Annotated in this window: 57 protein-coding genes, 1 tRNA gene, 1 pseudogene and 1 riboswitch (2 of these 60 only partly in view); of the genes and pseudogenes, 20 read left to right on the top strand and 39 right to left on the bottom strand. The window is 64.2% G+C overall.

Annotation, left to right across the window (positions count from 1 at the left end):
• Both moaA and AB0O52_RS11535 read right to left on the bottom strand, forming a co-directional pair.
• A protein-coding gene (moaA, locus tag AB0O52_RS11540) for a GTP 3',8-cyclase MoaA (protein WP_364537642.1) crosses the window boundary here: on the bottom strand, positions 1-686 show its 5' portion. Its footprint begins 376 nt before the window's first position; the window shows 686 of its 1,062 coding nt (coding positions 1-686); the start codon lies at positions 684-686; the stop codon falls past the left edge of the window.
• A 109-nt stretch (positions 687-795) separates the two neighbouring features.
• Positions 796-1,482: a DUF2848 domain-containing protein gene (locus AB0O52_RS11535; protein ID WP_364537640.1), complete on the bottom strand. Its 687-nt coding sequence runs from the start codon at positions 1,480-1,482 to the stop codon at positions 796-798.
• Between the two features lie 201 nt (positions 1,483-1,683).
• Between AB0O52_RS11535 and AB0O52_RS11530 the strand changes: the two genes are divergently transcribed.
• On the top strand, positions 1,684-3,021 hold the full coding sequence (locus AB0O52_RS11530; RefSeq protein ID WP_364537782.1) for an MFS transporter: 1,338 nt from the start codon (positions 1,684-1,686) through the stop codon (positions 3,019-3,021).
• An 11-nt stretch (positions 3,022-3,032) separates the two neighbouring features.
• On the opposite strand, the gene AB0O52_RS11525 is transcribed toward AB0O52_RS11530, so the two are convergent.
• Positions 3,033-3,689 (bottom strand): GntR family transcriptional regulator, encoded by a 657-nt coding sequence (locus AB0O52_RS11525; protein WP_364537638.1) that lies wholly within the window; start codon positions 3,687-3,689, stop codon positions 3,033-3,035.
• A gap of 32 nt (positions 3,690-3,721) precedes the next feature.
• Between AB0O52_RS11525 and AB0O52_RS11520 the strand changes: the two genes are divergently transcribed.
• Positions 3,722-4,516: a carbon-nitrogen hydrolase family protein gene (locus tag AB0O52_RS11520; protein WP_364537636.1), complete on the top strand. Its 795-nt coding sequence runs from the start codon at positions 3,722-3,724 to the stop codon at positions 4,514-4,516.
• Between the two features lie 11 nt (positions 4,517-4,527).
• Here the strand turns inward: AB0O52_RS11520 and AB0O52_RS11515 are convergent, their stop codons facing one another.
• Positions 4,528-5,073: a DUF2087 domain-containing protein gene (locus AB0O52_RS11515; protein WP_364537634.1), complete on the bottom strand. Its 546-nt coding sequence runs from the start codon at positions 5,071-5,073 to the stop codon at positions 4,528-4,530.
• Positions 5,074-5,192: 119 nt separating this feature from the next.
• A complete protein-coding gene (locus AB0O52_RS11510) occupies positions 5,193-7,685 on the bottom strand; it encodes a glycoside hydrolase family 32 protein (RefSeq protein ID WP_364537632.1) in 2,493 nt (830 codons plus the stop codon).
• A 315-nt stretch (positions 7,686-8,000) separates the two neighbouring features.
• Between AB0O52_RS11510 and AB0O52_RS11505 the strand changes: the two genes are divergently transcribed.
• Genes AB0O52_RS11505 through AB0O52_RS11490 form a run of 4 tightly spaced genes read left to right on the top strand, consistent with a single transcriptional unit; the run spans position 8,001 to position 10,187 of the window.
• Positions 8,001-8,513, top strand: coding sequence for a sigma-70 family RNA polymerase sigma factor (locus tag AB0O52_RS11505; protein WP_364537781.1), 513 nt, complete (start codon positions 8,001-8,003; stop codon positions 8,511-8,513).
• Positions 8,510-9,124 (top strand): methylated-DNA--[protein]-cysteine S-methyltransferase, encoded by a 615-nt coding sequence (locus AB0O52_RS11500; RefSeq protein WP_364537630.1) that lies wholly within the window; start codon positions 8,510-8,512, stop codon positions 9,122-9,124. Before AB0O52_RS11505 ends, AB0O52_RS11500 begins: the two co-directional genes overlap by 4 nt.
• A complete protein-coding gene (locus AB0O52_RS11495) occupies positions 9,121-9,855 on the top strand; it encodes a 2OG-Fe(II) oxygenase (RefSeq protein WP_364537628.1) in 735 nt (244 codons plus the stop codon). Before AB0O52_RS11500 ends, AB0O52_RS11495 begins: the two co-directional genes overlap by 4 nt.
• Entirely contained in the window at positions 9,852-10,187 is a 336-nt protein-coding gene (locus tag AB0O52_RS11490) for an Ada metal-binding domain-containing protein (RefSeq protein ID WP_364537626.1), read from the top strand. The genes AB0O52_RS11495 and AB0O52_RS11490 overlap by 4 nt, the downstream gene beginning before the upstream one ends.
• 210 nt (positions 10,188-10,397) lie before the next feature.
• On the opposite strand, the gene AB0O52_RS11485 is transcribed toward AB0O52_RS11490, so the two are convergent.
• The 3 genes from AB0O52_RS11485 to AB0O52_RS11475 all read right to left on the bottom strand — a co-directional run bounded on the left by AB0O52_RS11485 (position 10,398) and on the right by AB0O52_RS11475 (position 11,306).
• Positions 10,398-10,688: a hypothetical protein gene (locus AB0O52_RS11485; protein ID WP_364537624.1), complete on the bottom strand. Its 291-nt coding sequence runs from the start codon at positions 10,686-10,688 to the stop codon at positions 10,398-10,400.
• Between the two features lie 124 nt (positions 10,689-10,812).
• Positions 10,813-11,052 carry a hypothetical protein gene (locus AB0O52_RS11480; RefSeq protein WP_364537622.1) on the bottom strand — a complete coding sequence of 80 codons (240 nt, stop codon included), beginning with the start codon at positions 11,050-11,052 and terminating at the stop codon, positions 10,813-10,815.
• A gap of 59 nt (positions 11,053-11,111) precedes the next feature.
• Positions 11,112-11,306 (bottom strand): hypothetical protein, encoded by a 195-nt coding sequence (locus AB0O52_RS11475; protein ID WP_364537620.1) that lies wholly within the window; start codon positions 11,304-11,306, stop codon positions 11,112-11,114.
• Between the two features lie 81 nt (positions 11,307-11,387).
• Between AB0O52_RS11475 and AB0O52_RS11470 the strand changes: the two genes are divergently transcribed.
• Positions 11,388-11,621: a helix-turn-helix domain-containing protein gene (locus AB0O52_RS11470; protein WP_364537618.1), complete on the top strand. Its 234-nt coding sequence runs from the start codon at positions 11,388-11,390 to the stop codon at positions 11,619-11,621.
• Positions 11,622-11,750: 129 nt separating this feature from the next.
• On the opposite strand, the gene AB0O52_RS11465 is transcribed toward AB0O52_RS11470, so the two are convergent.
• From AB0O52_RS11465 to AB0O52_RS11435, 7 genes are all read right to left on the bottom strand, one after another.
• Entirely contained in the window at positions 11,751-12,041 is a 291-nt protein-coding gene (locus AB0O52_RS11465) for a hypothetical protein (RefSeq protein ID WP_364537616.1), read from the bottom strand.
• On the bottom strand, positions 12,038-13,270 hold the full coding sequence (locus tag AB0O52_RS11460) for a phage major capsid protein (RefSeq protein WP_364537614.1): 1,233 nt from the start codon (positions 13,268-13,270) through the stop codon (positions 12,038-12,040). Before AB0O52_RS11460 ends, AB0O52_RS11465 begins: the two co-directional genes overlap by 4 nt.
• Positions 13,271-13,553: 283 nt before the next feature.
• Complete coding sequence (locus AB0O52_RS11455) at positions 13,554-13,772, bottom strand: hypothetical protein (protein WP_364537612.1); 219 nt, start codon at positions 13,770-13,772, stop codon at positions 13,554-13,556.
• 226 nt (positions 13,773-13,998) lie between these two features.
• On the bottom strand, positions 13,999-14,916 hold the full coding sequence (locus AB0O52_RS11450) for a tail fiber domain-containing protein (protein WP_364537610.1): 918 nt from the start codon (positions 14,914-14,916) through the stop codon (positions 13,999-14,001).
• A 2-nt stretch (positions 14,917-14,918) separates the two neighbouring features.
• Complete coding sequence (locus AB0O52_RS11445; RefSeq protein WP_364537608.1) at positions 14,919-15,191, bottom strand: hypothetical protein; 273 nt, start codon at positions 15,189-15,191, stop codon at positions 14,919-14,921.
• Entirely contained in the window at positions 15,188-15,916 is a 729-nt protein-coding gene (locus tag AB0O52_RS11440) for a hypothetical protein (RefSeq protein WP_364537606.1), read from the bottom strand. The genes AB0O52_RS11445 and AB0O52_RS11440 overlap by 4 nt, the downstream gene beginning before the upstream one ends.
• 31 nt (positions 15,917-15,947) lie before the next feature.
• Positions 15,948-16,271, bottom strand: coding sequence for a hypothetical protein (locus AB0O52_RS11435; protein ID WP_364537604.1), 324 nt, complete (start codon positions 16,269-16,271; stop codon positions 15,948-15,950).
• Between the two features lie 519 nt (positions 16,272-16,790).
• Here AB0O52_RS11435 and AB0O52_RS11430 point away from each other — a divergent pair.
• Entirely contained in the window at positions 16,791-17,381 is a 591-nt protein-coding gene (locus tag AB0O52_RS11430) for a hypothetical protein (protein ID WP_364537602.1), read from the top strand.
• Complete coding sequence (locus tag AB0O52_RS11425) at positions 17,368-18,501, top strand: tyrosine-type recombinase/integrase (RefSeq protein WP_364537600.1); 1,134 nt, start codon at positions 17,368-17,370, stop codon at positions 18,499-18,501. The genes AB0O52_RS11430 and AB0O52_RS11425 overlap by 14 nt, the downstream gene beginning before the upstream one ends.
• A 62-nt stretch (positions 18,502-18,563) precedes the next feature.
• On the opposite strand, the gene AB0O52_RS11420 is transcribed toward AB0O52_RS11425, so the two are convergent.
• Positions 18,564-18,653 (bottom strand) — tRNA-Ser (locus AB0O52_RS11420).
• 116 nt (positions 18,654-18,769) lie between these two features.
• On the opposite strand from AB0O52_RS11420, the gene AB0O52_RS11415 reads away from it, so the two are divergent.
• The 3 genes and pseudogenes from AB0O52_RS11415 to AB0O52_RS11405 all read left to right on the top strand — a co-directional run bounded on the left by AB0O52_RS11415 (position 18,770) and on the right by AB0O52_RS11405 (position 21,457).
• A complete protein-coding gene (locus tag AB0O52_RS11415; RefSeq protein WP_364537598.1) occupies positions 18,770-19,789 on the top strand; it encodes a zinc-binding alcohol dehydrogenase in 1,020 nt (339 codons plus the stop codon).
• Positions 19,790-19,791: 2 nt separating this feature from the next.
• Complete coding sequence (locus AB0O52_RS11410) at positions 19,792-20,187, top strand: 6-carboxytetrahydropterin synthase (RefSeq protein ID WP_364537596.1); 396 nt, start codon at positions 19,792-19,794, stop codon at positions 20,185-20,187.
• A 49-nt stretch (positions 20,188-20,236) separates the two neighbouring features.
• A pseudogene (locus AB0O52_RS11405) lies at positions 20,237-21,457 on the top strand (crosslink repair DNA glycosylase YcaQ family protein).
• A gap of 8 nt (positions 21,458-21,465) precedes the next feature.
• Here AB0O52_RS11405 and AB0O52_RS11400 read toward each other — a convergent pair.
• From AB0O52_RS11400 to AB0O52_RS11390, 3 genes are all read right to left on the bottom strand, one after another.
• Positions 21,466-21,741, bottom strand: a complete 276-nt coding sequence (locus AB0O52_RS11400) for an acylphosphatase (RefSeq protein WP_364537594.1) — start codon at positions 21,739-21,741, stop codon at positions 21,466-21,468.
• The gene (locus tag AB0O52_RS11395) at positions 21,738-22,124 is read right to left on the bottom strand and encodes a VOC family protein (RefSeq protein ID WP_364537593.1); all 387 of its coding nucleotides are present in this window, start codon (positions 22,122-22,124) and stop codon (positions 21,738-21,740) included. Before AB0O52_RS11395 ends, AB0O52_RS11400 begins: the two co-directional genes overlap by 4 nt.
• Positions 22,125-22,193: 69 nt before the next feature.
• On the bottom strand, positions 22,194-23,150 hold the full coding sequence (locus AB0O52_RS11390) for a LysR family transcriptional regulator (protein ID WP_364537591.1): 957 nt from the start codon (positions 23,148-23,150) through the stop codon (positions 22,194-22,196).
• Between the two features lie 105 nt (positions 23,151-23,255).
• Here AB0O52_RS11390 and AB0O52_RS11385 point away from each other — a divergent pair, with 105 nt between their 5' ends.
• Positions 23,256-24,413 carry a TDT family transporter gene (locus AB0O52_RS11385; protein ID WP_364537589.1) on the top strand — a complete coding sequence of 386 codons (1,158 nt, stop codon included), beginning with the start codon at positions 23,256-23,258 and terminating at the stop codon, positions 24,411-24,413.
• 23 nt (positions 24,414-24,436) lie between these two features.
• Here AB0O52_RS11385 and tadA read toward each other — a convergent pair whose 3' ends face one another.
• On the bottom strand, positions 24,437-24,946 hold the full coding sequence (gene tadA, locus AB0O52_RS11380; protein WP_236815026.1) for a tRNA adenosine(34) deaminase TadA: 510 nt from the start codon (positions 24,944-24,946) through the stop codon (positions 24,437-24,439).
• Between the two features lie 23 nt (positions 24,947-24,969).
• Between tadA and upp the strand changes: the two genes are divergently transcribed.
• The gene (gene upp, locus AB0O52_RS11375) at positions 24,970-25,605 is read left to right on the top strand and encodes a uracil phosphoribosyltransferase (protein WP_236815028.1); all 636 of its coding nucleotides are present in this window, start codon (positions 24,970-24,972) and stop codon (positions 25,603-25,605) included.
• Positions 25,606-25,855: 250 nt separating this feature from the next.
• Here upp and AB0O52_RS11370 read toward each other — a convergent pair whose 3' ends face one another.
• Positions 25,856-26,116, bottom strand: coding sequence for a hypothetical protein (locus tag AB0O52_RS11370; RefSeq protein WP_364537586.1), 261 nt, complete (start codon positions 26,114-26,116; stop codon positions 25,856-25,858).
• A 727-nt stretch (positions 26,117-26,843) separates the two neighbouring features.
• On the opposite strand from AB0O52_RS11370, the gene AB0O52_RS11365 reads away from it, so the two are divergent.
• Positions 26,844-27,221, top strand: coding sequence for a VOC family protein (locus tag AB0O52_RS11365; protein WP_364537585.1), 378 nt, complete (start codon positions 26,844-26,846; stop codon positions 27,219-27,221).
• 54 nt (positions 27,222-27,275) lie between these two features.
• Positions 27,276-27,953: an HAD-IA family hydrolase gene (locus tag AB0O52_RS11360; protein WP_364537583.1), complete on the top strand. Its 678-nt coding sequence runs from the start codon at positions 27,276-27,278 to the stop codon at positions 27,951-27,953.
• Here the strand turns inward: AB0O52_RS11360 and AB0O52_RS11355 are convergent.
• From AB0O52_RS11355 to AB0O52_RS11295, 13 genes are all read right to left on the bottom strand, one after another.
• Positions 27,888-28,955 (bottom strand): LacI family DNA-binding transcriptional regulator, encoded by a 1,068-nt coding sequence (locus AB0O52_RS11355; protein WP_364537581.1) that lies wholly within the window; start codon positions 28,953-28,955, stop codon positions 27,888-27,890. The two genes, AB0O52_RS11360 and AB0O52_RS11355, sit on opposite strands and share 66 nt — an antisense overlap.
• Entirely contained in the window at positions 28,952-30,229 is a 1,278-nt protein-coding gene (locus tag AB0O52_RS11350; RefSeq protein WP_364537579.1) for a neutral/alkaline non-lysosomal ceramidase N-terminal domain-containing protein, read from the bottom strand. Before AB0O52_RS11350 ends, AB0O52_RS11355 begins: the two co-directional genes overlap by 4 nt.
• Entirely contained in the window at positions 30,226-31,389 is a 1,164-nt protein-coding gene (locus AB0O52_RS11345) for an amidohydrolase family protein (protein ID WP_364537577.1), read from the bottom strand. Before AB0O52_RS11345 ends, AB0O52_RS11350 begins: the two co-directional genes overlap by 4 nt.
• Complete coding sequence (locus AB0O52_RS11340) at positions 31,386-32,150, bottom strand: sugar isomerase domain-containing protein (RefSeq protein WP_364537575.1); 765 nt, start codon at positions 32,148-32,150, stop codon at positions 31,386-31,388. Before AB0O52_RS11340 ends, AB0O52_RS11345 begins: the two co-directional genes overlap by 4 nt.
• The gene (locus AB0O52_RS11335; protein WP_364537573.1) at positions 32,147-32,896 is read right to left on the bottom strand and encodes a 6-phosphogluconolactonase; all 750 of its coding nucleotides are present in this window, start codon (positions 32,894-32,896) and stop codon (positions 32,147-32,149) included. The genes AB0O52_RS11340 and AB0O52_RS11335 overlap by 4 nt, the downstream gene beginning before the upstream one ends.
• Complete coding sequence (locus AB0O52_RS11330; protein WP_364537571.1) at positions 32,893-34,158, bottom strand: AGE family epimerase/isomerase; 1,266 nt, start codon at positions 34,156-34,158, stop codon at positions 32,893-32,895. Before AB0O52_RS11330 ends, AB0O52_RS11335 begins: the two co-directional genes overlap by 4 nt.
• Positions 34,155-35,687: a sodium:solute symporter family protein gene (locus AB0O52_RS11325; RefSeq protein WP_364537567.1), complete on the bottom strand. Its 1,533-nt coding sequence runs from the start codon at positions 35,685-35,687 to the stop codon at positions 34,155-34,157. The genes AB0O52_RS11330 and AB0O52_RS11325 overlap by 4 nt, the downstream gene beginning before the upstream one ends.
• A gap of 123 nt (positions 35,688-35,810) precedes the next feature.
• The gene (locus AB0O52_RS11320; protein ID WP_364537565.1) at positions 35,811-37,910 is read right to left on the bottom strand and encodes a glycosyltransferase family 39 protein; all 2,100 of its coding nucleotides are present in this window, start codon (positions 37,908-37,910) and stop codon (positions 35,811-35,813) included.
• Positions 37,911-37,916: 6 nt separating this feature from the next.
• Complete coding sequence (locus AB0O52_RS11315) at positions 37,917-39,962, bottom strand: glycosyltransferase family 39 protein (RefSeq protein WP_364537563.1); 2,046 nt, start codon at positions 39,960-39,962, stop codon at positions 37,917-37,919.
• Positions 39,959-41,329 (bottom strand): glycosyltransferase, encoded by a 1,371-nt coding sequence (locus AB0O52_RS11310; protein ID WP_364537561.1) that lies wholly within the window; start codon positions 41,327-41,329, stop codon positions 39,959-39,961. The genes AB0O52_RS11315 and AB0O52_RS11310 overlap by 4 nt, the downstream gene beginning before the upstream one ends.
• Before the next feature lie 162 nt (positions 41,330-41,491).
• The gene (locus tag AB0O52_RS11305) at positions 41,492-42,235 is read right to left on the bottom strand and encodes a hypothetical protein (protein WP_364537559.1); all 744 of its coding nucleotides are present in this window, start codon (positions 42,233-42,235) and stop codon (positions 41,492-41,494) included.
• 2 nt (positions 42,236-42,237) lie between these two features.
• Positions 42,238-42,434: riboswitch (cyclic di-AMP (ydaO/yuaA leader) on the bottom strand.
• A gap of 141 nt (positions 42,435-42,575) precedes the next feature.
• Positions 42,576-44,054: a HAMP domain-containing sensor histidine kinase gene (locus tag AB0O52_RS11300; protein WP_364537557.1), complete on the bottom strand. Its 1,479-nt coding sequence runs from the start codon at positions 44,052-44,054 to the stop codon at positions 42,576-42,578.
• Between the two features lie 12 nt (positions 44,055-44,066).
• A complete protein-coding gene (locus AB0O52_RS11295) occupies positions 44,067-44,807 on the bottom strand; it encodes a response regulator transcription factor (protein WP_364537555.1) in 741 nt (246 codons plus the stop codon).
• Between the two features lie 238 nt (positions 44,808-45,045).
• On the opposite strand from AB0O52_RS11295, the gene AB0O52_RS11290 reads away from it, so the two are divergent.
• The 3 genes from AB0O52_RS11290 (at position 45,046) to AB0O52_RS11280 (ending at position 48,109) form a co-directional block, all read left to right on the top strand.
• Positions 45,046-45,897, top strand: a complete 852-nt coding sequence (locus tag AB0O52_RS11290; protein ID WP_364537553.1) for a hypothetical protein — start codon at positions 45,046-45,048, stop codon at positions 45,895-45,897.
• Between the two features lie 666 nt (positions 45,898-46,563).
• Positions 46,564-47,433 carry a winged helix-turn-helix domain-containing protein gene (locus tag AB0O52_RS11285; RefSeq protein ID WP_284984188.1) on the top strand — a complete coding sequence of 290 codons (870 nt, stop codon included), beginning with the start codon at positions 46,564-46,566 and terminating at the stop codon, positions 47,431-47,433.
• A 145-nt stretch (positions 47,434-47,578) separates the two neighbouring features.
• A complete protein-coding gene (locus AB0O52_RS11280; RefSeq protein ID WP_364537551.1) occupies positions 47,579-48,109 on the top strand; it encodes a histidine phosphatase family protein in 531 nt (176 codons plus the stop codon).
• An 84-nt stretch (positions 48,110-48,193) separates the two neighbouring features.
• Here AB0O52_RS11280 and AB0O52_RS11275 read toward each other — a convergent pair whose 3' ends face one another.
• Entirely contained in the window at positions 48,194-49,153 is a 960-nt protein-coding gene (locus AB0O52_RS11275) for a LysR family transcriptional regulator (RefSeq protein ID WP_364537549.1), read from the bottom strand.
• Positions 49,154-49,225: 72 nt separating this feature from the next.
• On the opposite strand from AB0O52_RS11275, the gene AB0O52_RS11270 reads away from it, so the two are divergent.
• Positions 49,226-50,182, top strand: a complete 957-nt coding sequence (locus tag AB0O52_RS11270; RefSeq protein ID WP_364537547.1) for an EamA family transporter — start codon at positions 49,226-49,228, stop codon at positions 50,180-50,182.
• On the opposite strand, the gene AB0O52_RS11265 is transcribed toward AB0O52_RS11270, so the two are convergent.
• The 4 genes from AB0O52_RS11265 to AB0O52_RS11250 form a co-directional block, all read right to left on the bottom strand.
• Entirely contained in the window at positions 50,155-50,766 is a 612-nt protein-coding gene (locus AB0O52_RS11265) for a hypothetical protein (RefSeq protein ID WP_364537545.1), read from the bottom strand. The two genes, AB0O52_RS11270 and AB0O52_RS11265, sit on opposite strands and share 28 nt — an antisense overlap.
• A gap of 70 nt (positions 50,767-50,836) precedes the next feature.
• Complete coding sequence (locus AB0O52_RS11260; protein WP_364537543.1) at positions 50,837-51,469, bottom strand: TetR/AcrR family transcriptional regulator; 633 nt, start codon at positions 51,467-51,469, stop codon at positions 50,837-50,839.
• Positions 51,466-53,502 carry a YhgE/Pip domain-containing protein gene (locus AB0O52_RS11255; RefSeq protein WP_364537541.1) on the bottom strand — a complete coding sequence of 679 codons (2,037 nt, stop codon included), beginning with the start codon at positions 53,500-53,502 and terminating at the stop codon, positions 51,466-51,468. The genes AB0O52_RS11260 and AB0O52_RS11255 overlap by 4 nt, the downstream gene beginning before the upstream one ends.
• On the bottom strand, positions 53,499-53,767 hold the 3' end of the coding sequence (locus tag AB0O52_RS11250; protein WP_364537539.1) for an ABC transporter ATP-binding protein. The gene runs 451 nt beyond the window's last position; the window shows 269 of its 720 coding nt (coding positions 452-720); its start codon lies off the right edge, out of view; it ends in the stop codon at positions 53,499-53,501. Before AB0O52_RS11250 ends, AB0O52_RS11255 begins: the two co-directional genes overlap by 4 nt.

Raw genomic sequence — 53,767 nt, 5'->3', positions numbered from 1 at the left:
ACCGCGCCGATGCGGGCCAGGATCTCGGCTGAGGGCACCACTTCATCCATTTTCCAGCCGTTGGACGCACCGACGTCCATGTATTCGATGAACCGCAGAATGAAGCCGGATCCCTTGAAATGGCTCGCCATGGGAAGAATGTCCTGGTCGTTCGTCCCGCGCTTGACCACCATATTGATCTTCACCGGCCCCAGTCCGGCGGCCTGGGCAACGTCCGCGGCGTGCAGGACCTTCGCCATGGTATAGCCGACGTCGTTCATGGCCTGGAAGGTCTCCTCCCGGAGGGAGTCCAGCGAGACCGTCACCCGGTTCAGCCCGGCATCCTTGAGGGCTTCCGCCTTCTGCGCGAGGACCGAGCCGTTCGTCGTCATGGCCAGGTCCGGAGCCAGCCCGTCAGGAGTGCGCAGCCGGGCCAGCATCCGGACCAATTCCTCGATGTCCTTCCGCAGCAAGGGTTCCCCGCCGGTCAGCCGGATCTTCCGTACCCCGTGCCCCACCGCGATCGACGCCAGCCTGGTGATCTCCTCAAACGTCAGCAGCTGGTCCCGGGGCATGAAAACGAAATCCCGCCCGAAGATCTCCTTGGGCATGCAGTAGACGCACCGGAAGTTGCATCGGTCCGTGACGGAAATCCGCAGGTCCCTCAGGGGCCGATGGAAGGTGTCGGTGATGGAATTGGCGTCCATGCAGCGCCCTCTCAACGCGGTAGTAGTGCCAACCGCTCGTGCCTCTCCCAGCGTATGCCCGGTCCCGGGCGCCCACAATGGAGGAGGCCGAACGACGGCGGCACCGGACTCAGCCGATAGGCTCCGCCATCTGCTCCACAACATACTGGGCATCCACCGACGTCCCGGTCGTCGGATCCGTCATTTCCACCCTCCAGCTGCGGGCAAACTGGTCAACGCCATGTTTCATTGCCACCGTGCCTGAAATGAGGACCGTACCCGGCTGGTTCAGGCCGCGTTCTTCGAGGACCGCCAGCCAGTAGTCCGGGCTGAGGAGCGCCTCGAGCGAACTGTCCTGGATAAGGGTGTCCGGAGTTTCGCCGTAGCCTACCCAGCCCTTGAGCGTGATGGTGTCCAAATGGTCGCGAACATCATCCAGGCGCCAGGCTTTGCGTCCCAACACGTCCGGGCTGGCGTTCTTGCTCCAAGCCACGCCGTGAACCTCAAGCTCGCGGTCCGTGTGGTCGCAGGCCACGGTCAGGAGCACGTCTTCATCAGTGATCACCAGCGCCCATTCCGCTTCACCCGAGGTCCGGCCGTGCTGGACGCGGACTTCCGAGACCTGCTGGGCCAGGTACGGCGACACGGGGTACAGCGCCGGCGTGGTTGCGGGGCCGGGAACGCCGAGCTCGGCCAGCTCGGCGATGTGGGCCTGCACTTCTTCCTGCTCGCGGCCCGCGTAGCCGGCATTCAGGAGGTGCTTGACCTGGACGCTTCTTGAGGTGCCATCGGGAAGTTCAAAGTTCAGAGTCGTCATTTTCTGTCCATCCTTTACGTGTCCTGCTGGAGAAATTTTTCAAATCGGAAACCGGAAACAGTCGCCAATGTACAACCAGTATGCGTAATGTATACATTTAACGCCAGTGTGGCAGGCGTCACCGTAAACTTCTCGTGGAGGAAACCCATGGCCAAAGTCCCAGTTCCGGCTACCGGCGCAACGCCGCGTCCGGGAAAGCCGATGCATCCGAAAGGCCTGTACAAGGCCTTTGCCGCAAGCCTCACCGGCACCGCACTCGAGTGGTACGACTTTGCCGTCTACTCGGCCGCGGCCGCGGTTGTATTTCCCATTGTCTTCTTCCCGTCATCGGACCCCTTGACCGGGACCATCCTGGCGTTCTCCACCTACGCGGTGGGCTACGTGTCCCGTCCTGTGGGCGGCATCATTTTCGGCCGGCTCGGTGACCGCATCGGCCGCAAGAAAGTCCTGGTGACAACGCTGATGATCATCGGCGTCGCCACCGTGCTGATCGGGGTGCTACCTGGTTACGGCAGCATCGGCATCTCGGCCCCGATCATTTTGGTCTTGCTGCGCTTCGCGCAGGGTGTTGGCGTTGGTGGCGAATGGGGCGGCGCGGTGCTGCTTTCCAGCGAATACGGTGATCCCCATCGGCGCGGCTTCTGGGCCTCCGCGGCCCAAGTCGGGCCGCCGGCCGGCAACCTCCTTGCCAACGGAACGCTGGGCGTCCTGACCGTCAGCCTCAGCGAAGCGCAGTTCATCAGCTTCGGCTGGCGCATCGCATTCCTGGTCTCGGCCGTGCTGGTCGGGTTCGGTCTTTGGATCCGGCTGAAGCTTGAAGATACCCCTATTTTCAAGGCCATCGAGGCGCACGGCGAACAGCCCAACGCTCCGGTCCGCGAAGTCTTCAGCACGGAACTCCGGCCGCTCGTCGCTGCCACCCTGTGCCGGGTAGGCCCGGACGTGCTTTACGCCCTGTTCACTGTCTTCACCCTGAGCTACGGAATCCAGGCCCTCGGCTATGACCGCAGCCAGGTCCTCACTGCCGTGTTGATCGGCTCGGCGTTCCAGCTGTTCATGATCCCGCTGGCCGGTGCAGTCTCCGACTGCTTCAACCGACGCCTCGTCTACGGGATCGCGGCAGTGGTAGGAGCTGCCTGGACTTTCGTCTTCTTCGGCATCCTGCGCGGGCACAGCGAGCCGCTGCTGATCGCGGGAATTGTCCTGGGCCTTATGGCGCACTCCTTCATGTACGGACCGCAGGCCGCCTTCATCGTGGAGCAGTTCTCCCCGAGGCTGAGGTCCACGGGAAGTTCGCTGGCCTACACTTTCGCCGGCGTGATCGGCGGCGCAATTGCACCCTTGATGTTCACGCTGCTGCTGTCCCAGTTCGGCACGTGGATCCCGGTTGCCATCTATGTGGCCGTGGCCGCCGTCGTCACCCTGGTGGGGCTGGCGCTCGGCCGGGACTCCAACGCGGTGGAGGACGAGGACTACCGTCTGCTGCTCGAAGGAACGGCGGCAGCAGGCCCGTCGTCCGCCGCCGCGGAATCCCGCTGACGCTGACTACCTCAGGTGCGCAGCAGGATGTCCCGGGTGACCGCCAGGTGATGGTCAATGGCTTTCTGCGCCTTCGACGCATCGCCGGACATCAGGGCGTCGAGTATGTCCTGGTGTTCGGCGCACACCTGCTCGCGGCGGCCTCCGGTACGGAACAGCGCGGAGACACCCACCAGAATCTGCCGGACGTGGAGCTTGCTGTACGTCCGGGAGATGAGCTCGTTCCCCGCCGCGTCAATGAGCTGCTGGTGGAAGAGGGTGTCCAGCCGGATAAACTCACGTGCCGCTTCCGGGCTCAGGTCCGCGGGAAGCTTTGCCTGCTGGTCAAGGGTTTCCTGCATCGTCCCGGCGGGAACCCGGCCCTGCTCGATGACCAGCCGGGCGGCGTGGCTCTCAAGGACCCCGCGCAGTTCCATCAATTCGGACATCTCCCGGCCGGTCACCGGAGGAACGTACGCTCCGCGCTGAGGAATCAGTTCCACCAAGCCGTCCGAGACCAGCAGCAAGAGTGCCTCACGCACCGGAGTGCGCGATACCCCAATTTCCGCGGCCAGTTCCTGCTCATTCAGGAACTTCCCCTGGACTTCGGGGTCAATCAGGATATTTTCACGCAGGTACGCGTACGCCTTCTCGCGGCCGGACGCCGCAGTCCCCGAACTTTTTCGCATACATCATGTATACAACAATCTGGAGTAAATTCATGCGTTTAGCCGTGGCACAAATCATCACGGGAGCCAATGTGGCAGCCAACCTGGACCTGATCCGAGAATACGCCACCCGGGCCAAAGCCGCTGGAGCCGAACTCGTGGTCTTTCCTGAAGCAGCGATGCGCGCCTTCGGTAACAGCCTGGCCGACATCGCCGAACCCCTGGACGGGCCGTGGGCCGCAGCGGTCCGCAGCCTTGCGCGGGAGCTGGCCATCGCCGTCGTGGCGGGAATGTTCACTCCAGGCGAGGGCGGACGGGTCCGGAACACGCTTTTGGTCACCGGCCCCGGGGTGGACACGTCCTACGACAAGATCCACCTCTTTGATGCATTCGGCTTCGCGGAGTCTGATTCGGTCGACGCCGGCGCCTCGCCAGTAACCTTCGAACTCAACGGCACTGTGTTTGGCCTTGCCACCTGTTACGACGTGCGCTTCCCCGCCCTTTTCACCGCCAACGCCCGGGCAGGAGCACACGTCAACATCGTCTGCGCGTCGTGGGGCGCCGGCGAGGGCAAAGCCGAGCAGTGGGAGCTGCTGGTGCGGGCCCGCGCAGTGGACAGCACCACGTTCGTAGTGGCGTGCGGCCAAGGCAATCCCGCGAGCGTCGGCCTGCCCCCTGCCGGCACTGCGCCCACAGGCATAGGGCACAGTGCTGTGATCTCGCCGCTGGGTGCCGTGGTGGCCGCCCTTGGAGAAGTCCCGGAACTCGCCATCGTCGAAATCGATACGTCCAGCGTCGAAGAGGTTCGGGGCAAGCTTCCGGTCCTGGCCAATGCCCGGGACCTTTAGCTGCGTGGAGACTAGCGGACGTCCTCGCCGTCGTCCTCTTTGAGGGCCAGCCAGTAGGCCGAGCCGTCGGGCGTGCGGCCCACCATACCGGAGTCGACAAGGTACCGCCGGAGCATTGGCACGTCGCCGGTGAACCGGGCGAGGCGTTCGTTGAGCTCCCGCTCTGCCACACGATCGCCTTTGTCCAGGATGCGCGCGGCCGCCCATGCGAGAAGCTTGAGTCGGTCTGCCTCCCGTGCGGGGTAACGGTCGATGCGGCCGTCCGCAGCCAGGAAGCGCTCGACGCCGGACGGGCTGGGCGCCGGTGAGAGACCCGCCAGCGCGTCCCGGAAGATATGCTCGCGAATGCGGTAGCGGACGCTGCCTTCGGTCTCGACCGTCTCGACCAGCCCTGCTTGGTTGAGAAGCGTGAGCGCCCGTGCGAGTTTCGCTGGCGGGAGCGAGCTGCCCGGGGCTCCGCCAATGCTGATCTCGGCGAAGACCTTCCGGGCTTGGGCGTTTGCCAATGCCGCGAGGAGGCGCCGCGGATCCGGCGTCGTCGATGAGTCGCTCCCCATGGGCCCAGCATAGGCACAAATCGAGGCCGGGCAGATAGCGCAACCGGGCGGAATACCCTTGAGTTCGCCGCCCTCCCGTGGTTCTCACGGGAGGGCGGCGCGCCGAACGACTCTTCGACTTAGCCGGCAGGGATGTCTTCGAAGGTGACCTGGTCCAACAGGACATGGCCCCAGCTTCCCGTGCCGTTATCGACGACTTGGAGCTGGGCGCTCTGGCCGATGAGGTCGGAGACGTTCCACGACGTCCATGCGAGGTGCTCGCTGTTCTGGCCCGTCGTGGTGCGAACCACCTGCCCGTTGACGACGAGATTCACCGTGGTCTGATGGTCGGGCTCACCGCCAATCGCGTTCGGCACGCTGCTGAACACGATCTGGTCCACCATGATGTGGCCCCAGGGCCCGGTTGCGTGGTCGATGACCTGGATTTGGGCCTTCTGCCCCACGAGCGTGTGGACGTCCCAGTTCACGTTCGACATCGTCGATGAGTTCTGGCCCGTTGCCGTGCGGACGACCTGCCCGTTGACGAGGAGGTTCACCGCAGCGGCACCTGACTGGGCCCAGGGGTGGTTTCCTCCCGCGATGAGGAAATCGATATAGTCCCGCGTGATCGTGAATGTCGGCGACGTAATCGCGCCCGTGGCCGCATCACCCCCTCCGACGTACGTATCGAGGACCTTGGAGCCGAGCTGGTTGGGGAGGGATTCCGCCGTCGGGCCTTGGCCAATGTAACTGCCTGAGGCCTTCCACCCCGCGCCCCAGGCCGCGCCCTCGAAGTCGGCGAAGACGTCCGAGGGTCTCGGGTTGTTCCCGCCTCCTGCGAGGAAGTTGACGTAGGAGTGGCCGACGGTGAACGACGGCGAGGTCAGGGTTCCGGTCGACGCATCGCCGCCGTTGAAACTGTTGACGAGCCTGTTTCCGAGGTAGCCCGTGACGGGCTGCTGGTTAGGGAGTGTCCCGGTGGCGGGCCCGGAACCGAAGGCCGCTCCCGCCGTCGTCCATGAACCATAGGTGCCGCCCTCGAAGTCCGCGTAGGGCGCCGCGGGATTCGCTTGCTCCGTGATGTTCGCGAATTCCGTGATCGAGAGGTTGGCGAAGTTGGCGCTGCCCCCGATCGTGTAAAGCGAAATCCCCGTGTCCGACGACGTGAAGAAGTCCTGGTTCGAGAGCGCGATACGGCCGTCGTCGGCGAAGACCTCCACGCTGCCGTGGTCCACGAGGATCCGGAGGTGTACGGACGTCGCACCGGAGGCGAGCGGCGCCTGGGACTGCTGGTAGGTACCGAAGGAGTACGGCACTTGGTCTTGCGCGGAGCGGTCAACGTAGAGGTTGCCCCCGTAGACGCCGATGTTCGTGTGGCGGCTGCCGTCCTTGTTCTCGCCGATCGAGATGCCGACGTTGTTGAGGGTGGTCCAGCTGACGTCCGCGTCGAGCTCGTACGCCGAGCCGTGGTAGTCGAGGGCCGTCCGCCCATTGACCGTGGCGTTGGCGGGCTTCACGGTCTTGGTGGCGTAGTTGGCCAGACTCGGCGTCGGCTGGGACAGGAGGCTGTAGACACCGCTGCCCTCGGACTTGAGGCTGAGCTGGCGCACCACGGACATCTGCCCGTTGTAGTTGTCGGTGGAGTCAGTCGGCACGGTGTGCGGCGCGTAATGCCAGTTGTTCATCCAGCCGATCGCGTAACGGGAAGTGTCGGGATTCGCGGCGTCGGGCCAGCTCACGGAGGCGTACCAGTCCAGGCCCCAGTCGAGCCACTGCGGATCAGCCTGGTCTGGGACGAACGCCGAGCCGTTCCACGTGCCGGTCCAATATGCGTATGTGTCCGGCTTGCCGCTGTAGTCGCCCTGCATGCTTCCGGCCATGATCCAATGCCACGAACCGTCGTCGGCCTTCATCTGGAAGATGTCCGGACACTCAACGCCGCCGATGTTCGGGGTGGTGTAGCTGAAGTCTGTCTGGTGGGTCCAGGTTTTGAGGTCCGGTGAGGTGTAGAACGTGATCTTCTGCTGGCGGCCTATCGCTGCCACCCACGTCGAGTGCGCCGCGTCCCAAACGATCTTGGGGTCGCGGAACCAATCCGAAGCGTCCGGGTTGGCGATGACCGGTGCGCCGTACTGCGTGAAGGTTGTCCCGCCGTCGGTCGAGTACCAGAGGTATTGCGATTGCTGGAACGCGTCGCCGTCGGTGGGCTGCGTAGCGAGCGCGACGACGGCGCCGGCTCCGAAGCCCGCGGTGTTGTTCGTATCGATCACCGAGGAGCCGGTCCACACGGGGAAATTGCTTTGGAGCGGAAGGGCGTCGCCCTGGTCGTTGAACACCACAGTGTCCGACGACGTCGCATGTCGCCACCCGCCCGGACCGTTGTCCTGGTTGCTGTGAAGGTAATACAGGTTGTACTTGCCGTTGAGATAGATGGGCCGCTGGGGGTCGCTCAGCCATCCCGACGGGGGAGTCATGTGGTACGCGGCGCGCATGGGCGGCGCGGTCGCGCTGCCGACGGCTCCCGCGCCCGGAAGGTCCCCGGTAACTATGGTGGTCGTGAAAAACATCGTGAGCGCGGCGAAGAGGGCGAGCACGCCCGCCCTCTTCGACAGCCTCCTTGCTGAGTGGGCCATAAAATCTCCGGGTCTCGGTGAGGACTACTCGACCGCCGATAGCTCTGCGTCGAGCCTCTGCACACGGCGTTGTTGAGCAGGCGGGGGAGTTCGTGGTGGAGTCGGACTTGTGATTAAACGCTTAATCACGGCAAGAATAGCGAGTGGTGGGTCTTTGATCAAGCGTTTAAGCGGATTTGTTTGGTTGGCAGCGTGGATGGGATGACATCTCACGTTTTCAACCCGGTGCCCGTCTTCACAGCAGACAGAACGGCAGAGACGGAAGGAAAGAGCAATGAACATCACGACAGACTCGCCTTGGCCGTATTCAATGGGATGGACATGAAGCAACCGTTCGAGACAGTGGTCGTGCAGCACGGCGTTACCGTGCTTCGGGTCTGTCGTGCGCTTTTGGAGGTGCATGACGCGGATGACGCGTGGTCGGAGACATTTCTTGCCGCGATGCGTGCCTACCCGGACCTTCCAGAGACTGCGAACGTCGAAGCGTGGCTGGTCACGATCGCGCGCCGGAAAGCCATTGACGTCCACCGGGCTGCGAAGCGAATCCCCTTGCCGGTGGCGGAGCTGCCTGAGGCTCCGACAGCGTTGGGAATTCCCGGTGCGGATGACACTGACGTGTGGATGTACGTTGGCAAGCTCCCTGAGAAGCAGCGGCAGGCGATCACCTTCCGCTATCTCGTCGGGATGTCGTACGCGGAGATCTCCACAATTCTCGGCGGTACAGTCGAGGCCGCACGAAGAGCCTCGGCCGATGGCCTCAAGAACCTCAGAAGGAACTATCCAGGCGCGCGGAGCCAGTCAGAGCTGGCGAAAGGGGCAAGATCATGAGTGACATCCAGGGTGATGACACCCTCACGGGCTTGGCAGCGCCCATCGACGCCGAGAAGCTGGCGGTGCTGCATCGCCGGCTGGAGGTCGCGGCACACGCGGAGGGCCTCCTCGACGTTGCCTACACGACCGTGGATAGCCCTGTCGGGAAGCTGCTGCTCGCAGCCACGCCGACAGGACTTGTCCGGGTCGCGTACGCGGTCGAGGACCACGACCGTGTGCTCGAATCGCTGTCGGAGAAAATCAGCCCGCGCATTCTGCGTTCCCCGAAACAGCTGGAGGTCGTGGCACGTGAACTGGACGAGTACTTCGAGCACCGCAGGAAGCGCTTCGATGTGCAGCTGGACCTGTCGTTGTCAGGTGGCTTCCGCCAGCTCGTCCAGAGGCACCTGCCGGACATCGGCTATGGCCAAACCCGCAGCTACAAGGAGATGGCCCAGATGGTCGGCAACCCCAAGGCAGTCCGTGCCGTCGGCACCGCTTGCGCGACCAACCCCCTCCCGGTCGTCGTTCCGTGTCACCGCGTGCTGCGCACCGATGGGTCCCTCGGTGGCTACATCGGCGGCCTGGAGGCCAAGACGATGCTGCTCGAACTGGAGGCTGCAGCATGACTGGCGGAGAAATCAGGGCGGACAACCCGTGGCGTGATCGAGTCGAGTCGGCCGACTGGTCGGACGTAGCTGATGAGATAAACGAGTACGGCGGGGCGATTCTCCCGCAGCTCCTGACGCCCGGGGAGGCCTCGGAGATTCGTGACCTGTACGAGAGCGACGAGCTGTTCCGTAGCACGATCAACATGGGTCGTCACCGTTTCGGCGAGGGCGAGTACCGGTACTTCCGGGCTCCCTATCCCGAACCCATCGAGCGGCTGAAGCAGGCGCTCTACCCCCGGCTGCTGCCTGTTGCCCGCGACTGGTGGACGAAGCTTGGTCGACCAACTCCGTGGCCGGACACTCTCGACGAGTGGCTGCAGATGTGCCACGACGCCGGCCAGACCAAGTCCACGGCGATCCTGCTGAAGTACGGCGAGAAGGACTGGAACGCGCTCCATCGCGACCTTTACGGTGATCTGGTGTTCCCGCTCCAAGTGGTCATCAACCTGAACGAACCGGGCGTGGACCACACCGGCGGCGAGTTCCTGCTGCTCGAACAACGCCCGCGCGCACAATCGCGGGGTACGGCGACCCTGCTGCCCCACGGACACGGCTACGTGTTCACCACCCGCGACCGCCCTGTGAAATCGGCCCGCGGCTGGTCCGCCGCACCAGTCCGTCACGGCGTCTCAGCCATCCGCTCCGGCGAGCGTCACACACTTGCCCTGGTATTCCACGACGTAGCATGAGCATAGTGAAGAACTACACGCTCACCGGTCCCGATGGCCGCCCCTACGCGTCTCCGTTCAAGGGCGCGTGGGGCGGACACCGCGGTGGGAAAATCTACGGACGCCTCGATTGCCCCTCCGCTCTACGCGCGATCGCACGTGGCGGGTACGCCAAGAATCGCCTGTTCTTCTCCGACGAAGCCACCGCACTCGCCGCTGGTTATCGGCCATGCGGAGCCTGCTGCAAAGACCGCCACCAGGCATGGAAGAACCAACTACCGCCGGGCCCTCAACCTATGGGGCTCCATAACCTGGACGGTGGTTTACCGGGTTCTGGGGCATTGATGGCGTGAGTGGTCTCTCCGCCCAAAGCAAAAGCCCTGGTTCCCTTGCAAACATAGGGAACCAGGGACCTTTCAAGTGGCGGTGACGGTGGGATTTGAAACCTATCGTGCCCCAGCAGTGGCAAGGAAAACCTCTAGATTCCGGGGTTTTTCATCACCTGGAATCACACCATTTCACAGCAAATGTGGGCAGAATGTGGGCAGGATGTGGGCAGAGGGCTAGAGCTGGGCCCGAATCGGGTTGATGTGCTTGTCGTCGCGACTGTAGTAGGGAGGATCTTCGGTGAACCGGCCGTCCAAAATCTCGACATTGGACATTTTGTCAATTAAGAAGAGATCCCAAAATGGAACGGGCCGCGAATTGCCACGGCCATCGACTTGATAGCCGCGCAAAACCTCATTGCCGGTCGTGGCGTGAGGTCCGCAGGCCGCAGGCTGCACTACGCGGGGGTGGCCATCGTAATGGAATGAGACAAGATTGCGATTCTGTATTGCACCTGAGAAATCCACGATAAGTCCCCAATCGGATAGTTTCTGCCCAAGTGGCCGAAACCCTCAGAGCATGCCATGGGTCCCCGCCAGGTAGGAAGAGGCTTTCGAAATTCCTGTTCCCATCTTGCGGACTTTCTGCGGACTAAACGTCCATCCAGCCGCCGTTCCGAAGCCATCTGGTGATTTCCATGACGTCATCCTTGGACTCAGTCAGGACGGCGACGCTCACCGTGCGATGACCGCGGCTTTCGTTATCGATCAGCTCTGTTGCGAGATTCTTGGCATGCTCAAGCGAATCGGCTTCAATCGGGATTGGGCGCGACTGGCTTCGGTTCAGTGATCCATCGGTCGGGTAAATAAAAGTGAGCTCGAAATTTTGCATGAGCTCAGGCTAGCCCGAACCTCCCCTGTGTTAATCAAAAAGAGTCTCCCGCCCTTTCATCATCGGTTCGCTGGCGGTTCCGCTGGCAGAGCATCCAACCAGGCGGCCAGATCCTCGTGGCGGATCACGCCCTTGGTATTCGCGTATCGGGCAAGCAGGCGGCCGTCAGCGACCTCCTGCTTCAGCGTCCGGATACTGTAGCCGGTCTGTTCCGCGGCCTCTTCGAATGTGTAGGCGAGCTTCTGAATCGTCATACTGTCGATCCTCGCTGAGGGGGCGCCGCGGAGCCCACGGCTGTCCGCTCGCTGGACATCTCGGACCCGTAGGCTCGACCCATGGATGATGCCCCAATGATGACGGCCGCGGATCTAGCGGCTCGGCTGAACGTGTCACTCGAGACGGTCTACAAGATGTGCAAGACCCACAAGTGGCCACACACGAAGATCGGCCGGATCTATCGATTCAATGAAGAGCACTACCAGACCATCATCGCCACGCCGCCAGCCCCCGAACTAAAGCCGCGGACCCAGCGCGAGAACATTGCAAGGCTCCTTCGCTTGACGCAGTGACGTGACTGGGCTATTGCGCGCGCGACCCCCCTCACGAGCCCGGGGAGGGGGAGGAGGCTACCCGGCGGAGTCTCCGTGGGGTCTTGGCCCTAGGGATTCGTCTAACCCCTAGGGCCAAGGCCGCTGTCGTTACGCCGTGGTGGTCTCCTCGTCGGTGCTTTCGATCAGGCTAACGGGCGGCTGGGTGACGGATGCAGTCACTTCCTGCGGTGGCCGCGTCGCCTTGAGCGCCTTCGTCTTGAGCCTGCGCTGCGCCCAATCGGCGGCCTCCGGGTCATCGCTGGTTGCCCAGCCTGACGCGAGCCACATGTCGAGTTCCGCATGCTCAAGGTCAACGCTGAACGTCTCTCCGGGGCCGTAGGCGGCGCCGCCGTGGAAGACCTGGAACGGCGGCTGGACGGTCACCTTCAAGTTGCTCACAGCCCGGTCACCTTAACGATACCGGCCGGGCGCTGCACGCCGAGGTTGAGGCGCTCTTCCTGGATGAACGCGGTCTGGTTGCGCTGGAACGTGTCGCCGGGCTTGCCGACCTGGAGGTTGATCCCTTCGCGAATAAGCGCTGTGCAAGAAACCTGGAGGTTGGCGACAACGGACGCTCCTGCGGCAATCTTGGTCGTGGTCACCACGGGAATGCCCCAGAGGCTGTTCGCTTCGGCGGCGGTTGGGTCTGGGTTGAGGATGTACCGGCCTTGGCTGTCCTTGGTCCTCCGGAGCTTGGACCACGTGGTCGGGTGGAGGATCACGGTATCCGCGTCGCAGTACGCAGGCCCGACGCGGAGGTCAGCTATGGCCTGTTCCATGGCGTCAAGGCCGGTGTCGGTTCCGACTGCGCGGGTGAGGATTCCGGACTGGTTGAGCATGCCGAGCATGTTCGTTCCCGTCCCATCGCCGTTCAGGAGCTGGTTATTCTCCGCGTCGATGACAAGGTCGCGCAAGTGCTCGGTGACGTACGACTCAATGCTCCGGAAGTCGAGGAGGACTTCGTCATTAAGGGTGGACGTCACCGCGATCTTGGCCGGCGTGATGATCGTCTTGCCCATGTTCAGCGACACTTCGGGCTTGAGTGCCCCGGGCGCGACGGTCGTCGCCGCCCCTGTGGTGGACAGGTGGCTGATCCACTCCACGCTTGGCCCCATGGGCGTGGACGGCATGCGCTCGAGGATGCGGGTCGGTTCGAATCGGAGGTTGACGATGCCGGGCAGGAGCGTCGGGGGCAGCAAGGCCTCGTTTGCCTGCATGGCGTCGGCCGATGACGGGATCTTCATGCCAAGCTCGACGCGCAGGCTGGTGCCAGACTTCACGGCCGCGATGATCTGCTGCATCTGCTCGCGGTCAGGGATCAGGTTCGGGACGTATCCACGCTTGGCGATTGTGTCGTGTCCGACGTAGCCGCTGGGCCCGAAGATCGTCGCGGTCGGGTCGGTGCCAGCGGCGCCGGAGAATGCCCTGCTCTTACCTTCGACATACTCGAGTGATTTGAGTTCGGATTCTGCGTGGTTGAGTTGCTCCTCGAGAGGCTCGACGAGACGCTTTGCCGTTGCGTTGTCGAGGCTCGTGTTGTTGAGGATCTGGAGGGCGGCAGCGGCATAGGATTTGAGCGCATCCCTGGCTTGAGCCGAGGTGCGGTAGGTGGGAAGTTTGCTGGTCATTTCGAATCTCGGAATTCTGCGGACCCCGAGGTTTATGAGGGGATCTGGCACCAAAAATCAGGGAAGGTGCCTTCGGCTCTTGCGCGATCGATCAGCGCGTCTGCCGTCGCCCCGATGGGGGCGTTTTCCGAGCTCCTCCGTGGGGGCTGTGCGCCGGGACTTTCAGCGGGGGCCTTTCGGCGCCGGCTTAGTTATCCGGGGGCTTTGCGCCAGTCGATTCAACTCTGAAAGCAGATTAACACAGGGCCGAGACATTCCGTGTGTCCCGGCCCTGTGTGTCGCCTTATTCGTATTGCAGGTTCATCGGGCATTCCGGCGTGTGGAGCTCGGCCGCCCTGCCCTGGCCGTCGTATGCGGCAATCGGCTTGGGCCTGTGCCCGCACTCGGGGCAGATCTCGTTCCGGAGGAGGCTCTGAGCCTCGATCCGGTCTAAGTAGGCCATGGGCGGCTCGACGGGTGCCGATGCCGCGTCTGGGACGTTCGGGTCTGGTGCGTAGCTCATTACTTTCCTGTCCTCTGGGTCTTACGGGTTTTGGGCGGGCGTGGCTTGGTGGCCTTCCCGTTGATGATCGCGGCGAGGCGCGTCTTGTAGCTCATGCTGGGTCTCCTGGCCCTTTCTGTGAAAAAAAATTCTGTGTATAGAAATGACTACCCGGCGGAGTCAGGCGCACGTCGTTGCCGTCAGGGATTTGGGCACCCCTACCCCGGGGTCTGCGTCGTCGTCGTCGTTACTGGGGTTGGATTGTGTAAGTCAGCGGGGTTGGCTGGGGCGTCGGCGCCATAGACGCGGGTACGTTGGCCGTCACGGGTGCGGCTGCCGGGAGTGTGAAGCCTGGGATGGCGGCGGCGAGTGCTTGGATCTGGGCGTCTTGGTGCTTGACGACGTTCAGGAGTTGGACCGAGAGCAGGTCATAGCGGACGGAGTCGATCTCGCCGTCGAACCATGAGATTAGTTCGGGGCAGTGCTCGGCCACTTGTTCGGCAATGAGGCCATAGTTGTCGGGGCCGCCGCTGATCTTGTCGTAGAGCACGGGCGTGAGTGCGAGGACGTTTGCCGGGTCGGTGTGGTGGGAGCGGACGTTTTCCTTGTACCGGATGCTGGAGACGTTCCGGCCGAAGTGGAAGCCACCGTCGTTGCCTACCCAGACGGCGTATTGGGTGGTTCCGGCGACGTTGTTGGTCCAGCCGTATTGTGAGCCGTCTGCTTGCGGTACGGTCCCTGAGGTGATGTCTGCGCCGACGTGGGTGTGTGAGCTCGGGGGAAACGTGGACGGGATGCCGGAGATTGTCGCCCATGTCGTGGTCTGCGCTCCGATCTGAACCCATGTTGTTCCGACGAGGACTTCTACGCCGTATAGGCCGGGGTTCGCGTTTTCCATGAGTCCGAAGCGGGCGACGACGATTCCGGTTGAGTCGCAAACCTCGAACGCGCCGCCGCCGGTGGCCATGCGGAGACTCACTGTGCCGTCTGCGCGGAGCGTTTCGAGGAACCCGACGACGTCGATACCGCCGGCCTTTGGGCTGATGCCCATGGGCCCGAACGGGTCCGCTGCGGCCTGTTCATTCAGCCGCCTCTCGAGTTCTTGCACTTTGCGGACAAGCCAGTTCTCGTCAGGGACGATGGATCCGAAGCTTCCAGGCTGCATGTCTAGTTCCTTTCATTCGGTGTTTGGGTGGGTGTGGGTGTTGCTTGGGTGGCCGCTTCGATATGGTCTGCCATGTCGTGCAGGGTGTCTGCCATGGTCCGCGCTTCCTCCGGTGTCATGTGGGCTTGGAGATCCTGGCCTCGGAAGAGTCCGATGCCGGGGGTTTCGTTCCGTTCCCGGTCCTTCCAGACCCACCATCGGACTCTTAGTCGGGGCCGCTTGGCAATCAGCACGGTGGTTCCATTCCTTCGGGCTATGCGGTCCTGCGGGCTCATGATGCGGCTTTCTGGTTTTCAATCAGGGCTTCTAGTGCGTTGAGTTGGCGGTTGCGTTCGGCCTCGATGGGACTGGATCCCTTGCCGGCGTTTTCTTTCGCGCGCGTTGGTTCCCTAGTTACGTAACTGGACCCCGAACTTAGTCCTCCCTGTTTTTCCTCTTGTAGTCCTCCCTGTGGTTCCTCAGTACTCATAGGGGGCAACGTTTCGTTGGGGCAGTCTCCAACGTCTTGTTGCCCCAGGTGGGGCAACGTTTCGTTGGCGGGTGGGGCAATGTTTTGTTGGGGCACCTGGGGCAACGTTTCATTGGGGCGCTCGAGGAATTTCTGGCCTATGGCGTCGCCTGACTGCTCGCGAGAAATGGCCACCCAAGTTACCCCGCGACCGCTCCCGGACCTGCCGCAATCTGCCTTTGCATAGGTGACTTTGGGTTCCAATGCGAGGGCATATTCCGCCCTTACCCCGAGGCGCGCTTGATAGCTCGAAACGATCGCGCCTTCGAGCGATAACTTCGCAATGGTCTGGCGGAAGACCTCCTTCGAACTAGACCGCTTGCTTACCGTGTCCAGTCCAATCGCATTTGCGACAGCCTCCCAGCCGCCGAAGTAAACCGGAGGCTTGTCAGCGTCGAGTGCCATGTTTGCCATGAACGCCAGGGCGCGTGCCTCCCGGTGGCTCAAGTGACGCCAGTTGGCGAATACCTTTGCGACGTTCTGTGCTCCCATGCGTCGGATTCCGTTCGTGTTGTCGAGGCGCTCAGAGGCCGGCGGTCCGGGCAGTTTGGGCGGCCGCGATGAGATCCGCGGCGAGCTCAATCGCGTCGTCCGGGGCGAGGTTTGGTTTGGCCATCCACAACTCGACGGTTTGCAGGCCCGTGGCCATATCCCATACCGGCGTGATGATCCAGCGCCGCTTGATGATCTCCGGGCCCTCCCAGCGATCCTCGAAGCCGTGCGCCTTGGTGTATCCCGTCGGCGGAGTTTTCCATGGCAGATCCAGGAGGCGTCGCAACTTCGGGAACGATCCGGCAATATCGCCGAGCTCTCGCAACGTGATGTTGTTCTTGATATCGTTGGGCACAAGAATCTCCTTCTAACTGTGGGTTTGTTCTTCGGCCGTGACGGACTTTGGCGAGGCGTCACGGTCTTTTTCTGTCTTGAGTCGGATCTTGACCGACTTTGCTGGCGTCAGCACCGGCCATGGCGGCAGTTCGCAGGCGCAATCGCCCAGCCATTCGCATTCGCAGCGGGCCACTAGGACGCCACCCGATCGCCGGTTTGCTGCCGGGTTTGCGCATCTAGCCACGCAGTCAGGTCAGAAGCCCTATACCGGACTGAGCGTCCTGCCTTGATGAACTTCGGGCCCTTCCCCAAGTAGCGCTCTTGGGCGGCCGACGCTTTGCTGATCCCCCTCCACTCGCAGTATTCGGCGACGGTAAGAAGCTTGTCCTTCTCCATAATTCCTCCCTTTGGTTCAGTTCTGACAACGGAGCCCCCATGGCTCCTAGGAATGACACTAGGTTGATTTACGCAGTGATGTCAAGAATGCTCCCAAATGATTCCTGCTTGTCGTCAGTGAACCAACCTGCAACAATGAGCCATGCCCGAAATGACAGTTGAATCCTCGTACACGCCAGACGAAGGGGCGCAGACGCACCACCTCGGCTCCGTAATGATCGACATGCCGGGCACGTTGGTGATTAGCGATGAGCCAGCCAAGGGGCAGGAAGTCTCGTTTCGTGTCGATTGGGTTCAAGGGGAAGGCGTGCGGCCAACGGCGATCACGGTCTCGTCAACCGTGGGGCGGGAAGTGACTTCAACGGACCTGCGCAACGTGAATGTCAAACAGCTTTGGCGTGCAGCGATCGTGGACCATGTGGTCTACCGGCGCATGTTCCACTTCGACTGGGAGAAGTTCGACGGCAAAATAGCATTCGACAGTCCGGTCCAGCTGCCTGATGACATCCTCGAACGGCTTCGGTTAAGAGGCCCAGAGAGGGCAACGCTGGCCTATGTGGTTGACCTGTATATGTTTGCCGACTCAATCGGGCTGGCTCCGGCGCTGTATGTTCAGCAGATATTTGCGGGGGAGAAACTCGAGCCGCTGCCAAGGACTACCGCCACGAAGTGGATCAAGAAAGCGCGTGACTTGGGCATGTTTGAAGAATGGTTCCTAAATGGCGACGATTGAGCCGTACGAGACGACGGCGGGCAGGCGTTACCGTGTCCGCTACCGAAAACCTGACCGAAAGCCAACCGACAAGCGCGGATTCAAAACGAAGCGGGATGCGGAGCGGTTCGCCAGGACAGTCGAGGTTTCCAAGGACCGCGGGGAGTTCATAGACGCTACAGCCGCGATGGCGACGATAGGGCCACTGGGGGCCGAGTGGCTGGCCCGTCAGACGCATTTGAAGCCGTCGTCGTACCGGCCGCTCGAATCCGCTTGGAGACTTCACGTGCTGCCCGTGTGGGGGAGTGTGGCTGTGGCTGACGTCCGGAAGACGACTGTTCAGCAATGGGTGTCCGAGATGACTCTCGGAGACCCGGAGGCGAAGCCGCCGCGGAAGCCCAAAGGGGCCACTCTGGTTATCCGGGCCTACGGGGTGCTGGCATCGATCCTGGACGACGCAGTGAGTGATAGGCGGACCCTCAGCAACCCTTCCAGGGGCGTGTCCCTGCCCCGCAAGGTGAAGAAGCCTCATGTCTACCTGAGTCACGATCAGGTGCACGAGCTGGCGGCCGCGAGCAAGTACCCGGGGCTGGTCCTGGTATTGGCCTATTGCGGGATCCGTTGGGGCGAGGCAACCGCGCTGAAGGTCAAGCACCTCGATATGCTCCGTCGTCGGCTCATGATCGAGGAGAATGCCGTCCAGGTCGGTTCTGTGATCCACGTCGGCACTCCCAAGAACCACAAGAAGCGGACGGTGCCCTTTCCGAAGTTCCTGGCCAAAAGGTTGGCTGCTCAATGCGAGGGCAAGGGCCGGGATGACCTGGTGTTCCCGGACGAGAACGGGCATTACCTCCGCGCTGCGCGGGTGCACGAGGACAATATGAGCTGGTTCGCGGGTGCCGTGAAGAGATCAGGGGTGCCACGAATCACGCCTCACGACCTCCGGCATTCAGCGGCGAGCTTCGCAGTATCGGCCGGCGCGAATGTGAAGGTGGTCCAAAAAATGCTCGGTCACAGCTCCGCGGCCATGACGCTGGACACCTACGCGGACCTGTTCGACGGGGATCTGGACTCAGTTTCAGACGCTCTAGATCACGCTGTCTCTCTGGCAAGTGTGGGCAAAATGTGGGCAAACACCTAGCTTGAGCAAAGCAAAAGGCCCCCGATCCCTTGTAAACAAAGGGAAGCAGGGGCCTCGCTATCTGGCGGTGACGGTGGGATTTGAACCCACGTTGGCTTTTACACCAAACAACATTTCGAGTGTTGCACCTTCGGCCGCTCGGACACGTCACCAACTGAAATAGGGTACCGGAGTGGAGGCCTGTTCCCCAAAACGGTCGGGCGTCACCCACTTAGTAAGTAACCTTCCCTTCCGTAATCGCAGCCGCAGGACTAGATTCGCAAGCACGATGACACAACACGCACCGCAGAAAACGCACACACAAACGGCCTTGGCCTACTGGACGGTCGGCCCCTGCCAAGGTGAACTCCGAAGCGAGGAACTTCCGGCTCCAGCCGAGGGCTATGCTCTGGTCCGGGCCCTGTACTCGGGAATCAGCAGGGGAACCGAGCTCGTGGTCCATAAAGCGCACGTCCCTCCCCGGATTGCGGAGAAGATGCGGGCACCCCATCAAACCGGGGATTTTCCCGCGCCGGTCAAGTTCGGCTATCTATCGGTTGGCATCGTTGAAGAAGGCCCCGAGGATTGGATCGGCCAGAACGTCTTCTGCCTGCACCCGCATCAGGACCGCTACGTCGTGCCGCTCACCTCACTCACGCGAATACCCGACGGCGTGCCGGCCCGCCGGGCAGTGCTCACGGGGATCGCGGAGATCGCCCTCAACGCCCTGTGGGAAGCCGGCCCCCGCCTCGGTGACAGGATCGCCGTCGTCGGTGCCGGACTGGTGGGCGGCATGACGGCGGCACTGCTGCGTGGCTTCCCGTTGGAACGCTTGCAACTGGTGGAGACGGATCCCGGGAAGCGCGGGTTCGTGGAATCCCTGGGTGTGGAGTTCGTGCTTCCGGACGACGCGAAGCAGGACTGCGACATCGTGTTCCATTGCTCGGCCACCGATGAAGGACTGGCGCACAGCCTCCAGTTGGCCGGGGACGAGGGTGAGATTATTGAAATGTCCTGGTACGGGGACAGGAAGGTCTCCCTGCCACTGGGGGAGGACTTCCATGCCCGACGCCTCTCCATCCGAGCCAGCCAAGTCGGAGTGGTTGCCCGCTCGCGCCGGCACCGGAGGACGTCCAGCGAGCGGCTGGAGCTGGCAGTGTCCCTATTGCGGGACCCGGTGTTCGACGCGTTCCTCACCGGAGAGTCGCAGTTCGAGGAACTGCCGGAGGTCTTCCAAGGTTTCGAAAACGGCGAACTGGACGATCTTTGCCGAGTCATCAATTATCCCGAAAAAGGCAGGAAAGCGTAGCGATGTTCAGTCTCACCGTCCGCCGGCACTTCATGATCGCCCACAGCCTTCCGCGGGAATCGTTCGGCCCTGCCCAGGGACTGCACGGAGCCACCTTCGTGGCCGAGGTGACGTTCCGCCGGGCGGAACTGAACGACGACGCGATCGTGCTCGACATCGGCGCGGCCGGAACCATCCTGGACGAGGTGCTTGCCGGCCTCAACTACAAGAACCTCGACGAGCACCCGGACTTCGCCGGACAGCTCACGACGACGGAAGTGCTGGCCCGCTTCATCGCTGAGGCGGTCGCGGCGAAAGTCCGCGAGAGCGACGACGGCGGTGCGCTCGCCGGCGTCGACGTCCTCCTCCGGGAACATCCCGACGCCTGGGCGGGCTTCTCCATGGATTTCGAGCGGTAGCTCGCGCGGGACTGCCCCGGATGGCCGGTAAACGGTGCAGAATGGGGCCATGACGTCCGCCGTGCTTTCCACCCAAACGCTCACCCCGGAACTCCTGCGCGCCTGGGCGTGGCATAGGCAGGGCCTGGACGGTTCCCTCTCGGGCGCAACGTCCGAGGAAGTCCTGGACCGCGCCGGCTGGGCCCGTTCCGTGGGCGGTGCCAACCCGTACCTGACCCTCTTTGCCCGGGCCGGGATCAGGCGAGAACAGGTGGACCGGGACGTCGCCGAGTTGAGGATCCACGAGCTTCCCACGGCCCGCGGCTGCACCTACGTCCTCGGCCGCGAGGACTTTGCGTGGGGCCTCCAAGTAGGCCGGGACGCCGCAGCGGCGCCATTCAAGGTCCTGGCCCGGCTCGGGGTCGAACGCGGTGAGATCACCTTGCTCGAAGAACAAGTGCTCCACACCCTCATGGAATCCAGCGACCCCATGGACCCCAAGCAGCTCCGGGACGAGCTCGGCGAATCCGTCCGCAGCCTCGGCGAAGAAGGCAAGAAGAAGGGGGCGTCCACCACCCTCCCCACGGCCTTGGGCCTCCTGCAAGCCGACTGACGCATCCGCCGCGTCCCCGTCAATGGCCGTCTCGACCAGCAGCGCTACGCCTACACCTCGTGGATGCTGCCGCCCAGCCCCCTCGACGACGACGCCGCCCGCGCGCGCCTGATCGAACGGTACCTGCGCTGGACCGGCGGAGCGACGTTCAAGCAAAGCCAATGGTTTACGGGCTTCACCGTCGCGCAGAGCAAGGCGGCGCTGGCCGCCGTCGGCGCCGTCGAAGTGGCCACTGCGGCGGGCGAGCCGCTCTGGATGCTGCCCGACGACGTCGAGCACCTTTCCGCGTTCAGGGCACCGCGGGAGGAACAGATCCAGCTTCTGGCCGGGACGGACTCTTTGGTGCTGTTGCGCAGGAACTCAGCGGACATGTTGGCTGAAGCGGATCGGCGGCGGAAAGTGATGGACACAACGCTGGCGTTGCAGGCCGACCTGTCCGACCACCCGATCCTGGACCGGGGAAGAATCATCGGGCTGTGGCAATACGATCCGGGCAAGGAACGGATCGCCGCCTGGACGTTCGACAAGCCCAGCGCGGCGGTCACCCGGCGGATCAGCGAGGTGGAGGCCTGGATCCGCGAGGACCTCGGGGACTTCCGCTCGTTCAGCCTGGACTCGCCGGCGTCGCGGCAGAAACGCATCGACGCCCTGGCTGAGGCGAACGCCGCGAACGCCTAGGTCTGGGTTCAGTCCACCCAGAATCCGGAGAACTCGCCGGTGGCTTGCGTGAACGTGGCATCCACGTGTTTTACGCGGCCCGGGGCATCCCGGGATTGCAGCCATTCCAGCAGGGAGTCGACGGCTTCGCGATCTCCTTCAGCGATCACTTGCACCGAGCCATCCATCTGGTTGGCCGCCTCTCCGGTCAATCCCAACAAACGGGCTTGGTGCATTGTGGAATAGCGGAAACCGACGCCCTGGACGCGGCCGGTCACCGTGGCAATGACGCGTACTTGGCTCATGCGGCACCCGATCCATAGGGCCGCGTGATCGCCTCCAGGAAATGCCCGTCCGGATCCGCGAAGTAGACGCCGCGTCCGCCGTCGTTGTGGTTGATCTGCTGGGGGCGGGAACGCGCAGGGTCCGCCCAGTAGGGGATGCCCTCGGCCTGGATCCGGGCGAAGATCCCGTCGAAGTCGTCCTCACTGACCAAGAAGGCATAGTGCTGGGGCGAGATGGGACGGTCCGCCGTAGCGAAATCGAGGGCTACTCCATGGTCAAAGGACACAGTCACGAAGGACCACATGGGTTGCGGCTTCGGCAATCCGAACATATTGGCAAGGAACTCCGCGGAACGGCGTTTGTCGGTTGCGTAGACGATGGTGTGGTTGAAAGAGACGGTCATGAGGTCCTCCCCAAGCGTGCTGTCTGAAACCATCTGACGTCCAACACCCCACAATTTCAAGAGTCCCGGCTAGGTCCGCGGTTTCACCGGAGTGGCGCCGGGAAGCGGCCGGGCGGCGATCGCCGCGAGGTCCCGTGCGGGGCCCGGGGGCGGGACCCTTCCGCTCAGCCAGACGGCGGTCAGTGTGCGGCGGAGCAGCACGCCGCGTACCGGCACAACGACCAGGCGCTGAAGCGTGACATCGTCCCGCACCGCCAGCGCACTGAGTACGGCAGGCGCTGTTCCGGCAGCTACCGCGGAACGCACGGCCGCCGTCGTCGGGAGCTCCACCAGGGGAGGGGCCGACGGCGGTGCACCGGCCGCCGTAAGCACATGTTCCAAAGCGTCCCTCGTCCCGCTGCCGTGTTCCCTGGTGACCAGTGCGGTACGGGCCAGTTCGGCGGCGGTGACAGCTGACTTTCGCCGGGCCCACGGATGGTGCGGCGAAACTACCAAAACCAAATCGTCCTCCTGGACGCTGGCGGTGCTCAGGCCCGGCGGGAGATGCGGGCTCTCTATGAACGCGATATCGGCGTCGCCGGAACGGACGTGGGCCGCCGCGGTCTCGCTGTTGGACACCGTCAGTTCCACGACAGTGGGCGTGGTACCGGCGGCCTCCTGTTGCCGCCGCAAGGCGACCAGCCAATGGGGCAGAAGGTGCTCGGCGATGGTCTGGCTGGCTGCGACGTGCAACTGGCGGAGACTGTCCGAACGAATCGATGCGATTCCGGCGTCGAGCCGTTCCGCTGCGGCGAGGACCTCGGCCGCCCAACCTGCCACCAAAACGCCGGATTCCGTGAGCGTGGAGCCGCGGGGCGTGCGGTTCAGGAGTGACGCGCCAATCCGGGCCTCAAGGGCCCGCATCCGGGACGAGACAGCCTGTTGGGAAAGCCCCAGCTGCTTGCCGGCTGCCGAGAGGCTCCCCAACTCGTGCACTGAGGCGAGCATTTCGAGGGCGGAAAGCTCGGGAACACCGGGGCTGAGCACAGCTTCCCTCCTGGGGCGATGACCATTCAGATACAAGTGCGGCTTGTACCCTGCCAAGTCTATGCCCACTACTGCGGGGAAACGGGAAACGGAAACATGGACGGCATGGGAAAACTTTCTGAGCTCTTCGCCAACCTGACGCCGAACTGGTTTGCGAGCATCATGGGCACCGGAATCGTCGCGACTGCAGCAGTGACGCTTCCGATACAGTTTCCTGTTTTGCGCTCGGCTGCAACCGTTATTTGGGGTGTGGTCTTCCTCCTCTTGATCCTCCTGGCTGCTGCGACTGTGGTCCACTGGGTCCGGCACCGCGAAACGGCACGCAGCCATCACAACAACCCGGTCATGGCGCACTTCTATGGCGCACCGCCCATGGCTATGCTCACCGTTGGTGCGGCCACCTTGTTGCTGGGCAAGGACATCATCGGCGAGCGGCTGGCTCTGGGCATCGATGCCGGACTATGGGCGCTCGGCACCATACTTGGGCTGGCAAGCGCGGTTGCCGTGCCGTACCTGCAGTTCACCCGGCACAACGTCACTGCGGCGGATGCCTTCGGCGGCTGGCTGATGCCGGTGGTTCCTCCCATGGTCTCGGCGTCCACGGGGGCTTTGCTGCTGCCGTATGTTCCCGCCGGGCAACTGCGGTTGACGATGCTCATGGCCTGCTACGCGATGTTCGGCCTCAGCCTCATGGCGTCGCTGATCATCATCCCCTTGATTTGGTACCGGCTGGCCGTTCACAAGAACCTGGCGCCATCGGCCGTTCCTACCCTGTGGATCGTCTTGGGGCCGCTGGGACAGTCCATCACAGCGGCCAACCTGCTGGGCTCCAATGCGCATCTTGCTGCTTCCGGCGCGCTGGCATCCGGGATGGAAGTATTCGGCGTCCTCTATGGGGTGCCTGTTTTGGGCTTTGCGCTGATGTGGGCGGCTATCGCGGCGGTCATCACGGTGCGGAGCATTCGCAGGGGCTTGCCGTTCTCCCTGACCTGGTGGTCCTTTACCTTCCCGCTCGGGACATGCGTCACGGGCTTGAATGGACTTGCTGCGCACACGCACTTGGCGGTCTTTGAGGCGATGGCCGTCGCGGGCTACATATTGTTGCTTGGCGCATGGGCCGTGGTCGCAGCCCGGACGTTCCACGGAAGCGTCATCAAGGGGGTCCTCTTCCAGACGCCCAGGGGTCCGGCACCAGCCGTTCCCGCGGGTGCGGCGCCCGTGGGGGCGAGTCCATCGACTGTGTCCCGCGCGGCCGCGGCCTAAGCGGCAGCTATTCCGGTGGGCTGCTATTTCCGGTGGGCAGCGAAGAAATCGCGCAACAGGGCCGAACATTCCTCTTCGCGCACGCCCGCGTAAACCTCCACCCAGTGGTTGAGCCGGCGTTCGCGCAGGATGTCGAACACGGATCCGGCGGCACCGGCCTTCTCATCCCAGGCCCCGAAGACCACCCGCGGAATCCGGGCGAGCACGATGGCTCCGGCACACATCGCGCACGGCTCCAGCGTCACCACGAGCGTGCAGTCCTCGAGCCGCCAGCCGTCTCCGCCTTCGCCGAGCTCAAGGGCGTGGCGTTGCAGGGCGGCGGCTGCCTCGCGGATGGCGACGATCTCGGCGTGCGCGGTTGGGTCGCCGTGCGCCTCCCGTTCGTTCCGCCCGGCACCCAGCACGCCGCCGTCGGGCCCTAAGACAACAGCGCCAATCGGCACATCCTCCGTATCGAGCGCCCGCCGGGCCTCGTCCAGGGCCAGGCCCATCCAGGCCGCGTGCTCCGCGTGGTAAGGCTCGTTGGTGCTCATGCCTCAATGATAGTTTTGGAGTCATGCGCACACTCGTCGTGGACCACCCGCTGGTCGCTCACAAGCTCACCGTTCTGCGGGATAAGAACACTCCTTCTCCGGTCTTCCGGCAACTCACCGAAGAACTCGTGACCCTGCTGGCCTACGAGGCCACCCGCGAAGTCAGGACCGAAGCGGTAGAGATCGAAACCCCCGTCACCAAGGCGATCGGTACCGCCTTCACCAAGCCGACGCCATTGGTGGTCCCCATTCTGCGCGCAGGCCTCGGCATGCTCGAGGGCATGACCAAGCTGGTCCCCACCGCCGAAGTGGGCTTCCTGGGCATGGCCCGCGACGAAGAGACCCTGGACATCATCACCTACGCCGAACGCCTCCCTGAGGACCTCACCGGCCGCCAGATCTTCGTCCTGGACCCCATGCTTGCCACCGGCGGCACCTTGCGCGAAGCCATCAAGTTCCTCTTCAAGCGCGGCGCATCGGACGTCACGTGCATCTGCCTGCTCGCCGCGCCGGAGGGCCTGGCCAAGCTCGAGGAAGAACTTTCCGACGCCAACGTGAAGATCGTTCTCGCCTCGATCGACGAGAGGCTCAACGAGAAGGCCTACATCGTTCCGGGACTGGGCGACGCCGGAGACCGCCTGTACGGCGTAGCCGGCTAGCGGGTCCGTCCGCTGGGGAACACCGTGTTCAGAAAAGATGGCTGAGAAGCACAAGCTACCCAGGTGAAATGTCTACATGAATTTGACGTTGCATGCCCGGACTGCGTCAGGGTGGTACATTGCCGGGTACTGGACTCCACCGCGATCGATGAAAAGACTCTGAATTTCATTTCAAACCCCCAAAGTTTGCATATGAAAAGGAGTCATAGGCTAACACAAAGCATTCAGATGGTGGACGCCTGTCAGAGCTTCAGCCTGTCGGACTAGTCCGGTCAACGAGAGCTCGGAAAAGGAAATACAAGGACGTCTGGCCGCCAACTACGGCCTCGACGTGGGCTGTGCCGAGGCCTGTTACTGAAGCGATATCGGCAGAATCTGAACCACTTGCGGACAACTCGAGGAGGGCCGCATCAAGCTGTTCGGCGGCATTTTGGGCGAACTGGAGGTGCGACTGAAGCGAGCCGGCGAGGTCCCGGCATCCAGCAGCAAGTTCAGGATCAGGGGTAACCATGGGTTTATCCTCGGACGAATACCGAGACTCAAAGACTTCATCGCTCATTCGTCTATTGTGCATCGATGTTCGGTTCGAGTGCTTGGGGGACAATGCGCTCGACATCAGGCGACTGCCTGAACGGCGCGGCCATAAGCTTGGGCCATGGGGCATCCTCCCGCATCATCCTTCCCTTTGCCGCGCTCATCTTGGCCACACTTTCCGGTGTGATTTCCACCCTGCCTGCCCAGCGACGGGGTTTGTGAACGATAGTCCCACCGAACCGGACTTGACTGGCTTCGGCGGCAAGACCTCAGTGTGTCGTTACTTGCTTCTGCGATACCTGCACTCCGGAATCGGTCATTGCAGATAGTTCGGCCCCGGACCGTTTTCCCCTCTTTTGGTGCGGGAAAGCGCCTGCGACGCGGCGAGTCGCGCCATTTCGGTGCTTCTGTGCGGCAAAGAAGGGGAGAAAGCTACAGGCCGGTTTCGCAGCCGTAGCCTCAACCCGCCCGGCGCTGGGCCTTGCTTGCTCTGAGCACCATGGGAAGCTTGGACCGCAGTGTGCACTCAAGCAACTCCTCGGCCGTCGAGCCCTGTTCGTAGACTTCCGGCGGGCGGATGCCAACCGGCTTCGTCAACGCGGGGTCACTTACGGCCCATTTCGAGCAGCAACATGGGCCGTAAGTGACCCCGCGTTGTGCTCCGCCTCTATCGGTTTTCCGGCTCCGCCGATAGCCTTTGGCGCATGGACTGGAAACTTGAACTCGTGTTTGTCCCTGTGTCCGATGTGGACCGCGCCAAGGATTTCTACGTCAACAAGGTGGGCTTCAACGCCGACTACGACGAGCGGCCCATGGACGGCATCCGCTTCGTCCAACTGACTCCGCCTGGCTCGGCCTGCTCCATCTGCATCGGCGAGGGCCTCAACGACGCGCCTCCCGGCACCGCCCCCAGCCTGCAGATGGTGGTGAGTGACATCCAGGAGGCCCACAGCCAGCTCAAGGCCAACGGCGTGGAAGTCAGCGACATCGACGTCCAGGATTGGGGCCACTTTGTCTACTTCGCCGATCCGGACGGCAACAAGTGGGCCGTCCAGTACATCCCCCACAGGCCCAACGGCTAGGACTCACACTGTAAAAGTTGGGCCGAAGACCAGCTTCAACGGCAGGATGGATGCATGAACCTGCCTGCTGAAGCCGTGAAAACCCTAACCGTCCGGGCTGTCCTCTTCGATATGGACGGCACCCTGGTGGATTCCACCGCGATCGTGGAGCAAGTGTGGAGCGAATTCGCCGGCCGGTATGGACTGGATATCGAGGAGATCCTGCGGACGTCACACGGGGTCCAGGCCAAGGACACCGTGCGTCGCTTCGCCCCTGCCGGAGCCGACATCGACGCGCTCGCGGAGGAACTCGGCCAGATGGAGAGGATCCGGACGGACGGGATCGTGGCGTTGCCGGGAGCCGCGGAGCTGCTGCGGTCCTTGCCTGCCGACGCCGTCGCGATGGTCACCTCGGCCGATCGGATCCTCGCCGCGGTGCGCATGCAGGCAGCCGGACTTGAGATGCCTGCGACCACTGTCACGTCTGAGGCCGTGACCCGCGGCAAGCCTGACCCGGAAGGCTATCTCGCGGCAGCCGCGCTGCTGGGTGCCGAGCCGGCCGACGTCGTCGTCTTCGAGGATGCTCCCGCGGGCATCGCTTCCGCCCGCGCGGCTGGCATGCGGACCGTGGTGGTGGGCGACGCCGGCGGCGAGGCGGCGGATGGGCTGTGGCAGATCGCGGATTACTCAGCTGTCACTGCGAGGGCCAGTCTGGACGCCTCGGGCCGCCGGGTGATCGAGCTCCGGTTCTAGCGTTAGTGGGCTGGATGCAGGCCGGACCGCCCCGGTTGTTCCCCTCAGGACGAGGGTTCCCTCGAAGATGATCCTCGCGCCGGTCAGGCTGGTTGAGCCGGGGTTTTCGGAGAGGGCCGCCACGGCGCGCCGGGCTGCGGCACCGACATTGACCGCGATCGTGGAAAGGGCAGGAAAAGTTGTGGTCGCAAGCGTGTCGTCGCATCCGATGACGCTCAAGTCCTTCGGGACGTCCACGCCCGCGGCGGCGAATCCGCCCATCAAGCCGTGCGCGATGACGTCGTCAAAAGCAATGACAGCGGTGACGCCGGACGCCGCCACCGAATCGGCGAGCCCTTTCGCGGCGTCGTAGGTGCCGGGATCCGCACTGAAGTGCGTGACCTCGAGCGCATTGACCTTCGAGAAGTTGTCCACAGCCGAGTGACGCTGCTTGTTTGCCCATGATTGCGGTGGACCACCGACGTAGGCGACGCGACGGTGGCCGAGCTCGGACAAGTGCGTCAGTGCGGAGCGAATGGCCGCAGAGGTGTCCAGCAGCACCCGGTACGTCTCCGCAACATCGCGGTTGATGAAGGCCACGCGCTGGGAGTCGGCGATTTGCCGGATGCGGGCCGAAGGGAGCCGGGATGAAACCACGATCAGCCCTTCAACCTGGGGCGCCATCCGTGAGATGAGACGGTCTTCCCGATTGGCATCTTCATCCGTGTCCGCCAAAAATACCGACAGTCCGAGATCGCTCGCGTAGTTTTGAGCCGCCCGGACCAGCGGAGGGAAGAACGGGTTGGCGATGTCCGGCACGATGAGTCCGATCGCGCCGGCGCGTCCGGTCGAGAGGGCGCGTGCGTGATGGTTCGGTACGTAGCCGGCGGCTTCGGCTGCCTTTTGTACGAGTGCCACGGTCTCCGGTTTGAGGAGGTTTGGCCGGGTAAAGGCCCTCGACACCGTTGAGGGGGCGACGCCGAGTTCGGCCGCCAATTGCGTGATGGTTGGACGGCCTGTCATTGGAGTCCACCCACGAGTTCCAACGCGGTCTGGATCAGCGCTTCGGCACTTCCGGGCGCGAAAGGGGCCGGCATGCCGTAGTAGCGGTGCGCGTCCTCCACTTCGTATCCTCCGAAGTCATATTCATCGGCGGCCGGAAAGTACCCTGGACACCCGTTGGTGTAGCCCGTGACGAGTACCGGCCCCTTGACCGCGGAGGCGATGGCTTCCGCTGTGGCCAGGAACGGTTCTCCCGGTAATCCTACGAGGGTCAGGCCCTCCCAGTTGAAGACACTCACTGGCGCCTCCCAGGACATTTCTTCTTCGGGACGGCGGTCCATGGCCCACTGCTTCCACGCGTTGAGAAGGGATCTTCGGCCTAGATCGGCCGACACCGCTTCGGCCTCCCACCGCCGGCTCAACTCCGCGGGGGAAACGGCATCTCGCGGATTCATGGCGACGCTGACGGTCCTCCGTGCGGCGGAGGTCTTCGCAGAATCGGGGACGGGCAGGAGGCGGGTCCCCAACACGGATGCGGCCACATGTTCTCCGATCTTGCGCGCTTGCTCCATCGTCCTGCCGGCTGAGCCGGAGAGCGTGTACGACGCGTCGGCGGGATGGCCTGAGTTGATGTCCCCGGCGGTCCCGGGCAGGAAAAGGGCCACTGAGCCGGGGGAACGTTCCTCCAGGACCCTCCTGGTGAACGCCGGATAGTCGCCGCTGATGAGCCGGTTTTCCGGCCCCAGGACCACAGGGTGGCAGGGATAGAGAACGATCCAGGCAACCACTTCTCCGCTTGCGTCGCGGAAGGTGGCGACCTGGACTGGCGGATCAACGGCGCGTTCGGGATGGCGTCGGTTCCTGGCAACGTCCACTCCGCGCGATTCGCCGTACTGCAGGGTCGCAGGCCGCTGGGAGGTCACCGCATCCGCCGTGGCCTCGCGGCAAGCCAGGACGATTTCCTCCAGGAGCCGCGGGTCATGGCCCCCCAGCCGGCCCGGCACGACGCACGGACCTGCATGCGTATGCGTGGCCGTGATTGCGACATGTTCCGGCAGAAGGGGCAAGCTCCCTGCGATGCGTGTGCAGGTGTCTTCGTGGAGGCCGCACACATCCACAGTGATCCAGCACGTGTCATCGACGGCCAGCGCCCGGACGGTCAGGGGGTCGTGGACGCCGGTGCTCGGTTCCGTCCTTGCTGCGAATCCGGCCATTCGCGTACCTGGGGGCGGGGAAATCTCGACGACGGCGGCGCCCACGCGCAGGGCTGCCGGGCCTGGATGGCTGGTAGTCATTCCGGTTCGCCCGATACCTTTCGACCGCCTTGGATCACCGCGGTAATGGTCCCTGCTTCGGGTCCGTCCCCGGTGATCTGGACGAAATCCGCCGGGGAACCGACTTGGAGGTGGCCGAGCCCCGGTCGGGTGCCCGGGATCACCCGGGCGGGAGTGGACGTCACCATTTTGAGGGCTTCCGGAAGCTCCAGTCCGACGTCGCGGATCACGTTGCGGAAACCGTCCGGCAGCGTAGCGGCGGCCCCTGCGAGCAGATCCGTGCCGACATGCGAGAGCCTCCCGCCAGGGGAAAGATCCACCAGGCCGCCCACGGAAGTACGGTGGAGGCCAGGCTCGCCACCGGCGAGCGCTGTGCTGTCCGACACCAGATATGCGCGTTCGGGGGTCTTGGCCCTGATCATGACTTTCAGCGTATCGCTGGGCAAGTGGTGGCCGTCCGCTATGAGTCCTGCCGTGAGCCGGTCGTCAGCGAGTTGAGTCCACAGGGCATTGGGGTGCCTGGGCAGGGTAGTGGCGATGCCGTTGCCCAGATGGGTGGCCAGGCCGGCGCCCGCGGTGATGGCGGCCGTGATTTGTTCGGGACTCGCGTGCGTGTGTCCGATGGCCACTTGGACGCCCAGTTCGCGGATTTGGGCGATTTGGGCCGGCGCGTCGGGCGTATGCGGAGAGACGGTGACGATGCCGACCATTCCGCTTGCGCGAAGCCAGCGCCGGACCTCCTGGACGTCCAAGGGGCGAACGAAGCCGGCGTCGTGGACGCCCCGGGGACCGTCCTGCTCCGAGATGAAGGGGCCTTCGATGTGGACGCAGGGGATGGCTGCCCTGGTGACTGGATCAATTTCACAGGCCCGTTTGATCTGTTCGAGCGCGCCGGTGATTGCCTCTTCCGATGCTGTCACGATGGTTGGCACCCAGGTCGTGACGCCCAGCTTCGCCAGCTCCGCAGTCATGTTGATGACCGCTTGCGGCGTGATGTCAGCGGCGTTGACGTCTAGTCCGCCGTAGCCGTTGACCTGGCCATCGATGAATCCCGGTGCTATGACAGTCAGCGCCTGGCCAGAATCTATCTCCCGCAACGACAGGATGGTCGTGTCGTAGGCGACTTCTATGTTGATCCCCCGGTGGGGGTCTTTGCCCACAATCGTTTTGGGGTGTGTCACAGCTTGCGTACCCGTCCTTTGAAACGTGAAATGAATTGCTGGTTGGCCTCGTCCCCGCCGGCGGCGTTTCCTGATCTCCACAATGGCGGCTCAATCCCGATGTCGTTCAGCTTGCTGATGGTGGACATCATGAGCCAGTTCAGGGTGAAAGCGTTGGCGAAGGTGGACACAGCGGCCGTTTTCTCCTTTGCCCCGGGGACCTTCATGACGGCGTCTCCGACCGGAACCTTCGTGTCGATGTGATGGTCAACCACATCGTGCAGATTCAGCTTTTGCGGATGGCGTGCGGGATGGTCACTGGCTGTTTCCTCTGCGTGCTCCCGCGATGAAACCCCGATGGTCCTGACCGAAAGTTCACGTGCAGTCAGGGCCGCGTCGATGAGGGCGCTATTGATGCCGTACGCGTTGACCAGGATGAGGACGTCCCCTGCTCCGATGCCGGCATCCTGGATGACAATCCGGCCGTAACCCGGAGTCCGTTCCATGGCCATTGAGCGGAGGGCGCCGCTAGAGAGCAGGGTGCCTTCGTCCAAAATGGCCGAGACGTGCATGAGTCCGCCTGCCCGGAAGAACACTTCCTGGCTTGCCAGGTTCGAATGGCCGCCGGGGCCGTAGATGTGTACCAGTTCGTCCTTGGTCACCTGGGCCGCAAGAATGTCTGCGGCAATGCTGATGTTTTCGGCCTCTTCCAGGCGGATGCGCTCAAGGAGCCCGGTGATTTTTCCGAGGTAGTCCTGCGCGAGCTGTTCACTGGCGTTCATCGCGGATCGGATTCGGCGTCGAGGTAGATGGTGACGTTGGGGTGCGTGCGCAACGCAGTACCGGGATGGTCTCCACTGATCGGCTGGCTCAACGTGTTGTGGACGGCCGCCCTTTTGGCACGGCCGGGCACGGAAGCGATGATTTCGGAAGCGTGCAACAACCGCGGAATGGAGACGGTGATGGCGCGCTGGGGAACGTCGTCGACACTCGCGAAATGCCCTTCGTCCACCTGTTGCTGGCGGCTTACTTCGTCCAGGTCGATGACGCGGGCGGGCAGCGGGTCAGCGAGGTCGGCCGGAGGATCGTTGAAGGCAAGATGTCCGTTGACTCCCAATCCGAGCAGGACGAGGTCAAAGGGATCCTCGCCCATCAGCGTGCCGTAGCGCTGCGCTTCCTCTTCGGCTGGGTTCCCCGGGTTGATGCGGTGAAAGGTGGTCGGTGGAAGGTGGTTGAAGAATTTGCGTTGCAGCCAGTTTCCGAATCCCTGGGGTGCGTCCGCCTCGAGCGCGAGGTAATCATCCATATGGAAACAGGTTATGCGGGCCCAATCGATGCCGGGTTCCTGGACGAGCGCCTGCAGCGTTGCCTCCTGGCTGGGAGCTGCTGCGAGCATCAGCCGGACTTCCTGCTGATTCCGCAGCGCCCTGCGTAGCGTTTCCGCTGCATGCTTCCCGGCGTGTTTGCCCAGGGCGGCCCGGTCCGGGTGGGTGGAAACGGCAGGGCTGTAAGTAGTCAGTGCTGTCACGTGTGCGTCCTTCGGGTTTCTAGTTCAGTAGTGAGGAGAAGTGATCGGGCTATATGGAAGGGGTCCTTGACCGGCAGCGCCACCACTTTGTCGAGGGGTTTCCCCTCGCGGTCGCGTATTTGCAGCCACTCCTGGCCGGACGGGTCGGGAAATGTGTCGAGGGTGTAGGACCAGATTCGCTCATGCCAGTCCAGGAGATCGGGACGCCCGAAACGTTCGGCGAGCAGCCTGCTCGCGTAGAGGGCCTCAACCTGGACCCACCACAGCTTGGTGTCCCACGTCTGGGTCACGAGGGTTTCGTAGGGATCGTTGCCAAGGAGCCTCCCCCGGGGTTCTGCTCCGGTGCTGTCGACGTATCGGAACATGCCGCCGTGCTGGTCGTCCCAGCCGTCTTCCAGGGCCCGGACGGCAAGGTCCGGTAGCCAGTCCGGAAGGCGAGGTGCCAGGTCAGGCATGATCTCGACGGCCTCCATGACCATCCAGAGCATCTCCAGCAGATGACCGGGGGTTCGATGGCGGGCCAGGAGCGTGTCCAGGTCACCGGTGCTGTCCGGCCGGTATTCCCACCAGGAGTCGGCCTTCCACATGCCTTCCGCGTTTCCGTCGCCGAGCAGCTGGGAAAGCGCCGCTCCGGCTGTGTCGGCGCTTTCAGCAGAGCCGCTGGCCAAATGGAGCTGGGCGCCCACATGCAGCAGCAGCATCAGCCCGGCCGCGTCCTTGAACCCGGCCCGGACGGGGTATGGCTCGGACGGAGCGCTCCGCGCCTCGATCCTTTCTTCGGCGTGGGCGAGAAGTGCATGGGCTGATTGCAGCCACTCTTCACGTTCCCGGCCTGCGGCTTGGGGGAGCCGGGCTGCACCCGCAAGGCCCAAGGCCGCAAAGAGGTCAGCCAGTACGCTCACCGCGATCTCCCCTTGCGGCCCGGACGGCAGCGCCTGCCCTTCAGCCGACGTGCGGTATGCCGTGACATTGCCGTCCATGATGGCGTGGGCTTGGATGAACCTGGCGGTTTCAATCGACAGAGTGGCCCACAACTGAGGATTTTCCGCGATGATTCCGGCCTCGCTGTCCAGCGCAATCCTTGAGCAGAGCCAAGCCCAGCGGCCTTGGGACCACGTATATTTTTCGTTCGAAAGCAATCGCCCTGAGTTGGAAAAGCAAGTGAAAACGCCGCCGTCTTTCCTGTCGACTCCGTTCTCGAGCCACCAAGGGAGGACGCCCTTGAGCAGCTGATCCCGTATTTCGGATCCGGTTGCGCTCATGCTACGGCGCTTTCAACTGGAATCGATGTAGCCGGCTCATGGTCACGGTCAAGGGACTCGACAAGGGCGTCGGAAGCTTCGTTGTGCCAAGGGCGCAGCCAGCCGAAGACGCAATACACGATCGCGGAGGCGACCACCGGGGCAGCCACGTTGATAGTCTGCGCACTGGCCGTGCCCAGGCTCGCGATGGGAGCGGCCAAGGCGTATTTTGCAAGTGCGAAAACGAGCAAACCGGTGGCCCAGGAGAACAAGGCTGCCGATGGGCCGCAGCGCCGGAACGGGCGCAACATCCCCAGCAGCATGGGAACGGCGATCGGCCCCACCAAGGCCCCGAACCAGAGGATTATCAGGCCCAGGACGCCGCCGAAGGAATCCGCGCTCAGGGCAATGACCATGGACAAACCGATGAAGAGGAACGTGGAAATCCGGCCACCCAGTAGTTCGGCACGCGATGTCAGGGGCTGCCGGGAACCGCGCAACGCAGGGATGATGTCCCGGATGACGACGGCGGAAATAGCGTTGGCGTCCGAAGAGGTCATAGCCATGGTGTGAGAGAACATTCCCGCGACCACCAAGCCAACCAGGCCGGCCGGCAGCAGCTGCTGGGTCAGGAGCGCATACGCCTGATCCGGGTGCGTCAGATTGGGCAGGATGAGCGGCGCGGCCCACATGGGGAAGAAGAGCACGAGCGGCCACACGAGATAGAGCGCGCCCGAAAGCAGGACCGATTTGCGGGCCGCTGAGCCGGACGGTGCGGCAATGAAGCGTTGAGCCAGGTTCCAGGTTCCTCCGTTGTAGGAAATAGTGCTGATCAGGCAGTAAGCGAGGAAGAATCCGATGGTGTAATCGCCGGCGAACGGCTGCGAGTGGGAGGCCGGCAACCGGGACCAGATGCCCGCAATAGAGGAAACGCCCCCAAGCTTGGCCACGGCGAAGATGAGCATTGCAATGCCCGCGACGGACTGGATGATGAATTGGCCCATGTCGGTCAATGCGTCCGCCCACAAGCCGCCGATGGTCGAATAGATGAGGGTGACCCCGCCGACAATCAGGATCCCAACGGCGATCGGAACCCCGGCGAACACGTTCAGGAGGATCGCACTGGCAGCCCACTTGGCCGCAACATCGAAGACTTTCAATGCGGCACCGGACCAAGCCAGTACTTGCTGGGCGGGCAGGTTGTAGCGCGTGGCCAGGTATTCGAGCGGGGAGATGATTCCCAGACGCTGCCTCAGGCGCGGCCAGCGCGGGGCGAAAAAGGCAGCGCCGATGAGGCAGGCGATGGTGATCGTGAGCGACCACCAGACATACAGCGCGAAACCGGTGGTGTAGGCGATGGCGGCGTAGGCCACGAAGACAGCTGCCGAATAGCCGGACATGTGGTGGGAAATCCCCGCCAGCCACCACGGCATCTTCCCACCGGCTGTGAAGAAGTCGGCGGCGTTTTTCACTCGGCTCTTGGCCCACCAGCCGATACCTATCATGACTACGAAGTAGGCCCCTAAAACGAGCCAGTCGGCGAAATACATACATCCTCCTTGATGCAACGCAAGCTTGGAAATGGATCTGCAGTGGCGTCCACTTTTCTCTGCAAACGTTTGCAAAACAAGAGTCTTTTGGAAAGATTTCTCCTGAGGACTTCCTCAGCCCACTCAGCCAGCCAGTGCGTACACCGTGGTCCCGCCAATGGTCTGGGCCGGGAAGTTCGCAGCCACCCATTGCGCGATCCGGGCAGGAGCTTCCGATCCGCTGTTCGCCTGCATGGTCCCGCCGGCGATGAAGTAGTGGATCTTGCCTTGTGCCACGAACTGCTGGAACTGTTCGAGCGTCGGGGACGGGTCGGTGCCGTTGAAGCCACCCACCGCCATGACCGGCAGTTCGGTGGCCAGCTGGTAGCCGGCGGCGTTGTTGGAACCCACGACGGCGGCCGCCCAAGTGTAGTTCGAGGCGCCGGTTTTCAGTGCGGCAACCATTTCCGACGACGGCGTGGTGGCGCCGAGCAGGCCGCCCATCCCACCGCCTTGCCGGTTCGCGCCAAAGCCACCGCCCTGGATGCCCGGCCTCTGGAGGGCTTGCGGGGGAGTGTTCTGGCCGTTGTTCTGGCCTGTGTTTTGGCCGTTGTTCTGGCTGTTGTTCTGGCCAAGGCCAGCTTGTCCGAAGCCGCCCCGGCCGCCGAAGCCGAAGCCGCCGAACGTCGTCGTGGGACCGGCACTGGGTATTGCGCCGCTATGCGTTAGGGAGGCGGTTGAGATCGAGTACGCCAGCGGGCCGGCGAGGGAGGCCGCGAGGGCGAGCACCGCCGTCGTGCGCTGAAGGATCGTGCGCTGAAGGATGCGGGACGGGAAGCGTCCCGCGAGCATCAGCCCGGCCGCGGCTGCCAGGGCGCCCAACAGCACTGCCCAGCGCAGCCACGGACCATACGCGGTGGTGCTGCCCAGGAGATCGAAGGCGACGAATCCCGCTGCGGACACGGCCGCGGCGAGCGCTACCGCGGCGACGAGCTGCGCGCGGTGTTGCCACAAGAGCGCTCCGCCCACGCCGGCAAGCCCGGCGATGCCCGGGGCCAGGGCTACTGCGTAGTAGGGGTGGATGATGCCGGCCATGAAGCTGAACACCAGCCCGGTGACAATCACCCACGAGCCCCACACGATCACCGAGGCACGGACGCCATCGTTGCGCGGGGCCCGGCGGCCCAGCCACAGCAGCCCGGCCCCGAGGACCACCACCGACGGCAACAACCATGCGATCTGGCCGCCGAACTCGCTGTTGAACATCCGGAACAGCCCCGGAACTCCCCAACCGTTGCCGCCCCCGACGCTGCCGGTTTCCTGTCCGCTGAGCCGGCCCAGGCCGTTGTAACCGAGCGTCAGTTCCAGGATGGAGTTGTTCTGGGAGCCGCCGATGTACGGCCGCATGTTCACCGGAACGAGTTCGACGACGGCGAGCCACCAGCCCGCCGAGACCACCATGGCTGCCCCAGCGCCAAGCAGCCGAAGGAGGCGACGCCCCACTCCGCCCGGCGCGGCAACCAGGTACGCCACCGCGAATCCAGGAACCACCAGCAGGACCTGGAGTTGCTTGGTGAGAAAGCCGAAGCCAAGGAGCACCCCGGCCAGCAGGAGCCAGCGCAGCTTGTTGTCCTGGATGGACCGCAGCGTGGCGTAGCCGGCGGCCGTCATGAGCAGCACCAGCAGGGCGTCCGGGTTATTGAACCGGAACATGAGGGTGGCTACCGGGGTGATGGCCATGACGACGGCGGCCAGCAACCCTGCCCGGTGCGCGAGCCGCGGGTCGCCGGTGGCGGGGGTTGCGGCCCGCCGGACCGCAAGATACAGCAGCCATGCCGTGGCAACGCCCATGAGTGCCTCGGGAACCAGGATGCTCCAGGAGTTCAGCCCGAAGATCCGTACCGAGAGGCCCATGATCCAGAGCGACGCCGGCGGCTTGTCCACCGTGATGGAGTTGGCGGCGTCGGAGGATCCGAAGAACCACGCGGCCCAATTCTGCGAACCGGCCTGCGCCGCGGCGGAATAGAACGGGTTGGCCCAACCGGAGGCGCCGAGGTTCCAGAGATACAGGACCGCCGTTGCGAGCAGGACAATGCCGAGCTCCACGCGGTGTCGCAGGGCATGCCGGTCACTGTTGCGGCGGGGTTTTTGCGTCAGGCCGGGCGGGACCGGCTCCACCAAACGCGACGGCGGGACCGGCTGCGCTGGTTTGGAAGCGGTGTCCGTGGAATAGGAAGCGGTCATCGGAATCTACTTTGTCAGCTTGTAGACCGTGGAGCTGCCCACGGTCTGGGCTTGGAAGTTGGCCTGTACCCAGGAGGCTACCTCGGAATTGCCGCCTTGGCCTCTGAATCCGCCGCCGCCGCCCATGCCGCCTCCTGCGATGTAGTAACCGATCTGTCCCTTGGCCACCATGTCCTGGAATTGTGCCAGCGTGGGGTAGGGATCGCCACCGTTCCAGCCACCGAGCGCGATCACGTTGGTGTTGGTGGCAAGCTCAAGGCTTGCAGCCTGGCTGGCGCCGGAGACGATCGCCGACCACTTCGTGGTGGTGGACGTCAGCAGCGCGGTCAGTCCGGCGTCGGCCGTTCCCTCCGAACCCGGCCCTCCGGCCTGGCCCGCGCCACCAGCTGCGCCGAACCCTCCGGCGCGGTTTCCGAAGCCACCCATGGCGGAGCCGGCTGGTCCCGACGTCGGGATGGAACCGGAGTGCGCGGTTGCCGCCGTCGCGAGCGTCCACGCCGCGGTTCCCAGGCCGCCGGCCAGGAGGGAAACGACGACGGCTGCGGCCGTCGCGTTCCGGAACCGGCCGGCCGGCTTGAGCGAGTCGAGGCGGAGCAGGATTGCCGCGGCAGCCACCACACCCAGGACGACGATCACGATGCGCAACCAGGGAAGCCACGAGGCGTCGCGGCCCAGGAGAACTGCAGACCAAGCCGAACTACCGAGGATTACCACTGCCAGGACGATCCTGGCCGGCCAGTACCGGCGGCCACGCCACAGCTCAACGCTGCCGATGCCCACCAACGCTGCGATTGCCGGTGCGAGCGCTACCGCGTAATAGGGGTGGACGATGCCGCTCATGAAGCTGAAGACCCCGGCCGTGACCAGAAGCCAGCCACCCCAGAGGATGAGCGCGGCGCGGGTGCGGGAGGCTCGCGCTTCCCGGCGGGTGAACCATAGGCCGGCTGCCAGCAGAATGAGCGCCGCAGGAAGAAGCCAGGAGACCTCACCACCGAAGCTCGTACCAAACATGCGGGCGATCCCGGCAGCTCCACCGAAGCCGGCGTTGCCGCCACCACCGCCGAACGCACCCAAACCGCCCGCGGGCGCTCCAGCGCCGCCTCCGCCGGGCGTCCCTTCGCCCGAACCGGTGATGCGGGACAGCCCGTTGTAGCCGAAGGTCAGCTCGAGGAAGCTGTTGGTTTGCGAACCTGCCATGTAGGGCCGCGCCGAAGCCGGAGTCAGCTGGAAGAGAGCCACATAGCTGCCTGCCACTACAGCGATACCTGCCAATGCGCCGAGCAGGTGCAGGAGCCTCCGCCGCAACGGGGTAGGTGCGGCCCAGAGGTACGCGAGTCCCAGGCCCGGAACAATCAGGAAACCCTGCAGCATTTTGCTCAGGAACGCGAGGCCCACCACGGCGCCGGCCGCGGCGAGCCACTTCCAGCCAGCGCGTTCGATTGCACGGGTAGTAAAGTATGCCGCGAGCACCAGGCACAGGGTCAGCATGGCGTCGGGGTTGTTGAAGCGGAACATGAGCGCGGCCACCGGGGTCAGTGCTAAGGCACCACCGGCCAACAAGCCCGCGCCCGGTCCGGAGACCCGCTTGACCGTCAGATAGAGGAGACCGACGGCGGCCACGCCCATGAGCGCCTCGGGGACCAGCATGCTCAGGGGCGAGAAGCCGAAGATCCGGCCCGCCAAGGCCGGGATCCACAAGGAGGCCGGCGGCTTGTCCACGGTGATGGCATTGCCGGCGTCGAGCGAACCGAACAGGAACGCCGTCCAGTCCTTGGTGCCGGCCTGGATGGCGGCGGCGTAGAAGGAGTTTCCGTAGCCAGTGGCTGCGAGGTTCCAGAGATACAGGAAGGCCGTGGCTACGAGGAGCCCGGCGGCGGACGGCCGCACCCAGCGGGGCTGCCGGCCGAAGGCGTATCGCGTCCAGCGGGGCGTGGCATCGGGGGTTGTCGGGCCTGTCGAGTGACCGCCCTGCGGTGACTGGGTAGTTCCGACGGCGGCGGGTGAGCCGGATCCGGCCGGTCCTGTGCTTGCGGGGGTAATCGTGGAAGTCATGATGCTGCCGTTTCTGTGCGCGATGTGGCTTGTGTGGCGGGTGCAGTCGCCTGCGCGGCAGGCTGTCGGAAGACCCAAAGCCGGAACAAGAGGAAGCGGACCGCGGTGGCGGCGAGGTTCGCCGCAACGACGGTGAGGAGCTCGCCCCACCGGTCCGGCGTCGTCGTACTGTGCACCAAGGCGAGTGCCCCGGAGGTGAGCGCGAGGCCGATCCCGAAGACGATCAAACCCTCGAAGTGGTGCCGTACGGGGTTCCCGCCTTGGATGCCGAAGGTGAAGCGCCGGTTGGCTCCGGTGTTGGCGATGGCCGTGACGAGCAGCGCCAGGAAGTTGGCCAGCTGCGGGTCCATGAAGCCGCGGCAGAACAAGAAGATGAGCACATAGGCGAGGGTGGACGCAGCGCCGATTGCGGCGAACCGGACCAGTTGCCCGAAAAGGCTGCTGCGCGGGCTCTGCTCGGCGGTGCGGGACGACGCCGGGAGCGGCCCGCGTGCAAGCGCTGCGCGCAGCTCCGGAATGGGGATGCGTCCCGAGACGAGATCCCGGGTGAGCCGGACCATGCCGCGGATGTCGGCCAAGGCGGTGCGCACCAAGTCAACGCTTGAATTGGGATCGTCGATCCAGTCAACCGGAACCTCGTGGACCCGGAGGCCGCAGCGTTCGGCGAGGACCAGGAGTTCAGTGTCGAAGAACCACGAGTTGTCCAAGGTGTGGGGGAGGATCTGCTGCGCAACGTCGGCCCGGATCGCTTTGAAGCCGCATTGGGCATCGCTGAAGCGGGCGCCCATGAACGAGTGCAGCATCAGGTTGTAGCTGCGCGAAATGAACTCGCGCTTGGGGCCGCGGACAACCCTGGAATTGCGGGTCAGCCGTGTTCCAATGGCGAGATCCGAATGGCCGGAGATCAGCGGGGCCAAAAGGGGAGCCAGTGCGGCGAGATCCGTGGACAGATCCACGTCCATGTAAGCCAGAACCGGCGACGGCGACGCGAGCCACACCTTGCGCAGAGCGTTGCCGCGTCCCTTCTCCTCAAGATGGACAACCGCGAGCTCAGGCAGTTCCCTGGCCACACGTTCGGCGATTTTCAAGGTGCTGTCCGTGCTCGCGTTGTCCGCCACGGTGATGCGGAAGCCATGCGGGAAGGATTCGCGCAAATGGCCGTGCAGCCTGCGCAGGCACTCTTCGAGGTCGCGTTCCTCGTTGAAGACGGGGATGGTGACATCGAGGACGGGGATGGCGGTGTGGGTGTCCACGGGGGCGCGCCGCACCGTGCTGCGTTTAAGCGGGGTGTTGGCTTGGAGTGGGAGGCCCGGCGGCACCACCGCGGGGTCCTTCAGGGTTCCGGAGGTGGATTCGATGAGCGTCATGTATCCAGAGTGCCGTTGCAGAATATGAGGGCTTTAGGCGGAACCTGTGACGTGGCTGTGGATGTATGACCGGCGTGGCGAATCGCCCGGCCTCGACGAAAAACGCAGGGGTCCGCCCCCCTGAAGGGGACGGACCTCAACATATTTTTGCGTGGCTTTGGCTTAGTACCAGTTGTGGGCCAAGTGGAAGGACCACGCCGCGGACGGCGATCCGTAGCGTTCCTTGATGTAGTTCAGGCCCCAGCGGATCTGCGTCTGGTAGTTGGTCTGCCAGTCGGCGCCTTCTGATGCCATTTTGTCGCCCGGCAGAGATTGCCCGATCCCGTAGGCGCCGCTGGAGGCGTTGGTGGCAGTAGTGCGCCAATCCGATTCCTTGTTCCACAGGGTGATCAGGGCTGACATTTCGCCCTGGCCCCAACCGTACGAGGGCAGGATGCTTGCGGCATAAGCCTGGGCGCCGGAGGGATCATCGACGGCGACGGGCGCGGCCGGGGCCGCGGGAGCAGGGGGCGCAACGGGGGCAGGCGGTGCCACGGGTGCGGCCGGTGCGGCGGCCTGGGGCGCGACGGCGGCCGGAGCGGGGGCGGGTGCCTGGCTCGGCGTCGGCGTGGCGCTCGGCTTGGGGCTAGCGCTCGTGCTCGCACTCGCCGACGGCGTGGCTGCGTGATCCGTCGTGCGGGATTCGGACGTACGGCTCATGTCATGGGCATTAATGGCTTGTCCGGCGGCCTGTGTGGCGGCACCTGCGCCAAGGAACACGGCAACGACGCCGGCAACAACTGCCATGCGCTGGCCGGTGCCAAGGTTCGAGGCGGCTCGCCTCAAGGTGGAACGTGACTTGTTTCTCCGGGCTGGTTCGCCGCGGTGGCGCGCAACAGAGCGCGACTGATTCCTGGAATCAGACATGGTGATTGCCTCTCGACGCCTGCGGAGTTAGCTGTCGGATTCGGATGAGGTCATCCGGCCGTGGCCACAGGGAATCGTGGCGGTACGGCTTCACCCCTAGGGCTGGCTCAACATGAGCGCTTGCCCGGAGACCTGGGTCCCCCGTCTCTGCCTGGACTGTTGGGCACCGGGGAGGGGCAGAGCTCGGCGCCTACCCGGCGGTGGCCGGAATTATCCAGCGCACCTATTCGACGGTACAGGAGGATTCAGCTCAAGTCACATTTAGGTAACGGAGATCACGGCGCCGGTGCGTCGACTTGCGCTCGCCGCGCACCGGCGTCGCGCCCTCCTGGGTGGCCGTTCAGGCCGTGGCGGTCCTGAGCGCCGGAAGCCGCACCGCAAATTCCGTTCGGCCGGCCCGCGATGCCACTTCGACGGTTCCACCATGCGCTTGGACAATGGATTCCACAATCGACAAGCCGAGCCCGGACGTGCCCTCGGAACCCGAGCGGGCGGCGTCGGCACGGGCAAAGCGGGAGAAGATCCTGCCCTGGAATTCAGGCGGGATGCCCGGCCCGTTGTCGGTCACCGTCACCACGGCGCTGCCGTCGGCCGAACGCATGACGCCCGTGACCACGGTGGTTCCCGCCTCCGTGTGCTTGCGGGCATTGGAGAGCAGATTCGCCAAAACCTGATGGAGTTGAGTGGTGTCGCCACGGACCATGAGGGGCTCGTCCGGGAGCTTGAGCTGCCAGATGTGATCCGGGGCCATGACTTTCTCGTCGCTGACGGTCTCGATCACCAACTGCGTGAGGTCCACATCGGTGAACTCCGGGGCCTTCCCTTCGTCCAGCCGGGCCAGCAGGAGGAGGTCCTCCACGAGGGTGGTCATGCGTTCTGACTGGCTCTGCACACGGGCCAGTGACTTGCGACCGTCCTCGGTGAACGTCTCCGTCATGCGCAAGAGCTCGGTATAGCCGCGGATGGCGGTCAGCGGAGTGCGTAGTTCGTGTGAGGCGTCGGCCACGAACTGGCGCACCTTTGTTTCGCTTTGCTGGCGCGCCTCGAGGGCTCTGGAAACATTGTCCAGCATCAGGTTCAAAGCATGGCCGACGCTTCCCACTTCCGTGCTCGGATGGGCCGCCGACGCCGGAACGCGCACCGCGAGTGCCACCTCACCGGCGTCGAGCGGAAGTTTCGATACCTTCGTAGCGACGTCGGAGAGCTGCTCCAGGGGGCGCATGGTGCGGCGAATGAGCACGGTTCCGGCCAGTCCGATCAGGACCAGGCCGCCCAAGGACACGAGCACCATGGTCCAGACGAGCGAGGCCTCGGTGTCCTGCTTCGAGGCGAGTGGCAGCCCCGTGATGACAACATCGCCGTAAGGGGTTTCGGTGGCCACGAGCCGGTAGCCGCCATTGGACAGGGTGCGATCAACCGGGCGGCCATCGGGGGGGAGCGCCGAGAGGATTTGAGCGTCGCCGGGCGACAACGGAGCACGGGTGGCGTCGGAGGACAAGAATCCTGCATCGCTGCTCACCCGACCGGCAAGAATGCGGGCATTCAGCGTGCCGATGCTCTGGCCCCGGGGATCCAAGGGATCCGGACGGCCGCCAGGATTGCCTTGCGGCGGGCGGCCATGGGAGGCCTGCATCAATTGCTGGTCCAGCTGCTTCGTGAGGAACACATCCATGGAGGCGTAGCTGACCACCCCGACGGCACCGCAGATGGCCACGAGGAGTGCCATCGAGAGAAGGATCAAGCGCGTGCGCAAGTGCCAGGTTGAAGGATTGAACCAGCTGTGGTCGGTCTGGCGGGGGATACCGGAGAGTGCGGACATTCGGAGCCCCGGCTATTCGGCGGGCTTGATGACGTAGCCTGCTCCACGCACCGTGTGGATCATGGGCGGGTGGTTGGCCTCGATCTTCTTGCGCAGGTATGAGATGTAAAGCTCTACGATGTTGGCTTGCCCGCCGAAGTCGTAGTCCCACACGCGGTCCAGGATCTGGGCCTTGCTGACCACGCGCTTGGGATTTTCCATGAGGTAGCGCAGGAGCTCGAACTGGGTTGCCGTGAGCGGGATGTCTTCGCCGGCGCGGGTAACTTCACGGGTGTCCACGTTCAGGGTCAAGTCACCCACCACCAGTTCCGCCGTGTCCATGGCGGCCACTCCCGAGCGCTGGACCAGCCGGTGCAGCCGCAGCAGGACTTCCTCCATGCTGAAGGGCTTGGTGACATAGTCGTCGCCACCGGCGGCCAAGCCGACGATCCGGTCCTGCACGTCATCCTTCGCGGTGAGGAAGAGCGCAGGCACCTCAGGCGCAAAGGCGCGGATCCTGCCCAGCAGCTCCACGCCGTCGAACCCCGGAAGCATCACATCCAGTACCAGGACATCCGGCCGGAAGTCCTTGGCGAGCTTTACTGCGGCGGGACCGTCGCCTGCCACCGCCACCGACCAACCCGCCATGCGCAGGCCCATGCTCATGAGCTCGGCGAGGCTGGGTTCGTCGTCCACCACAAGGGCACGGATGGGGGAACCGTCCGGGTGGCTGAGCTGCGGAAGGTTGTTGGTCATGGAGTGCGAGGATGCCATAGGACAACTCTCCAATCTGCCGGTTTGCCAGTGCTTTGCCGTTGCTGTGAGCACCCTGTGAGTCCCAGCCTAGCCACCTGTCCAGAGGTTGAGCCGGTTCGGGGAGCATCCGACCCGCACTGCGGGAGGTCACAGGCAAGCCTGCAGTTCGGCACAGCCAATGCACAGCAAAGCGGCTGACGCTGTTTGGGACAAGCACAACCACGAGCAAACAGTCCCGATTTCGATGGAGAACACCATGGATCAGCAAAACAACCCCTCCGTACCTGGTTCCGAGCCGGAGAACGGGCACCCGCAGCCGGTGATCCGCCCCCTTGATGATTCCGGGCAGCCCTTAGCCGGGGAACCTGCCGCGGGGTGGGGTGCCGGGTGGGGTGCACCGCATCCGCCGGCGAGCCAGCAGCCCGCTGCGGGGTGGGGTGCAGGGTGGGGTGCCCCGCATCCGCCGGCGAGCCAGCAGCCCGCTGCCGGGTGGGGTGCCCCGCAGCAATACAACTCCGGACAACCGCGCCCCTCGTTTTTCAAGAATTGGAACTTGAAGAAGGGGCTCATTGTCGGCGGCGTAACGGTCGTGGTCGCTGCGGCGGCAGGGGCCGGTGCCTACGCCGCGGGCAACGGGACCGTGGCGGCTGACACCAGCAGCGCGCAGGGGCCGGGTGCCGCGCAGAACGGCCAGGGCGGATTCGGCGGTCCAGGCGGCGCGAACGTAGGTCCGGGCGGCCTCGGGGTGGGAATGGGCGGACTGAATGCTGCGATCCACTCGGAATATGTGGTCCTCCAAAACGGCAGCTACGCCACCATGGCGGGCCAGCTGGGAACGGTCACCGACATCTCGGCGAGCTCCATGACCGTCAAGAGCGAGGACGGGTTCACTAAAACCTATGCGCTTGGAACGGACGTCGTGGTAGCGGAAGGCATGCGGCAGCGCGGAAGCGGAACCACCGGCACCACCCTGACGCTCGCCGATGTGAAGTCCGGATCCAGCGTGAGGGTCACTTCGCTCAAGGAATCCGACAAGTACACGGCCCAGTCCATCCAGATCGTGACGGCCACCACCTCAAGTACCCAAGGAACCGGCACTACCAACTAGCGATGGGTGCCGCTTGCCTCGGTCGTGACCTTCTTTGCCGCGCTTTGGCCCCGGAATGACGTGACTCGCCGTGTCGCAAGCGCTTTCCGGATTCAAAGAAGGTCACGACGGCGCGTCCGCGCTTCCACTGCAACGAGGCCTTAGCAGACGATTTGGCAAAAAATTTCCATGAGACGCAGACTCACGATTGGACAAGGGTTGTTTCATATCTCGAGATTCAAAGGCAAGCGCGTGACGTGACTTAAGATTCAGAAAAGGGGCATTTCATCAAACACGATTCGAATATTGCGCTCGTAATGGCCAGTGTGACGAACGAGAATGGGTCACATTTGGACATGTCTGAATTGTGATGTGCGGCACAATAGTCCGATTCGTCTCAAAATGTGGACGGTCCGGTCCTTTGTTACTTGCAAGTTCCCTTTGTTACGTTGCACACTTCAAATGTGAACAAGAACTCAACAGCATCTGCAGCCGCAGCGATCGAGCCCAGCGCACCCGCTGGTTCTTCGATGAGCTGTTGTCGAATGCATGCCTAACTTAAGACCCCAAAAAGTTTCAGGCATTCGCCCCCTGCCCAGCGTCGGGCGCCCCTCCCCATCTCATTGCGGGGACCAGACCAGCATTCGAAGCCGCGATGACGGCTATTCACATTGAGGTAAGCAATCCATGTCAGTTGCATCCGGATACGTCCACATCTCCGTCCGTAACGCCAATAAGGCCGCGTCGAACGCTGGCCTGCGTCCCGGCTTCGGCAACCGCCCGGCCTACGCCCAGCCAGCACCGCAGGGTGGCAGCCAGGCACCCGGCTATGTCCCCCAGGGCTACAACCCCAACTCCTACGGCCAGCTCCGCGCTGTTCCCGCCAACGAGGCCTCGCCGATGACCGCACCCACGCCTGTCCTGGCTCCAGCGGACCGCTCCATCCGTCCCGTTGCCAACGACAATGTGGCCCGCGGGTTCGTGCTCTACATGGGCATCGACGAAGATACCGCGGCGGCCGCCGGAACATCCATCGCCAAGCTTGCCCAGGAAATCCGGGCCTACGCGCAGTCCCTCGTCTCCGGCGCCGAGAGCTATGCCGCCGTCGCGGTAGCCCCCGCCAGCGCGCCCGGTTCCGCGCTCGACGTCGTCCGTTCGACTTTCGGTGACCCCACCGTCGGCAACCGCCAGCGTTCCGAGGCGCTCCGCCCGCAGCCTGCACAGGAAGCCCGCCCGTCCGGCGTCTTGATCGACCTCGCCCGCCGCGAAGTGCACCTCGACGGCGAATCCCTGAACCTCACGTTCAAGGAATTCGAGCTTCTCAACTACCTCGTTGAGAACGGCACCCGTACCGTTGGCCGCGATGAACTCCTCGAGGGCCTGTGGCGCAACGCCGAAGAGGTCCCCAACGAGCGAACCATCGACGTCCACATCCGGCGCCTCCGCTCCAAGCTCGGCCGCCTCGCAAACACCGTCCGCACGGTACGGGGCCAGGGCTACCGCTTCTACGAGCACCCCGAGGTCATCGTCTGGGCCGCTCCGGAATACTCGATCTAGTCTCCACGCGCTCAAGGCGCCCGCTCCCTGTTTGGGGGCGGGCGCTTTCGCTTCCGCGGCCGACCCAACTGACTCGCATTTGTTGTCGTTTACAGGCCCCAAAACGACATCTAATGCGAGCTAGTTGGGATAGTAGGGTGGGGGGATGAGCGAGCATCACATCAAGCGGCTGGTGATCATGCGGCATGCGAAGTCGGACTGGCCCCTTGGGGTGCCGGATCATGAGCGACCCCTTGCCGAGCGTGGCCACCGGGAGGCGCCCCTCGCCGGGAAATGGCTCCTCAAGCACCACGTGATTCCGGACTTCATCCTGTGTTCGTCGGCGCTGCGGACCCGGCAGACCTGCACGTGGGTGTGCAGCGAGCTGGGGGATAAGGCCCCGACGCCGAAACTCGAGGACGGCCTGTACGCCGCCTCCGCGCAGCGGATGTTGACCGTCATCAACCACGTGCCGGAAACCGTCACGACACTCATGATCTTCTCGCACATGCCCGGAGTGCAGGACCTCGCGATGCACTTGGCTTCCCGCGACTCCGACCACGACGCCTACATGGATGCCGCGACGCGTTACCCCACCAGCGCCTTGACCGTGATGGAACTCGAAAAGCCGTGGGCTGAACTCGATGGGCAGGATGCCCGCCTGACCCACTTCGCGGTTCCCCGCCCCAGGAAGTAAAATCCTTGGCGCGAATCGGCAGCAAATGCCCCTTGCCGCGCCGGCAGAGGGCATTTGCTGCCAATTCGCGCGGCCGGCGGGCAGCTAGCCGACGTCGAGGCCCGCGGCCACATCCTGCAGCAAGCCCACCACGTGGCGGATGCTGGGGCTTGCCGTCATGGTCTTCCGGTACACGATTCCCACTTGGCGTTGCTGCATCGGGTTGACCACGGGTACCGCCACAACTCCGGCGGGGAGTTCGGGCCTGCCGAGCCGCGGCACGAGGGCCACCGCAACCCCCTGCTGAACCATGGCGATATGCGTGGAAAAGTCGGGGTCGAAGATGCGGATGTCCGGCACGCGCCCGAGGCCTGCGAAGATGGCCAGCAACGCCTCATTGCAGATGGCACCGGCCGGCGTGCTGATCCATCGTTCGTCCACCAGGTCTGAAGGCTCGACGGCGGTCCGGCCGGCCAGCGGGTGCGCTGAGTTCAGCAGGACGTCGGCGGTGTCCAGGCAGAGGTCCTCGTGGACCATGTTCTCGGGAATCACCAAAGGCACTGAGTGCCAGTTGTGCACGACGCCGAGATCGGCTTCACCGGTTGCGACCCTTTGGACGGCCTCGCGCGGGTCCTCGGCCACCACCCGGATTTCAAGCCCGGAGCCGTCAAGCCCGGAGCTCGCCACAGCCGAAGAGGCGGGGGCAACAGCCCGGGCCGCGCCCAGTTTCCCGAGCAGCGGACCGACCAGGCCGCGGCAGGCCGTCGAGAACCCGACGAGCCGAAGCACTCCGCTCGGCTTCGCGGGGTCGGCGAGCAGGGTGGCCTGCAACTCCTCCAATTCGCCCAGGATCCGGCGTCCGTACTCGGCCAATGCCATGCCCCGGTCGGTGAGCAGCACGCCGCGGCCGTGGCGCTCGAGGACGGTCACGCCACTTTGCTTCTCGAGCTTCTTGATCTGTTGGGAGACTGCCGACGGGCTGAAGCCCATGGCCTCCGAGGCCGCCACCACGGAGCCTTGCTGTTCCACTGCTACGAGGGCCCGTAGCGCCGCAATCTCAATCATGAAGCAAACGTACATGATTTGATGCAGAACTCAACGCTGGTGCTTCATCCGATCGGCTGTCAGAGTTGAATCGTGAATATCCGACACTCAGCACTCGCCGTCCTTGTCGCCGTCCTTTGGGGCCTGAATTTCGTTGCGATCGATTTTGGCCTCCATCCCGCAAGCGGAATTGGCGGCAACGGGAGCGGTGGCGCGGCGGACGTGCCGCCGTTGCTGTTCGTGGCCATCCGCTTCGTGCTGGTGGTGTTCCCCTGCATCTTCTTCGTCCGCAAACCGGACGTGAGCTGGAAGGCGATCATCGGCGTCGGGCTGTTCATGAGCGCCGGGCAGTTCGGCCTCCTCTACCTTGGCATGGCCCTCGGCATGCCGGCCGGGCTCGCCTCGTTGGTACTGCAGGCGCAAGTACTCCTGACGGTGCTGTTGGCTGCCCGGTTCCTCGGGGAGCGGCCCAGCAAGCGCCAACTGACAGGGGTGGTGCTGGGCGTCGCCGGACTGGCGCTCGTAGCGGTGGGTCGAAGCTTGGTGGCCCCGGTGGTGCCGCTCATGATCGTGCTCGCAGCGGCTTTGTCCTGGGCCGCAGGAAACATCATCGCACGCAAGGCCAAGGCGGCCTCGGGACTGGGGCTGGTGGTCTGGTCCGGAGCCGTGGTCCCGTTGCCCCTCGCAGGCTTGTCGCTCATCGTGGATGGCCCGGCCGCCGTCGTCGGGACCCTCGCCAACCTTCAGCCGGCGACCATCCTGAGCGCCATCTACACCGCCGTGTTCGCCTCGCTCGTGGGTTATGGCATCTGGAACCGGTTGCTCAGCCTTTACCCGAGCTCGGCCGTGGTGCCGTTCACGTTGTTGGTTCCTGTGGTGGGAATGACCGCGGCGTGGCTGCTCATCCCAGAGGTCCCGACGGCGCCGGAACTGGCCGGCGGCCTCCTCCTGCTGGGCGGCGTGGCGACCGCCGTGCTGCAGCTGCGGGCTAAGCCCGTGGATGTGGGGGCGCCCGAAGTGCGTCAGCGCTTGGGGGCCGGCTTGCGCTGAACCGGCGATCGCGGAGGAAGGGATCCGGACGTCGCGCGCTTGGTAGGCGCTGCCGGGCTGCGGGGCGCAGGACGCTTCGCAGTCCCCGACGCCGGACGGGCCGCCGGCCGCTGGGCGGGCCTGGCGGGTGCCGGGGAAGGACGCGACGCCGGACGGGCCGCCGGACGCCGGGCACCCTGTCGGGCCGCGACCTTCCCACGGTTCTTGCGGGAGGGCCATACCGCCGCCACGAACAAGACCAGCAGGGAGATGCACCCGGCGAGTGCGGCGAGGTAGAAGTAGATGTCCGAATCTTTGGTGCTGACCGCGCTGCCCAGGGCATTCTCGTCCTGGTTGAAGGCAAGGCCCCACATGCGCAGGAACGCGATTCCGAAAGCGATGAACAGGATCGTCGAGATGGCTCCGAGAACCAGCATGAAGTACCTTCGGCGGGCGAAAACCTCGGCGACGCACGCCAAGTAGCCAACTGCCAAGACTCCGAGGAAGGTGTACATCACGGTTTCCTCAAGGGTGATGGCGAGGAGCACCAGCAAACCAGCGGACACCACGGCAGAGATGATCGCAAGCTTTCCGCTGTTCCCCATGTGACGCATGGGATTAATCATCCCTGACCGGAGCATCACCACGCCTCATGACGCGGCAGTTGCCATACCGTTACCGCAGCACATAGCCGCGCATGATGGTCATGATGGCAGCTATGCTCTGTTCGCGGGTGCGCTCGGGGTTGTACGTCTGCCGGTCAAGGCCCACCACGAAGATCGCTCCGAACATCGCCGCCTCGAGGCTGCCCCGGGCAATGCCGGTATCCACGGTGTAGGTGGAGGCGACCTTTTCGATGGCCGCGCCGATCACCGCCAGCAATTCGCTGCGGAGTTCGACGAAGAGCTTGCCCCATTCGCTGGGTGTCCGCCAGTTCTCGCTGATCCAGAGCCGCGCGAAGGACGGGTAATCGTCCATGAAGTCCATGGCTTGCCCGAGCATGGCTTCCATGGCCTCGAGCGGATCGGCGTGCAGGCCTTCGATTCTCTGGAGCCGCCCGAGCATGATGTCGACGCCGTGACGCAGCAACTGGGCGATCAGATCGGACTTGCTCCCGAAGTTGTAGTAGACCGTTCCCTTCGACACTCCGGCTGCGGCCGCGATTTCGTCCACCGTAACGCCTGCTGCGCCGCGCTCGCCGATCAGCTCCATGGAAGCGTCGAAGAGCCGCTGCTTGGTCGCGTTGGTGCGGGCCGGGCGGAGCTTCTTCTCCGGGAGCCCGGGGACATCCGGCTCTTGCATGCTCATACCGCGATCTCCGGCTTCAGGGTCTTGAGGGTCCAGAACTTGTGCTTACGTACGGCCAGCGTGGAAAGCGCGGCTCCCAGCACAGTGTAGCCAAGCAGGCCCAGGACAATCGGCCAGATCATGGACAAATCGCCGCCGTAGATCAGGTGCCGCATGCCGGTCACCACGTAGCCCATCGGCATGATCTCGTGCACCACATGCAAAGGCATGGGGGTGGTTTGCCACGGGAACGTTCCGCCGGAAGACACCAATTGCAGGACCAGCAGCACCAGCACCACGAACTTTCCAGGGGTTCCCAGCAAAGCCACGATGCCCTGGATGAGGGCCGTGAACGCCATGACAGCAGCCAGCATGAACAACCACATCCATACCGGGTGGGCCGCGTTGAGCCCCAGCCCCAGGTCCACCACGAGGGTGAGGATGCTGGCCTGCAGCACGGACACCACGAAGAACGGCAGCCAGCCGCCGACGGCGATTTTCCACGACGGAGCGTTCGAGGCCAAAGCCCGCTGCGTGATGGGACGCATGGCCTGGACCAGCATGAACACGCCGATCCAGAGGGACAGCGTCAGGAAGAACGGGGCCAGGCCGGCACCGTAGGACCCTGCCTTCGCCTGCGAAACGTTGTTGACCGCGACCGGATCGGCGATCACCTTGGACACCTCGCTCTTCTGGGCGTCGTTCGGGTTCGGGACCTTGCCCGCGCCCTTCGCCAACTCGCTCGCCAAGGTGCGGGATCCGTCCGCGGCCGTGGCTGCACCGCTGGCAAGCTGCGCCGCGCCGTCGTCGAGCTTTGCGGCACCGTCGGCGAGGGCCGCCGTGCCGTTGACGGCAGACTGTTCACCCGCGGCCAGCGTCGCGGCGCCGGAGCTGAGCTGGTCCGCGCCTGTCGAGGCCTGGCCGATGGCGCCAGTAAGCGCCGGGGTGGCGCCCGCAAGTTTGGCGGCACCCGCACTGACAGCGGCCGATCCGTTGGAAAGCTGTTGGATCTGGACGGCATCGGCCGAGATCTTGGCTTTGGCGTCAGTGACCGGGCCGGACACAGCGGCAGTGTCGAAGTCCGCCATGATCTTATTGGCCTGGTCCTGCGTGATGACACCACCCGCCACGAGTCTCTGGGTGCTGCCCACGACGCGGTCGCGCGCCCCGGCGTCGAACGCCGAGAGTTGCCCGACGACGTCCTGGACTTTCGCGTTCAGCTGTGCGTTTCCGGCGGCTACTTGGGCGGCGCCGTCGGCGAGCTTTTGTGAATCGGCCGGGAGGGACGCGGTCTTGTTCTTCAGTTCGGTGAGCCCTGCGCTGAGCTGCCCGGCGCCGGCGTTCAGCTGATTGGCGCCGTCGCGCAGTTTGTATTGTCCCGCCAGAAGCTCGGACGCGCCGCTGCTGAGCTTGCTGGTGCCGTCGTGGAGGGTCGCCGCTCCGTCGCTGAGTTTGCCGACGCCGTCGGCGAGCTGGGAAGCGCCATCGGAGGCCTTGACGATGGAGGCGTGGATGGTGCCGAAGCCCGTGAGGAGTTGGTTGGCCGTTTCCTCACCGACTTCCTTGGCCACGGTGGAGTGCACCGCGGTGGTGAGCTTGTCCACGATGGTGCTGAGGAGGTAGTTGTTCGCGTCGTTGGTAGTGACGTTGAGCATCGCCTGGTTGGCGGCGTCGAAGCTGCCGGGAGAGACCAGGTTGGCTGAGAAGTCCTTCGGAATCTTCAGCGCGAAGGCGTATTTGCCGGATTCCACACCGGCGTCGGCCTTCGCCGCGGTGGTCACCCGCTGCCAGTTGAAGACGTGGCCCTCCACGAGGCTGTCGGCAACCTTCCGGCCTGCCTGCAGTTCGGGGCCGTTGGCTGGCTGGGCTCCCGCGTCCTCGACGACCAGGGCGGCGTCGATCTGGTTCAGGTTGCCGTAAGGATCCCAGTTCGCGTAAAGGTACACGGCTCCGTAGAGCAGCGGAACCATGGTCAGGGCGAGGATGGTCAGCTTAGGCAGGAGCCCGCCGGTCATGCGCTTGAGTTCGGAGCGGGCCAGCCGCAGAACAGTCACTTTGCGGTCCTTTGCAGGGTTTCGGGTACTTCTTGGGGATCTTCTTGCGCGAGCTCGAGGGGTTCGACGGCCGGCTCGGCGGGTGCCGTATGCATGATCGAGTTTCCGATCACCGCGGCAGGGCCGTCCCAGTTGTCCGGGAGGGCGGAAACGACCGCCACGACGGCGAGCGGCCGCCCGGCGTCGTACGCCAACTGCTCAAGCCTCGGAAGCCAGTCCGCAGGGTTCGCGCTGTGCCGGTCCGGGGAATCGAGCACCAGGAGGT

This window comes from Arthrobacter sp. NPDC080073, assembly GCF_040686575.1.
Lineage (GTDB): Bacteria > Actinomycetota > Actinomycetes > Actinomycetales > Micrococcaceae > Arthrobacter.
This window is presented reverse-complemented; position numbering and strand designations above follow the sequence as displayed.

Bases quoted from the DNA above. Each gene is read 5' to 3' on its own strand.
- AB0O52_RS11400 (WP_364537594.1), bottom strand. From the start codon at position 21,741: ATGAGCCAAGTACGCGTCATTGCCACGGTGACCGGCCGCGTCCAGGGC.
- AB0O52_RS11470 (WP_364537618.1), top strand. From the start codon at position 11,388: ATGGATGATGCCCCAATGATGACGGCCGCGGATCTAGCGGCTCGGCTG.
- AB0O52_RS11305 (WP_364537559.1), bottom strand. From the start codon at position 42,235: ATGTCTGATTCCAGGAATCAGTCGCGCTCTGTTGCGCGCCACCGCGGC.
- AB0O52_RS11395 (WP_364537593.1), bottom strand. From the start codon at position 22,124: ATGACCGTCTCTTTCAACCACACCATCGTCTACGCAACCGACAAACGC.
- AB0O52_RS11520 (WP_364537636.1), top strand. From the start codon at position 3,722: ATGCGTTTAGCCGTGGCACAAATCATCACGGGAGCCAATGTGGCAGCC.
- AB0O52_RS11480 (WP_364537622.1), bottom strand. From the start codon at position 11,052: ATGCAAAATTTCGAGCTCACTTTTATTTACCCGACCGATGGATCACTG.
- AB0O52_RS11490 (WP_364537626.1), top strand. From the start codon at position 9,852: ATGAGCATAGTGAAGAACTACACGCTCACCGGTCCCGATGGCCGCCCC.
- AB0O52_RS11495 (WP_364537628.1), top strand. From the start codon at position 9,121: ATGACTGGCGGAGAAATCAGGGCGGACAACCCGTGGCGTGATCGAGTC.
- AB0O52_RS11320 (WP_364537565.1), bottom strand. From the start codon at position 37,910: ATGACCGCTTCCTATTCCACGGACACCGCTTCCAAACCAGCGCAGCCG.
- AB0O52_RS11310 (WP_364537561.1), bottom strand. From the start codon at position 41,329: ATGACGCTCATCGAATCCACCTCCGGAACCCTGAAGGACCCCGCGGTG.
- AB0O52_RS11300 (WP_364537557.1), bottom strand. From the start codon at position 44,054: ATGTCCGCACTCTCCGGTATCCCCCGCCAGACCGACCACAGCTGGTTC.
- AB0O52_RS11350 (WP_364537579.1), bottom strand. From the start codon at position 30,229: ATGACTACCAGCCATCCAGGCCCGGCAGCCCTGCGCGTGGGCGCCGCC.
- AB0O52_RS11275 (WP_364537549.1), bottom strand. From the start codon at position 49,153: ATGATTGAGATTGCGGCGCTACGGGCCCTCGTAGCAGTGGAACAGCAA.
- AB0O52_RS11340 (WP_364537575.1), bottom strand. From the start codon at position 32,150: ATGAACGCCAGTGAACAGCTCGCGCAGGACTACCTCGGAAAAATCACC.
- AB0O52_RS11265 (WP_364537545.1), bottom strand. From the start codon at position 50,766: ATGGGGAACAGCGGAAAGCTTGCGATCATCTCTGCCGTGGTGTCCGCT.
- AB0O52_RS11510 (WP_364537632.1), bottom strand. From the start codon at position 7,685: ATGGCCCACTCAGCAAGGAGGCTGTCGAAGAGGGCGGGCGTGCTCGCC.
- AB0O52_RS11440 (WP_364537606.1), bottom strand. From the start codon at position 15,916: ATGGGAGCACAGAACGTCGCAAAGGTATTCGCCAACTGGCGTCACTTG.
- AB0O52_RS11445 (WP_364537608.1), bottom strand. From the start codon at position 15,191: ATGAGCCCGCAGGACCGCATAGCCCGAAGGAATGGAACCACCGTGCTG.
- AB0O52_RS11260 (WP_364537543.1), bottom strand. From the start codon at position 51,469: ATGAGCATGCAAGAGCCGGATGTCCCCGGGCTCCCGGAGAAGAAGCTC.
- AB0O52_RS11525 (WP_364537638.1), bottom strand. From the start codon at position 3,689: ATGCGAAAAAGTTCGGGGACTGCGGCGTCCGGCCGCGAGAAGGCGTAC.
- AB0O52_RS11290 (WP_364537553.1), top strand. From the start codon at position 45,046: ATGGATCAGCAAAACAACCCCTCCGTACCTGGTTCCGAGCCGGAGAAC.
- AB0O52_RS11460 (WP_364537614.1), bottom strand. From the start codon at position 13,270: ATGACCAGCAAACTTCCCACCTACCGCACCTCGGCTCAAGCCAGGGAT.
- tadA (WP_236815026.1), bottom strand. From the start codon at position 24,946: ATGAGCACCAACGAGCCTTACCACGCGGAGCACGCGGCCTGGATGGGC.
- AB0O52_RS11365 (WP_364537585.1), top strand. From the start codon at position 26,844: ATGGACTGGAAACTTGAACTCGTGTTTGTCCCTGTGTCCGATGTGGAC.
- AB0O52_RS11280 (WP_364537551.1), top strand. From the start codon at position 47,579: ATGAGCGAGCATCACATCAAGCGGCTGGTGATCATGCGGCATGCGAAG.
- AB0O52_RS11500 (WP_364537630.1), top strand. From the start codon at position 8,510: ATGAGTGACATCCAGGGTGATGACACCCTCACGGGCTTGGCAGCGCCC.
- AB0O52_RS11330 (WP_364537571.1), bottom strand. From the start codon at position 34,158: ATGAGCGCAACCGGATCCGAAATACGGGATCAGCTGCTCAAGGGCGTC.
- AB0O52_RS11410 (WP_364537596.1), top strand. From the start codon at position 19,792: ATGTTCAGTCTCACCGTCCGCCGGCACTTCATGATCGCCCACAGCCTT.
- AB0O52_RS11535 (WP_364537640.1), bottom strand. From the start codon at position 1,482: ATGACGACTCTGAACTTTGAACTTCCCGATGGCACCTCAAGAAGCGTC.
- upp (WP_236815028.1), top strand. From the start codon at position 24,970: ATGCGCACACTCGTCGTGGACCACCCGCTGGTCGCTCACAAGCTCACC.
- AB0O52_RS11385 (WP_364537589.1), top strand. From the start codon at position 23,256: ATGGGAAAACTTTCTGAGCTCTTCGCCAACCTGACGCCGAACTGGTTT.
- AB0O52_RS11325 (WP_364537567.1), bottom strand. From the start codon at position 35,687: ATGTATTTCGCCGACTGGCTCGTTTTAGGGGCCTACTTCGTAGTCATG.
- AB0O52_RS11450 (WP_364537610.1), bottom strand. From the start codon at position 14,916: ATGCAGCCTGGAAGCTTCGGATCCATCGTCCCTGACGAGAACTGGCTT.
- AB0O52_RS11415 (WP_364537598.1), top strand. From the start codon at position 18,770: ATGACACAACACGCACCGCAGAAAACGCACACACAAACGGCCTTGGCC.
- AB0O52_RS11455 (WP_364537612.1), bottom strand. From the start codon at position 13,772: ATGAGCTACGCACCAGACCCGAACGTCCCAGACGCGGCATCGGCACCC.
- AB0O52_RS11285 (WP_284984188.1), top strand. From the start codon at position 46,564: ATGTCAGTTGCATCCGGATACGTCCACATCTCCGTCCGTAACGCCAAT.
- AB0O52_RS11360 (WP_364537583.1), top strand. From the start codon at position 27,276: ATGAACCTGCCTGCTGAAGCCGTGAAAACCCTAACCGTCCGGGCTGTC.
- AB0O52_RS11370 (WP_364537586.1), bottom strand. From the start codon at position 26,116: ATGGTTACCCCTGATCCTGAACTTGCTGCTGGATGCCGGGACCTCGCC.
- AB0O52_RS11515 (WP_364537634.1), bottom strand. From the start codon at position 5,073: ATGGGGAGCGACTCATCGACGACGCCGGATCCGCGGCGCCTCCTCGCG.
- AB0O52_RS11315 (WP_364537563.1), bottom strand. From the start codon at position 39,962: ATGACTTCCACGATTACCCCCGCAAGCACAGGACCGGCCGGATCCGGC.
- AB0O52_RS11530 (WP_364537782.1), top strand. From the start codon at position 1,684: ATGCATCCGAAAGGCCTGTACAAGGCCTTTGCCGCAAGCCTCACCGGC.
- AB0O52_RS11425 (WP_364537600.1), top strand. From the start codon at position 17,368: ATGGCGACGATTGAGCCGTACGAGACGACGGCGGGCAGGCGTTACCGT.
- AB0O52_RS11430 (WP_364537602.1), top strand. From the start codon at position 16,791: ATGCCCGAAATGACAGTTGAATCCTCGTACACGCCAGACGAAGGGGCG.
- AB0O52_RS11505 (WP_364537781.1), top strand. From the start codon at position 8,001: ATGGACATGAAGCAACCGTTCGAGACAGTGGTCGTGCAGCACGGCGTT.
- AB0O52_RS11475 (WP_364537620.1), bottom strand. From the start codon at position 11,306: ATGACGATTCAGAAGCTCGCCTACACATTCGAAGAGGCCGCGGAACAG.
- AB0O52_RS11295 (WP_364537555.1), bottom strand. From the start codon at position 44,807: ATGGCATCCTCGCACTCCATGACCAACAACCTTCCGCAGCTCAGCCAC.
- AB0O52_RS11355 (WP_364537581.1), bottom strand. From the start codon at position 28,955: ATGACAGGCCGTCCAACCATCACGCAATTGGCGGCCGAACTCGGCGTC.